Below are 55,230 nucleotides of genomic sequence, written 5' to 3' on the forward strand. Positions count from 1 at the left end.
CAGGACCTGGACGAGCTGTGGCTCGGGGTGACCGGCCTGTTCCAGCGGAAGTCCTGCCGGGGCCCGCACAACGACCAGTTCAAGCTGCGGGTCCCCTACAAGGACTTCCGGAAGTCGCTGGAGCGGATGGTGACCGCCGCGCAGAGCAGTCTGATCCGCAGACGGACGATAGCCCGGCCGCCGGACCCGGGCGGGGCCGCGCCGGTACCGGGACGCCCGTTCCTGCGCGGACCCGGCACCGACCCCGACCAGCCGACAGCGGAGCCGAAGGACGGTGGACCCGATGACGCACAGCACGAGTAGCGGCGGCGGCGCGGAGCAGGGGACCGTGATCACCTTCTACTCCTTCAAGGGCGGCGTCGGCCGCACCATGGCCCTGGCCAACACCGCCTGGATCCTGGCCAGCAACGGCTTCCGGGTGCTCGCGATCGACTGGGACCTGGAAGCCCCCGGCCTGCACCGCTACTTCCACCCGCTGCTGGTGGACCCGGACCTGAGGTCCACCGACGGCGTGGTCGATCTGATCCGCGGCTACTGCCTCCAGGCCGCGGAGCCCCCGGTCGGAGCCGGCGCGGACACCGCGGCCACCTCCGCCTGGTTCCGCGAGCACGCCGACCTCGACCGCTGCATCACCGGGGTCGGGCTCACCTTCGGCGACTCCGGCGGCAAGCTGGACTTCATGCCGGCCGGGCGCCAGAACCCCTCCTACTCGGCCTCGGTGATCACCTTCGACTGGGACCACTTCTACGCACACCTGTACGGGGCCGAGTTCCTGGCCGCCCTGCGCCGGGAACTGCGCGGCCGCTACGACTACGTGCTGGTCGACAGCCGCACCGGCCTGTCCGACTCGGCCGGCATCTGCACCGTCCTGCTGCCCGACACGGTCGTGGACTGCTTCACCATGAGCATCCAGGGCATCGAGGGCGCCGTGGCGGTGGCCGAGTCGGTGCGCGACCAGACCGGGCGGCAGGGCATCCGCATCCTCCCCGCGGCGATGCGGGTGGAGTTCGCGGAGCAGCACAAGCTGGACGTCGGCCGGGAGTTCGCCCGCAGCCGCTTCCTGCCGTTCCTGTCCCACCTGGACCGGGAGGCGCAGGACCGCTACTGGGCCGACGCGGAGATCCCCTACCGGCCGTTCTACGCGTACGAGGAGATCCCCGCGCCGGTGGGCGAGCGGCCGCGGCAGGAGAGCAGTCTGCTGGCCGCCTGCGAGCGGCTCACCGGGCGGATCACCGACGGCCTGGTGACTGAGCTGCGGCCGATGCCGGAGCCGGAACGGCGGGCCCTGGTCGCGGCGTACGAACGGGTCAGGACCTCGGTGCCCTCGGACCTGTACCTCAGCTACGCGTCCGGCGACCGGATGTGGGCCGAGTGGATCGCCGCCCAGCTGACCGGCGCGGGCTACCTCGTCACCCTGAGCGGCGCAGCCGACCAGGCCGGGACGAATGTCCTGGCCGAGCTGAACCGGACGCTGGCCGGCACCGGGCGGATCGTGGCCCTGCTCACCTCCGACTACGCCCGGCTGCCCTACGCGCGGGAGATCTGGCGGACCGTCACCGCGCGGGACCCGGCCGCCTCCCAGCGGATGCTGGTCCCGGTCCGGCTGCACGACGCCCCGCTGCCCGCGCCGTTCGACGACCTGGCCGCGGTCGACCTGGCCGGCCGGGACCAGGAGTCGGCCGCGGCGGCGCTGCTGGCCGCCGTGGGCCGCCCGGACCGGGCCGCCGCCGCGCCGGAGTCCGACGGCCGCGGGCAGGGCCAGGGCGACGCGAACCGGGGTCCGCGCTACCCCGGGGTCGCCCCGCAGGTCTGGCACGTACCGTCCCGCAACACCTCCTTCACCGGACGCAGCCAGGTCCTCGAGCGGATGCGCGGCCTGCTGGTGGCGGGCGGTCCGCAGAGCCCGCAGCCGCTGGCCGTCTTCGGCATCGGCGGGGTGGGCAAGACCCAGGTCGCCATCGAGTACGCGCACCGCTTCGCGTCCGACTACGACGCGGTGTGGTGGATCAGCGCCGGGCAGCCCGGGCTGGTCCGGCAGGAGCTCGCCGACCTCGCCGGAGAGCTGGGCCTGCGCACCGACGAGAGCGTCGCGGCGACCTCCGCCGCCGTGCTGGAGGCGCTGCGCGTCGGCCACCCCTTCCGGCGCTGGCTGCTGATCTTCGACAACGCCGAACTGCCCGAGGAGCTGCGCCCGTTCATCCCGTCCGGCCCCGGCCACGTGCTGATCACCTCCCGCAACCGCACCTGGGCGCAGACCGCGGAGCAGGCGGACGTGGACGTCTTCACCCGGGGCGAGAGCGTCCAACTGCTGCAGCGGCTCAACCCGAACCTGTCCGAGGCCGACGCCGACCGGGTCGCCGAGATCCTCGGCGACCTGCCGCTGGTGATCGGCCAGGCCGCGACCTGGCTGGCCCAGTCGGCCATGCCCGTGGAGCAGTACCTGGAAGGGCTGGAGACCCAGCTCTCCTCCACCCTGGAACAGGAGCCGTCCACCACCAACTACCCCCGCTCGGCCGCCGCCACCTGGCTGCTGGCCCTGGACCAGCTCCGGCTGCGGCGACCCGCCGCGGCGGCGCTGCTGGAGATCTGCGCCTTCCTCGGACCGGACCCCATCCCCATGTGGATGTTCTACCGGGGCAGGACCGTGGAGCTGCTCCGGCCGATCGACAGCAGTCTCGGCGAGCCGATGCGGATGGCCAACCTGTTCCGTGAGATCAACCGCTTCGGCCTCGCCAGCACCGATCAGAGCAACAACACCATCACCCTGCACCGGCTGGTCCAGGAGGTGCTGCGGCACAAGGTCACCCGCGCGGAGTGGCCGCGGATGCGGGCCGAGACCCAGTCCGTCCTGGCTGAGGCGAACCCCAGGAACGCCGAGGACCCCGGCTCCTGGGACGCGTACGCGGCACTGCTGCCGCACCTGGCGCCGTCGCGCTCGTTTACCAGCACGGACGACGGCGTCCGCCAGTGGATCGTTGACACCGTGCGCTACCTGTGGAGCCGCTCGGACTACGCCGCCGCCCAGGAGACCGCCGAGCACGCCCTGTCGGTGTGGATCCCGGTCTTCGGCGAGGACGACGGCCTGGTCCTCTACCTGCTGACCCAGCTCGGCACCACCCTGCGCTCCAGCGGGCAGGTCGAACAGGCCCACGCCCTCAGCCGGGACGTCCTCGCCCGGGCCACCCGGGCGCTCGGCCCCGACGACCCGTACACCCTGGTCGCCGCCATCAACCTGGGCGCGGACCTGCGCGGCATCGGCGCGTACGCCGACGCCAGGGACATCGACCGGGAGACCTACGCGACCAGCCGGGTGGTCTACGGCGAGGACCATCCGCGCACCCTGATGGCCGCCAACAACCTCGCCGTCTCGCTCTACCTCTCCGGCGACCGCTGGAACGCCCGCGAGATCGACCGGATGGTCTGGGAGACCCGCAAGCGGGTGCTGCCGCCGGGACACCCCTTCACCCTGCTCTCCGGCAACAACTACGCCCGCGACCTGCGCGAGACCGGGGCGGTCGAGCAGGCGCTGCGGCTGCTCCAGGAGACCGTCGGCGACTACCGCGAGCGGCTCGGCCCCAAGCACCCCGCCTCGCTGAAGGCGGCCCAGAACCTGTCCGCGGTCCTGCGCCACTCCGGCCGCTACGAGGAGGCCAGGGCACTGGGCACGGAGACCTACACCACGTCGGTGGAGCAGCTGGGCCGGAACCACCCCGACACCCTCGCCTCGGCCACCAGCCTCGCCTGCGCCCTGGTCGCCTGCGGCGACGCGGCGGGAGCCAGGGCGCTCGCCGAGGACGCCCTGCTGAACTACCGGGAGCAGCTGGGCCAGGCCCATCCCTTCACCCTGGCCTGTGCCAACAACCTGGCCGTCTACCTGCGGCTGACCGGCGACGCCGACGCGGGTCGCGTCCTCTGCGAGGAGACCCTGCTCCGGTTCCGGGAGTCGGTGGGCGCCGAGAACCCGTACACCCTGGTGTGCCAGATGAACCGGGCCACCGACCTGGCCGGGACCGGTGACCTCCAGGGGGCGCTGGAGGTGGGCCGGGAAGCGTACGCGGGACTCACCGCGGTGCTCCGTCCCGACCACTACGACACCATCGGCTGCGCCTCCAACCTGGCCCTCGACCTGCGCGCGAGCGGGGCGGAAAAGGAGGCCAGAGGGCTGCACGAGGACGCGCTGCGGCGGGCCCGGGCGACCATGGGCGAGGAGCATCCGACCGCGCTGGCGGTGGCGGCCTGGGCCCGGCTGGACGCCGACATCGAGCCCCCTGCGACCTGACCCCGCGCCGCGTGACGCCGCAGGGCGCCTGACGGCCGGTCACTTCGGCCAGTCGACGCCGGCCGCCCTGGTCCAGGTCAGTCCCTGCGCGGTCCAGTAGAGCGCCTGGTCGGCGAGCCGCTGCTGGAACGCGTCCCAGTGCCGGTCCGCCTGCGGGGTCCAGGCCACCTCGGCCAGGGCCGGCAGCCGGGGCAGCAGCATGGTGTCGAGGTCCTGCTCGTTCGCCAGGGTCTCGGTCCAGATCGGGGCCTCGACCCCGGTCACCGCACCGGCCGGGAGACCGGACAGGTAGGTGTCCGGGTTCCAGTCGTAGGTCCGCTGGACCGGCAGGTAGCCGGCCCAGTGCAGCCCGAGCGCGGTGGCGGGGTCGTACTTCTGGTCGAGATAGGCCTGGTCGGCCGGTTCCATGACCAGCTTGGCGCCGCCCTCGGCCGCCGCCACCAGCTGGTCGTTGAGCCCGGCGGGCTGCTGCGACAGCGGGTGCCACACCCCGAGCAGGGCCGGGCCGCCCTTGCCCGCGGCGGCGGCCTCGTCCCAGGCCAGCGGCTGCTTGCCGTGCTTGCGGACGATGGCCGAGGCCCGGGCCATGAAGGCCGCGTAGTCGGGGGCGGACAGGCTCTGCGCCTCGTCGCCGCCGATGCCGACATAGGGACCTGGCGTCATGGCGGCAAGGGCGGAAACCACCTGGTCGACAAAGGTGTACGTCGACTCCTTGGTGGTGCAGACCCGGCTGAAGCCGACGTCGGTGCCGCTGTAGGGCTGCACCGGGGCGTCCCCGGCGCAGCCGAGTGAGGGGTAGGCACTCAGCGCCGCGTTGGAGTGGCCCGGCAGGTCGACCTCGGGGACCACGGTGATGAAGCGGGCCGCCGCATAGGCCACCAGCTGCTTGTAGTCGGCGTCCGTGTAGAAGCCGCCCTCACCGCCGCCGACCTGGGTGGACGCCCCGATCCCGGTCAGCTTCGGCAGGCCGGGGACGGCGATCCGCCAGCCCTGGTCGTCGGACAGGTGCAGCCGCAGGTAGTTGAACTTGTACTGGGCCAGCAGGTCGATGTAGTGCTCCACCGCGGACACCGGAAAGAAGTGCCGGGAGACGTCCAGACCGCCGCTGCGGTAGCCGTAGCGCGGCTGGTCGGTGATCGAGACCGCGGGGACCGTACCCGGGCCCTTGGGCGGCAGCAGCTGACGCAGCGTCTGCGCGCCGTGGTAGAGGCCGGCTCCGGTCCCCGCGGTGATCACCACCCCGGTCGGCCCGGACTCCAGCCGGTACCCCTCGGCGCCGGTCCCGGCGGCCGGGTCCAGCTTGAGCTCGATGCCGTTCGCACTGCCCGCCCCCTCGACGGGCAGTGCGAACCCGGTGGACGGCCGCAGCAGCGCGGCCAGGTCCGCGGCCACGGTGGTGGCCGCGGCCCCGCCCTCGCCGTGCACCGCGGTCGACGCGGTCACCGGGTAGCCGGCGCCGCCGGTCTGCTGCAGCTGCAAGGGCAGCGGCACCAGCCCCAGCGGCGCGGCCGCGGCCGTTGCCTTGGCCGACCCGGACGACCCGGACGATCCCCCGCTCGCGGACGGGCGCGATGCCGCGCCGCCCGACGAACAGGCCGTCACCAGCGCGAGCACCCCCACGACCGTGCCAACGGCACGGACCACTCCCCTGTGCACCATGCCGTTCATGATCTCAGTTGGTCTGGACCAATTCAATCCCCTCTCCCCCGTACATCCGGGCGATCACATCCTCGATGGCCGGTTCCCGCACCGACAGGTCGACCAGCGGGTACCGCTCCGCGATCGCGGCCACCAGCGGCGCCGCGCTGTCCGCCGCCGGGAAGGCCAGCCACTGCCGCGGCCCGTCCACCCGGACCACCCGGGCCCCGGGCAGCTCGATCGGCGGCGCGGGCGCGGCCAGGTCCACCACCAGGGTGCGCTCGCTGCGCCCGGTCTCGTGCAGCCCCTCCAGGGCGCCGTCGTAGACCACCCGGCCGTGGTCGATCACCATCACCCGCGAGCACAGCCGCTCGATGTCGGTGAGGTCGTGCGTGGTCAGCAGCACCGTCGTGCCGGACTCCGCGTTCACCTCGGCCAGGAACTCCCGCACCCGGTTCTTGCTGACCACGTCCAGGCCGATGGTCGGCTCGTCCAGGTAGAGCACCTCCGGGTCGTGCAGCAGCGCCGCGGCGATGTCGCCGCGCATCCGCTGACCCAGCGACAGCTGCCGTACCGGGACGTCCAGCAGCGCGCCCAGCTGCAGCAGTTCCACGCAGCGGTCGAGGTTGCGCCGGTAGCGGGCGTCCTCGATCCGGTAGATCCGCCGCGCCAGCTCGTAGGAGTCCCGCAGCGGCAGATCCCACCACAGCGTGGTGCGCTGGCCGAAGACCACGCCGATCCGCCGGGCCAGCCGTACCCGTTCCTTGGACGGGTCGGCCCCGGCCACCCGCAGCCGCCCGGCGCTGGGGACCAGGATCCCGGTCAGCATCTTCACCGTCGTCGACTTGCCGGCCCCGTTGGGCCCGATATAGCCGACCATCTCGCCCTGCTCCACCCGGAAGTTCAGCCCGTCGACCGCCCTGACCTCGGTCCGCTCCCGCTTGAACCGCCCCGTCTTGCGCCGCACGGTGAAGGTCCGCGCCACGTCCTCGACCTCGATGATGCTCATATCCGTCCCTCTTTCCCTCTGGCGTTCTGCTTTTCTGACGCTGGGTCAACTTCCGGTGCTGCGGTACGAGCGCAACCCCGCCCGCCAGGCCAGGCCGGCCGCCGCCGCGCACAGCACCGCCACCAGCGGTGAGGCGAAGCGGCACCAGCCGGGCAGGCCGAGCGGGTCGTCGATGTCCAGCAGGTACATCGCCGGCAGCCAGTTGACGAACGCCAGCGGCACCCCGTAGACCGCTCCCCTGACCAGGTCGCGGGCGTAGACCGTGGGCGGGTACTGGAGCATGGTCGAGCCGCCGTAGGTCAGCGAGTTCTGCACCTCGGCGGCGTCGGTGGCGATGAACTGGAAGGCCGCCCCGGCGACATAGACCGAGCTGAAGATCACCGTCCCGCTGACCACCAGGGCGAGCATCACCAGCAGCTTGGGCAGGGTCCAGTCCAGCCGGAGCTGCACCAGCGACCAGCCCAGCACCGCCGCGGCCTGCACCACCCGGCCGGCCCGGCGCAGCGCGAACCGGTCCGCGCTCAGCTGCGCCAGGGCCGCCGCCGGACGGATCAGCACCACGTCCACCGAGCCGTCGCGGACCCGCTGGCCGAGGTTGTCCAGGCTGCCCACCGTCAGGTCGGCCAGACCCAGCGTCAGCACCGAGGTGCCGTAGAGGAAGGCGACCTGCGGCAGCGTCCAGCCGCCCAGGGAGGAGGTGTGCAGGAAGATCACCGCGATCACCACAAAGTCCAGCAGCGAGGTGACCGCGTTGCCGACCGCGGTCAGCCAGAAGGAGGTCCGGTAGGCGAGCGAGGCCCGCAGCCACATCCCGGCGATCAGCCGGTACGCCCGCAGCGCCTCGCCGGCCCGGCCGAGTACGCCGGTGCGCTGCTCCGTGTTGAGAGCACTGCTCTGCTCTGCATTGAGAGCACTGCTCTGCGCTGTGCTGTCAGCCACCCTGGACCACCACCTTGCGCATCACCGCGTGCTGCATCAGCCGTCCGATGCCCAGCAGGACCAGCGCCCACCCGATCTGGAACCCGAGCCCGGCGGCCAGCCCCGCACCCGTCCTGCGCTGCAGGAACACATCCAGCGGAACCTGGATCATGGCGGCCCAGGGCAGTTGCTGGGCCACCGCCGCGAGCCCGCTCGGCAGCAGCGGCAGCGGCAGCAGGAAGCCGGAGAAGAACATCCCCAGCACGGTGGTGATCTGCCGGACGCCGCGCGCGTCCAGCAGCCAGAAGCCGGTCAGCGAGGCGATGTAGCGCAGCGCGAAGCTGACCACCACCGCGAGCAGCGCCGAGACCAGGAAGCAGGCCCAGCTCAGCAATGCCTCGCCGGGGCCGCCCGCGGGCAGCCGCAGGTCGAACACCAGACCGCCGACCAGCATCGGCAGCACCCCGCGCGAGAGCAGGTGGTAGCCGGCCCGGCCGAGGTCGTTGAAGAGCCACCAGCCCTGCAGGTCGACCGGGCGGTAGAGGTCCACCGCGATGTCCCCGGAGGTGATCCTGGCCTCCAGGTCGTCCTGCATCCCGCCGCCCATCGCGGCGATCGGCATCAGCAGGGCCTGGCCGAGCCAGACATAGGTCAGCGCGGAGCTGAGGTCGTAGCCGCCGAGGTGCGGGCGGACCCGCCAGAGGGCCTGGTAGGTGTAGGCGATGAAGAAGCCGAAGACGCTGTTGGTGAACGCCCCGGCCCAGGTCGCGGCGCGGTAGGTGGCATAGCGGCGGAAGCTGCCAGCGGCCACGGCCGCGTAGAGCCTGCTGCCGGGGCGGACCGGTGCGAAGGCACTGAGCTGTGCCATCGAGGGACCACTCTCCTTTCATTCCATCTGCAATAAGTCGACATGTCGACACGACGTGACCCACTGCCACCAGGGCGCGCGGGAACGCCAAAGAGGCCCCGATCGCTGACACCCGGGGGTGTCCGCGAGGGGCTCGACTCCATCTGCGGTTGTTGTGCTTCCAGCAGGTTAGCGACTGCGCCACCGCCCCGCCTAGGGGCGACAGGAGGACAAGCGGAACATAATCGGACACACAGCATCGATATGAGGAGCGGTACGGGATGAGCACGGAGTCCGGCGGACCTCAGGACAGCGATCCCCAGGATCCCCCGGACCTCCCGAAGTCCCCGGGGCCCCCGAACCCCCCGGGGCCCGCGAGCCCGCCGCGTCCCCCGCAGGCCGGCTGGGACGACCCCGACGGCCCCGCGCACCCGATGGACCGCGACACGCTCGAGGCCGAGGACCGCTCGGAAGGCGGCGGCATGGGCGGCAGCCGCCGCGACCGCCGCCGGGCCAAGCGCAAGGCCCGCCGGGACGCCCGCCGGGCCAAGCCCTGGTGGCGCCGCCTCATCCCTACCTGGCGGATGGCCCTGGCCGGGCTGCTCGGCCTGATCGTGGCCGGCGTCGCCGCCTTCGCCGTGGTGTACGCGATGGTCCAGGTCCCCGACCCCAACTCGGCCGCGATCGCCCAGAGCAACATCTACTACTACGCCGACGGCAAGACCGAGCTCGGCCGTACCGGGCAGACCAACCGGATCACCGTCCCGATCGACCAGATCTCGCTCAACATCCAGCACGCCGCCGTCTCCGCCGAGGACCGCACCTTCTACAGCAACCAGGGCGTCAGCATCAGCGGCACCGTCCGCGCCGCCTGGTCCACCCTCACCGGCAAGGGCATCCAGGGCGGTTCCACGATCACCCAGCAGTACGTCAAGAACTACTACCTGAACCAGGACCAGACCGTCTCCCGCAAGATCAAGGAGTTCTTCATCTCGCTCAAGGTCGACCAGACCGAGAGCAAGGACGAGATCATGGCCGGGTACCTCAACACCAGCTACTTCGGCCGCAACGCCTACGGGGTCCAGGCCGCCTCGCTGGCCTACTACGGCATCAACGCCTCCGCCGTGGACGTGCCGCAGGCCGCCTACCTGGCCGCGCTGCTCCAGGCCCCCAGCGCCCTCGACGTCGGCACCGCCACCACGAGCGGCAAGGCCGCCGCCGTCGCCCGCTGGAACTACGTCCTGGACGGCATGGTCAAACTCGGCTGGATCGCCCAGGCCGACCGCGAGGTGATGACCTTCCCGAAGACCCTGCCGCCCGGCGGCACCCCCGGCGTCGGCGGCCAGGCCGGCTACCTGATCGACATCGCCACCCACTACCTCAACGACAACAACATCGTGGACGCGGCCGCCCTCAGCGCCGGCGGCTGGAAGATCACCACCACCTTCGTCAAGAAGGACCAGGACGCCCTGGCCGCCGCGGTCAAGAAGGAGTTCAAGGCCCAGCTGCCGAACACCGCCAAGGCCAAGGCGGTACGCGCCGCGGCCGGCTCGGTGGACCCGGCCAGCGGCAAGCTCCTCGCCGCCTACGGCGGCCCCGACTACGCCGTCCAGCAGTTCAACGACGCGCTGCGCACCGACACCCAGGTCGGCTCCACCTTCAAGGCCTTCGACCTGGCGGCCGGGCTGCTGAACCACGCCACCACCCAGGACGGCGTCCCGATCACCCCGTCCACCCTCTACGACGGCACCACCCGGCGCCAGGTGCAGGGCCTGCCGGCCGGGATGTCCTACAACCCGCCCAACGAGGACGACTTCAGCTACGGCGAGATCAGCCTGCGCTACGCCATGAAGAAGTCGGTGAACTCGGTCTACGCCCAGGAGGGCGCGGACGCGGGGCTGGACAACGTCCGCAAGGCCGCCATCGCGGCCGGACTCCCGGCCGACACCCCCGGCATGGAGGCGGTGCCGGCGATCACCCTCGGCTCCGCCACCCCCAACGCGATCGAGATGGCCGGGGCCTACGCCACCCTGGACAACCACGGCCAGCGGATCACCCCCTGGTCGGTGCAGGCGCTGACCCACGACGGCGAGGCGCACGGCCTGCCGGCCCACACCGCCGAGACCGCCTTCGACCGGACCACCGCGGACACCGTCACCTCGGTGCTGGAGGGCGTGGTCAGCGCGGACGGCACCGGCTTCGCCGCCCTCGACCTGAACCGTCCGGCGGCGGGCAAGACCGGCACCACCGACGGCAACAAGTCGGCCTGGTTCATCGGCTACACCCCGCAACTGGTGACCGCGGTCGGCATGTTCGCCGAGGACCCGACCACGCACGCGCAGCTCGCGCTCGGCGCCGCGGCCGGGATCGACCGGGTCAACGGCGGCTCGTTCCCGGCCTCGATCTGGACCGACTACATGACCAAGGCCCTCAGCGGGCAGCCGGTCAAGGACTTCGACCTGCAGGCCCCGCTGGACGACTCCCAGTTGGGCACCCCGACCGCGAGCAGCACCCCGAGCGGCGCCGCGTCCACCGCCCCGCCGGTGACCGCCTCGCCGACCGGCGCACCCACCACGACCGGCGCGTCCTCCGCCCCGCCGACCCAGTCCTCGGCCCCGCCCACGGTGCCGGCCCCGCCGACCCGGACCGAGCTGCCGACCTTCCGGCCGAGCGTCCTGCCGACGGACCCCGCGCTGCTGGTGCCCTGAGCCTCCCTCGGGCTTCTGTAGCCGCGTCATATAGTTAGTAACTTTTCCTAACCAGATATTGACGCACCCCGCCTCCCGGCAACACGCTGCCTCTCAAGAGAAATGTTGAGCATCCGTCAGACCGGGAGGCATCATGCCCAGACGCACGCTGACCAGAACGATCATCGCCACCTGTATCGCCCTCATCGCCGCCGTCGCCGCCATCCTCACCACCGCGCCCACCGCGAGTGCCTCGACCACCCAGTCGACGTTCATCACCTTCTACGGCTGGTGGGACAACACTCCGCCCGGCGGCGACATCTCCTACCCGGGGCTGCACGACACCGCGGGCGGCACCGGCACCTACGCCGACCCGATCACCTTCGCCAGCGACAGCTCCGAGTTCGCCCCCGGCACCAAGATCTACGTCGCCCGGGTGAAGAAGTACTTCATCATGGAGGACGGCTGCGAGGAGTGCAGCGCCGACTGGACCGGCAAGGGCCCCGACGGCGGCCCCAAGCTCTGGCACGCCGACCTGTGGCTCGGCGGCCAGGGCGGCAACGCCATGAAGGCCATCCAGTGCGAGGACGCCCTCACCAACTACAACGCCGACAACACCCCCTCGCTCGAACCCGTCGTCATCTCACCGCCCAGCAACGAGACCTACGACCCCACCCCGATCTTCAACACCAGCACCGGCGCCTGCTACGGCGGCGCCACGCCCACCGTGACGGTGGGCCAGTACAAGAACACCTCCACCGCGACCTGCATGGACGACCCCGGCAACAGCGCCAGCAACGGCGTCAAACTGGACCTGGCCGCCTGCAACGGCTCGGCCCAGCAGCAGTTCACCTTCGACGGGACCTTCTTCCAGCTGCACAACCTCTGCGCCGACATGTCCGGCAGCAACCTGGACCTGAAGACCTGCACCGGCGGACCGACCCAGCAGTGGTCCGCCAACACCAACGGCACCATCTCCGACATCCAGACCGGCAAGAAGTGCTTCCGCGCCTCCGGCACCACCCTGTCGGCCGGCAGCTGCTCCGGCACCGCCGCCCAGTGGACCTTCCCGACCGGCTCCGGCACCACCCCGCCGCCGACCACGGCTCCGCCGACCACCACTCCCCCGACGACCACACCTCCCACCACCACGCCTCCCACCACCACACCCCCGACCACGGCTCCGCCGACCACCACCCCGCCCACCGGCGGCAACAAGTCCTACGAGGCTGAGGCAGCCACCCTCGCCGGCGGCACCACCATCACCAGCTGCGCACACTGCAGCGGCGGCAAGAAGCTCAGCTACCTCGGCAACGGCGGCACCGCGACCTTCACCGGCATCTCCGAACCCGCCACCGGCAGCTACACCCTGACCATCTACTTCATGAGCGTCGGCCAGGCCCGCACCGCGACCGTCACCGTCAACGGCAGCGCCCAGACCGTCAGCTTCCCCGAGACACCCGACTACAACACCGTCGTCACCAAGACCGTCACCGTGACGCTCAAGGCCGGCAGCGGCAACACCATCACCTTCTCCAACCCCTCGGCCGGCGCACCCAACCTGGACCGCATCGTCGTCTGACACCCCGACAACGGTCGGCGGGGTCCCGCGAATCCGGACCCCGCCGACCGTTAACCCGTGGCGACGCCGGGGGTCGTCCCGCGAAAATGGTCGGCATGGAGCAGATCGAGGTCGTCGTCGCCCATCAGGAGCGGGCGACCCTGCGCGTCGGCGACGTGTTTCTGAAGATCGACACTGATCAGGCGCGCACCGACGTCGAGGTCGAGGCGATGGCCAGGGCGCCGATCCCGACCCCGGAGGTCCTCTGGCGCAAGCCGCCCGTGCTCGCGCTGGCCGCCGTCCCGGGGACGGCGCTCGGTCGCCTCGGCGAGCCGTCGACCGCGCCACCGGCGGCCTGGGCCGCCGCGGGTGCCGCCGTACGGATACTGCACGACGCGCCGCTGCCGCCCTGGCCCGGCCAGAGCCGCGACCAGATCGCCGCGCGCCTCGACCGCGAATGCGCATGGCTCCTCGCCAACGCCGTCCTGCCCACCGACCTGGTCACCCGCAACCGCCGGCTGGCCGAGAAGGCGCTCCGGCCGTGGACACCGGTGTTCACGCACGGCGACCTGCAGGTCGCCCATGTGTTCGTCGACGGTGACCGGATCACCGGCGTGATCGACTGGTCCGAGGCGAGTCAGGGCGATGCCCTGCACGACCTCGCCACGCTGACCCTCGGTCACGAGGAGCACCTCGGCGACGTCCTGGCCGGCTACGGCACCGACGCCGACGCCGACGCCGACCTGATCCGCGCGTGGTGGTCGCTGCGAAGCCTGCTGGCGATCCGCTGGCTGGTCGGACACGGCTTCGACCCGTCCGCGCCGGGCTGCGAGATCGACGTGCTGAGATCCCAGCTGTGAGGCTGCACCGGCCCGACGGCCATGAACCAGCCGAACCAGCCGGACCAGCCGGACCAGCTGCCCGCCGGCACCCTCACCTCACCGGCAGGTTCCAGGCGGCTGAGCGCTCCAGCCAGGCGGTCATCGCGGTGACCTCCTCGGCCACCGCCTGCTCCGTCGCGTTGTTGAGGATCGCGAAGGCGATCTGTTCCAGGCCGAAGGTGAGGGCCCAGACACAGGCGCGGCGGAAGGTGTCCGGGTCGACGGCGCCCCGGACCTTGTCCCAGCCGTGCCAGAACAGGCAGGCGGCGTCGAGGGCGGGGTCGAACGGCTGAGCCAGATCCCAGTCCAGGACCCCGATCACCCGTCCCCGGTCGTCCCAGTGCATGTTCGAGCCGGCCAGGTCGCCGTGGACCAGGGACGGCTGCCCCCAGCTCAGGTCCAGGGCCGCCTGGACCCGCCGCTGCCCCTCCGAGCGCCAGGCGTCCGGCAGCCGGGGGACGACCTCCCGCAGCATCACCTCGGCCCAGCGGTCACCACCCGCGTATTCGTGCGGCACGCCCAGGACGTCCGCCAGGGGGCCGCAGTCGACCTCGCGCAGGCTGCCCAGCAGGCTCGCCAGCTCCTTGGGCTCGCCGCCCTCGCCCTTGGCGCACGGCGTCCCGTCCACCCAGGACAGCACCACCGCGGTGCGGCCCTCCACCGTCACCACCTCGGACAGCGGCGTCGGGACGGCGAACGGCAGGCCGAGGTCCGCCAGCCGGCGCAGCAGCTCGGTGCGGCGGGGCAGCGCCGCCACGGCGGTGGGGTTGCTCGCGATGCGGACCACCGCGGTCCCGGGCAGCAGCACCACCTCATGGGAACCACCGCGCGCGAGCGCCGCCGCAGCCAGGCTCTGTCCTGGGAGCATCGCACCGGCGACCGCGAGCAGTTCCTCGGGGATTCGATCACTCATTCCGGAAGGGTACCGAGGTGCTGTGGCACGATCGGCAGCATGGAGTACCGCTACGCCACCGAGGCCGACGCCCCCGCCATGGCCCAGCTCTTCGCCGCCGCCCACCACGACTCGCTGACCCCGCAGCAACGCGCCGACCAGGGCTTCGTCCAGGGCAACCTGGACGAAGCCGCGCTGCGGGGCATGGCCGGCAACCGCAGCCTGCTGCTCGCGGACCAGGACGGGCAGCTCGCCGGCTTCCTCGCCCTGTCCGCGCCCGCGGACCTGGCCGCCGCCTCGGCCCCGATCCGGGCACTGCTCCAGGCCCAGGACTCGCTGACGTGGCACGGCCGCCCGCTCAGCGAGACCCGCTGGCTGATGTACGGGCCGGTGCTGGTCGACCCCGCCCAGCGGGGGCGGGGCGTGGCCCGAGGGCTGTTCACCATGGCGGTCGAAGCAGCCTCGGGACGGGCCGACGCGCTGGTGGCGTTCATCGAAGCCGGCAACAAGCCGTCCTGGACGGTCCACGTGGACGGCTTCGGGATGACCCCGCTGGGCGAGATCGCCGCAGCCGACCGCGGCTACCACGTGGTGGCGGCAGCGGTCCCGCCGAGCAAGGGCTGAGGAACGCTCAGGCGGCCGGAAGCGAGTCCAGCAGCGCCTTGAAGCGGGCGGAGACCACCATCCGGAAGTCGCTGCCCTCCAGCAGTCGGGCGTTGAGGCCCTCCAGCACGCCGTCCTTGTACCAGTACAGCTCGGCCCCGAAGACGCTGGAGCCGGGCTCGCGGAGCTGCCCGGTCAGGTCGATCAGGAACGGTATCCCCTGGAGCGAAGCGGCCGTGCGGATCGGGATCCCGCACACCGCGTTGCTGGTGGGCAGCGCCAGCACCGCCCCGTACGGCAGCGGGACGCCGAACGCGGTCTCCGCGCTCAGCGCCTGGGCCGCGCCCAGCCAGTCCGTACCGTGCACGACGTGCAGCTTGTCGCCGTTCTGCCCGTTGAACTCCTTGCGGGTCAGCTGCTCGCGGCTCAGCCCCTGGTGCGCCCAGGTCCAGAGCTGCTCGCGGCTGGCGTCCCACCGGTCGGCCAGGTGCTCGGGCACCAGCACGGTCTCGGCGGCGCCGTCACGCCTCGGCTTGCCCTTGACGCCGAGCATGGCCACCAGATCGCCGCTGACCGGCCACACCACCTGATCGGACCCCAGCGCCGACGCCGGCGCCACCAGCAGCCGCAGCCTGGACGGCAGGTCCCGGACCGGTATCGCGGCCAGCGTGCGGCAGGGGTCGTGCTCGGTGCATCCGGCGGCCCCGGGCTGCTCCGGTCGGTTCTTGCGGCCGAACAGCGGCATCGGTCGTCCTCCCCTGAATGACGGTCCGCCAGAACGCGTCCCGGCAGCGCCAGTTGCTGCCCCCGCATTCGACCATGACCGGGCATCCCGCCGACACCCCGTCTCAGAGATAGAGGCCTCAGAGATAGAGGCCCGTGGAGCCCTCCACGTCGCCGCCGACCCGCTCCGCGGCGACCGCGTGGACGTCGCGCTCGCGCAGCAGGACGTAGAGCTGGCCGCGGACCTCGACCTCGGCGCGGTCCTCCGGGTTGTAGAGGACCCGGTCCCCCGGCTCGATGGCGCGCACGTTCTGGCCCACCGCCACCACCGCCGCCCAGGCGCAGCGCTTGCTCAGCGCAGCGGTCGCCGGAATCAAAATGCCGCCGGTCGAGCGGCGGTCCCCCTCGGGGCCGTCGGTGCGGACCAGCACCCGGTCGTGCAGCATCCGGATCGGCAGCTTCTCACCGAAGGAGCCATGCTCGGTCACAGAGGATTCGCTCACTCCAGGACCGTACACCGGACCATGCCGGAAAGCGGACCGATGGGTCCTCCCCACCAGCCCGCACCGCCCCCACCAGCGACTACTTCCGGCCCCGCCGCCGCAGCAGGACGAAGCCGCCCACGATCACGACGGCGACCGCCGCCACCGGGACGATCCGCTCCTTGCGCGGCTTGCCCTTCTCGTCCACGAACTGCGCCCGCGCCTGCTCGATCCCCCGGTTCGCCGCGATGAACGCCTGCCCCACCGTCCGGTCCACCGCCGCCTTGGCATCCGCCTTCGCCTTGCCCACCAACGTGGACGGATGCACCGCTACGGCCAGTTCGTCCAGGGTCGCCGCAAGCTGCTGCCGGGTCCGGTAGATGTCCGCCTCGATCTGCGCGGCAGTGCGCCCGTCCGGGACACTGCCCTTGCCCCTCGTGCCGACCTCGCCCACGAGCCCACCTTCCGTCGCTGCCTGCTACTGCCGCCTGACGAACAGTTTGTCAGGTCCTCCCGCAGCGCGCGCACCGGCACCCCGGCAATTTGTCCGACCCCAGGAGTAGGTTCGAGTCGGCACCACCGCCACCCCGACGCACCGGAGCACAGGAGCACACCCCATGACCGACGCGCAGACCAAGCTGCAGCCGGGAGACACCGCCCCGGCCTTCACCCTCCCCGACGCGGACGGCAAGCCGGTCTCCCTCGCCGACCACCTGGGCCGCAAGGTCATCGTCTACTTCTACCCCGCCGCGCTCACCCCCGGCTGCACCAAGCAGGCCTGCGACTTCACCGACAACCTGGAGCTGCTCGCCGGGGCCGGCTACGACGTCCTCGGGATCTCCCCGGACAAGCCCGAGAAGCTCGGCAAGTTCCGCGAGAAGGAGCAGCTCAAGGTCACCCTGCTGGCGGACACCGAGAAGGAGGTGCTCACCGCCTACGGAGCCTTCGGCGAGAAGAGCCTCTACGGCAAGACCGTGGTCGGCGTGATCCGCTCCACCGTGATCGTGGACGAGCAGGGCAAGGTCGAGCGGGCGCTCTACAACGTCAAGGCGACCGGGCACGTCGCCAAGCTGCTCCGCGATCTGGCCGTCCAGTAGATATAAGCAGGAGGGGCGTACGCCATTAGGCGCACGCCCCTCCCTTTACTGCGGGTGCTGCTTACTGCATGGAGCTGTTCATCGCGTTGATCAGGGTGCCCGAGGAGTCGTCGCCCTCGAAGGAGAAGGCGAAGATCCCGCCCAGACCCTTCGACGTGGCGTAGGCGCCGCGCGCGGTGATCGCCTGCGGCGTGTCACCGGTGTAGAAGTTGGTGCCGTCGTAGATCCACGAGCTCTGCGTGGTCGCGTCCCAGTGCACGTTGGAACCCGTGGTCAGGCCCTTGGCCGCCAGCTCCTTCCAGTCGGCGATACCCGCCTGCTGGGTGAACGTCTGGGCCGGGCTGGCCCCGGTCGCCGACTGGTAGAGGCCGTAGTTGCTGCCGGCCGGGACCCCGGTCCAGCCGCGGAAGTAGAACGGCACCCCGAGGACGATCTTGCTGGCCGGGAAGCCGCCGGTGATCCCGTACGCCGCGTCACCCGTGGTGTAGGCGGCGATGGTGGCGTCGACGTTGTACTTCTCGGTTCCGGGCGCGATCGCCGTGCTCGGGTCGGCGGCGGAGTTGTGCAGCGGGTCCTGCAGGTTGGTCGGACCGGTCGCGTCCCAGGCGCCGTGCATGTCGTAGGTCATGATGTCGCCGTAGTCCAGGGACTTGGCGATCTGCGCGGGCTGGATCAGCGCGACCTTGTCCTGGCCGGACGGCAGCGCCGCCGTCAGCAGGAAGTGCTTGCCGATGCTGCTGCCGTACGCGTCCAGCTCGGTGCGGAACTCCGCGAGCAGGGCGCTGTAGTTGGCGGTGTCGGCAGCCGAGGTGTGGTTGCCGGTGTGGCCGCCGGTCGAGGCCGGGTACTCCCAGTCGATGTCGATGCCGTCGAAGAGGCCGGCCGCCGCACCCGTGCCGCCCGAGGCGTCACCGGCGATGTTGGTCGGCAGGTTGCCCTTGATGAACATGTTGATGCAGGAGGAGACGAACGCCTTGCGGGAGGCGTCGGTGGCGGCCGCGTCCGAGAAGTACTTGGAGTAGGTCCAACCGCCGATGGAGAGGTTGATCCGCAGGTTCGGGTACTTGGCCTTCAGCTCGCGCAGCTGGTTGAAGTTGCCCTTGATCGGCTGCGACCAGGTGTCCGAGCTGCCGTCCACGCTGACGTCCGAGGTGTACGACTTCTGGTAGTCGGCGAACGCGTCGCCCGCACCGTCACCGGCGCTGGCGTCGGCCTCGTTGGTCGAGTCGCTGGCCTTCACCGCCTCGAAGCAGGTGTGCGAGGAGGGGTCGATGTTCTCGAACGCGTAGGTCAGCACCTTCATGTTCGCGGCAGCACCGGAGGTGCCCACGTTCTTCGGGTAGTAGGCGTTGCCGTAGATCGACCACTGGTCGAAGTACGCCGACTTCATCGCCCCGCCCGCAGCCGCACCCGTGGTCGCCGAGACCGCGGTCGACTGGCCGGAGGAGTGGCCGTCCTTGTCGTAGCCCTGGACGGTGAACTTGTAGGCCGTGTTCGGCAGCAGCGAGCTGACGGTCACCGAGGTGCCCATCGCGGTCGCGACCAGGTTGGCGCCCGAGTACACGTAGTAGCCGGGGTGTCGCCGGTCTGCGAACCGTCCGTCGACGCGGCCCAGGAGAGGGTCACGGCGGTGTTGGTCACCTTGGCGGTGACCCCGCTCGGGGTGCTGACCAGGCCGTCCCCGGTGGGCCCGGTGCCGGTGCCGCTGGTGCCGGTCGCAGTGGCCGTCGCCGACGGCGAGGCGGAGGCGCTGGCACTCGCGGAGGCGGAGGCGGACGGGCTGGCGCTCGCGCTGGCCGAAGCCGACTGGGACGGCGTCGCGGAAGCGGAAGCCGAGGCGGAGGCGCTCGGGCTGGTGCTCGCGCTGGCGGAGGTGCTCGCCGAGGCGGACGGGCTGGTGGTCGCCCCGCCAGGACCGGTCAGGGTGATGTCGTCCGCGTGGTACGAGCCCTGCCCGTACCAGCCGTGCGTGTAGACCTGCACCGAGGTGGTGGTCGCGCCCGTGGTGAACGAGGTCGACAGCTGCTGCCAGGTGGTCGCGCTCGGAGTCCAGTTGCTGGCCGTCACCCCCGTCCCGGTCGCGCCGATGTACACATACGCGCCCTCGACATAGCCGGACAGGTTGTACGTGGTGTTCGGCAGCACGGACACGGTCTCCGCGCACTGCGCGGTGTCCGAGGCCGAGGTCGCACCGAGTAGCGCGTGGGTCCCGCCGTGCACGGGGGTACCCACCACGCTGTCCAGCGTCGAACAGGTCCAGCCGCTGAGGCTGCCGCTCTCGAAGTCACCGTTGGCCAGCAGGTTGGGAGACGCGGCGCTGGCCCCGGTGACGGTGGCAGCGAGCGCGGCGGACCCGGCTATCAGCACCGTCGCGGTGGCGAGCGCGGTACCGCGCCGCATTCTCCGCTTGGTGCCGCGAGGGGCAGTCGGGACGCGTTCAGGCATGGATGTGCTCCTGGATGAGGGGGTGTGTGCGTGCGAGAGGTGGTGCGTGTGCGGGATGGACACCCGCGCCGGGTATGTGAGCACGACATGCGGCCTAAGCCGTGGGGGTGCATGTAGTGACCCGACGCGGGTGGACAGTGGGGGTGGAGCCCAGAACCTCGGGGCCGGCTGGGTACTGCCTAGCCGTTGAACTGGGTGATGATCTTCGTAAAGTCGTAGGGGTTCTGCGTGACGCTGCTGCACGTCCCGTCGGCCCAGTTGTGGACCACGCTCGGGTCGCAGGCACGGTCCCGGTTCACGGCCCAGTAGGAGAAGGCCGCCGCGTGGTTCGCCTTCACAAAGGCCAGCAGGTCGTTGAAGGTGGACTGGGTGAACAGCTCACTGCCCTGGTCGGTGTGACCGTTCATCAGCTGCACGCTCAGGTGCGCCCAGGCGGTCGTCGCGTCCCAGCCGTAGAGCTTCTCCAGCTGCGCGACCACGGCGTTGGCGACGCCCTCGGCGGCGGTGGTCTCCGTCCCGGCGGTCAGGCCGAAGTCGAAGTCCATGATGTTCACCCGGTCGATCCTGGCGCCGTTGTTGATCGCCTGCTGGATCTCGTCCCGCCCGGTGTCGGGCAGACCGACCGTGGTCATCGGGATGGTGATGGTGACCTTCAGGCTCGGGTTGGCGGCCTCGAGCTGCTTGATGGCACCCCAGCGGACCGCCATGTTGGCGTCCAGGCTGCCGTTCTCCCAGTCCAGGTCGATCCGGGTGAGCTTGTACTTGTCGATCACCTTCTGGTACGCCGCCGCCAGCGCGGAGGAGCTGCCGCAGGTCGTCCCCAACTCGGTGCCGTTGTAGCCGCCGAAGGAGACCGAGACGTCGCCGCCGGCCGCGCGGGCCGCGTTCACGTCCGCCAGTACGGCGGTGTCCGCCGCGACAGTGGTCGAGGCGTTGCCGCCCCAGGCGGGGGTGCAGCCGCCGGAGTCCAGCACGAAGGCGAAGAGGAACTGGTTCTCACCGGAGTTGGCGACGATGTCGGAGATCGACTGCGGCGAGTTGTCCAGCGGCATCATGTAGACCGGGTGCCGGAACCCGGTGTCCGCGGGCGGCGGGGTCGCCGTGGCGGTGGGGGTCGGGCTGGTGGTCGGGCTGGCGCTGGTGCTGGGCGAGGTGCTCGGGCTCGGGCTGGTGCTGGGGCTGGAACTCGGGCTGGTGCTCGGGGTCGGGCTGGAGGTGGCCCCGCCGCCGGCCGGGCCGACCAGCGACAGATCGTCCGCGGTGAAGGTCGGCTGGCCGTACCACCCGTGGATGTAGACCTGCACGGAGGTGGTGCTCGCACCGGTGGTGAAGCTGGTCGACAGCGTCTGCCAGGTGGTGGCGCTGGGAGTCCAGTTGCTCGCCGTCACCCCGGTGCCGGTGGCGCCGAGGTAGACGTAGCTGCCCTCGACCTTCCCGGTCAGCGTGTACGTCGAGTTGGGCAGGACGGACACGGTCTGCGCGCACTGCGCGAAGTCGGAGCCGGCCGGCGTCCCGGACAGCGCGTGGGAACCGGAGGAGACCGGGGCGGACACCACCGTGTCGGTGGTGGAGCAGCTCCAGCCGCTCAGGGTGCCGGTCTCGAACCCCGGGTTGGCGAGGAGCTGGGTCGTACTCGCCTGGGCCGAGCCGCCGGTGGCCAGGAGCGCTCCGGCTCCGAGGAGGGCGCCGCAACACGCTCCGACCAGTGCGCGTCTCGCCCCGCTGTGTGTGGGCCTGCTCTGCATCTTTCGCCTCCCGCAACAACAACATCCGTCACTGAAACCTGCGGAACCGCTACGGCAGGCTGATCCGGGGCCCCCACACGACTCCCCGGTAACCACCGCTTGTTGATGCATAAATTGGCCTGGACCAACCCCACCCGTCAAGACCCCATTTGGCACTACGTCACTTAAGTTTCCTTAAGGTTCACAAGATGGCCAGCTCAGGGCGCTTGGGCTACAAAGTGGCCTAGTCCTATTGGTCTCAACCACACCATGCCATCCCACCCCTGTGACCCACACCACACCTCAGATGGCGTAACCCCCACCGACCACCGCCGTTCCCCAGGCAGAAGACGTCGACCCGGGGGGATCCATGTCCAACGTCACGTACAGCCGCGAGGTGCTCGCCGACCTCGCGACCCGAGCCTCTGCGCCTGACGAGGTGCTTCTGCTGCTCGGCCTGGAGCCGACACATCAGCGGCCGTGGCAAGCGGGCGAGCAACAGGAAGGGGCCAGATGAGCTCCTCACCCAACGCCCTTACGGGGCAACCCGGGTGGCGGGTTGGCGACTCCGGCGGGCACTCCTCGAGTCAGGCCTCCCGGACACCTGCGCGGAGTGCGGCCAGGGGCCGGTCTGGCGCAGTCGGCCGATGACCCTTGAAGTCGATCACATCAACGGGGACTGGTCGGACAACAGGGCTGGAAACCTCCGCCTGCTATGCCCGAACTGCCACGCCACCACGGACACCTACTGCGTGCGAAACCAAGGACGAGTGCCCCGCCAACGGGCGGCCACAAATGATCCTGGCAGTCGGCCCAGCTGAGGGGATAAGATCGAAACGCAGCGCTCGTACCCCAACTGGTGAGAGGGGCGGTCTTTAGGTGGCCGTGGTTGTGGGTTCGAATCCCACCGAGCGCACAAGAAATGCGCCGCCCCGAATCATTCGGGGCGGCCGTCGTTCGTCTCCGGCGCCGTCAGGCGAGTAGCTCGCGGACCGCCGGAACCAGGCCGCGGAAGGCCTGCCCGCGGTGGCTGATGGCGTTCTTCTGGTCGGGCGTCAGCTCCGCGCAGGTGATCTCGTAGCCGTCCGGCTGCAGAATCGGGTCGTAGCCGAAGCCGTTGCTGCCGACCGGCTCATACCGAAGGCTCCCCCGCAGCTGCCCGGTGACCACCCGCTCCGTCCCGTCCGGCAGCGCCAACGCCGCGGCGCAGGCGAAGTGCGCACCCCGGTTCGGCGCAGCGATGTCGCCGATCTGGGCAAGCAGCAGGGCCAGGTTGGCCGCGTCGTCGCCATGGGTGCCGGCCCACCGTGCGGAGAAGATGCCCGGCGCGCCGTTCAGCACGTCCACGCAGAGCCCGGAGTCGTCCGCGACGGCGGGGAACCCGGTGGCCTGGGCCAGCGCATGTGCCTTGAGCAGCGCGTTCTCCGCGAAGGTGATCCCCGTCTCGGCCACGTCCGGGATCTCCGGGTACGCGTCCGCGCCAACCAGTTCGACGCCCAGCCCGGCCTCGCCGAGGATCGCCCGCAGTTCGCCGACCTTGCCGGCGTTCCGGGTGGCCAGGATCAGTCGCTTCTCGGTCACCCCGGTCACCCCTCCAGGACCTTGCGCTGGATCTCGTCCAGCTCGGCGCAGGCCAGCTGTCCCAGATCGAGCAGCTGGTTCAGCAGGTCGCGGTCGAAGGGCGCGCCCTCGGCGGTGCCCTGGACCTCGACGAACTTGCCGTCGCCGGTGCAGACGATGTTCATGTCGGTCTCGGCGCGGACGTCCTCCTCGTAGCAGAGGTCGGTCATCGGCACTCCACCCACGATGCCGACGCTGACCGCGCTGACGGAGCCGACGATGGGGTCGCCCTTGGCCCGGGTGATCTTCTTGGCCTGGGCCCAGCGGACCGCGTCGACCAGGGCGACATACGCGCCGGTGATCGCGGCCGTTCGGGTGCCGCCGTCGGCCTGGAGGACGTCGCAGTCGATGGCGATGGTGTTCTCGGCGAGTGCCCTGGTGTCGACGACGCCGCGCAGCGAGCGGCCGATCAGCCGGCTGATCTCGTGGGTGCGTCCGCCGATCTTGCCGCGGACGGATTCGCGGTCGTTCCTGGTGTTGGTGGCACGCGGCAGCATCGAGTACTCGCCGGTGACCCACCCCTCGCCGCTGCCGCGGCGCCAGCGCGGTACGCCTTCGGTGACGCTGGCGGTGCAGAGCACTTTGGTGTCTCCGAACGAGACAAGTACCGACCCCTCGGCGTGCTTGCTCCAGCCCCGTTCGATGGTGATGGGGCGGAGCTGGTCGAGGCTGCGGCCGTCGTTGCGTGTCATGCTTCCGACCCTATCCGCCGAACGGGTCCCCCCGCACACGCCGCCGCACACGCCGCTGTCCGCGCCACCACTCAGGGCCCCGGACATGCCGACGGCCCGCGCCCCGGGCGACCGGTCGTGCGGTCGTCCGGACGGCGCGGGCCGTCGACGCTGCCCCTCGCGAGGGCGGTCCTGGTGACGGCGCGCTGGTGACGGCGCGTTACTCCATCATGTCTTCGATGTCGGCGGCGATCGGGTCGGCGTCGGTGCCGATCACGACCTGGATCGCCGTGCCCATCTTGACGACGCCGTGGGCGCCCGCGGCCTTGAGCGCCGCCTCGTCGATCAGGGAGGGGTCCTTCACCTCGGTGCGCAGCCGGGTGATGCAGCCCTCGACCTCTTCGATGTTCTCGATGCCACCGAGCCCCGCGACGATCTTCTCAGCCTTCGTGGCCATGAGTCTTTCTCCTGTTCTCGGCCCTACTCGCCGTATGCGTCGGCCCGTGGGGCGAGCTCCGGCACGGAATGCCCTTTTGGTCCGCATTCACACCGTAACTCACGGTTGGCCCAACTTCGCGCGCGAAGATCACTCCGCACACCCAGGATGACCATCAGGGACTCCGGTCCTGTTTTCGGGCGAGCTCGCGCACAACTGGTCTACACCAATCCTCGGGATGGACCAAACCGGCGTCGGGGGCGACCCCGGTCAGCCCGCAAGCAGCACAAGCCCAGCCAGCCCAACAAGCAAGCACGCACGCACAGCGAGCCCGACGAGGAGAACGCATGACTTCGGCGAATGCCGTCGCCCCCCAGGCGCCTTGGTGGCAAGGCCTGGTCGGCGGACTGCAGAAGATGGGGCGCAGCCTCCAGCTCCCCATCGCGGTCCTTCCGGCCGCAGGCATCCTGAACCGCCTGGGCCAGGAGGACATCCACACCAGCTGGGGCTTCCCGGAGAACCTGGTGAAGCTGTTCGGCGGCGCGGGCGGAGCGCTCCTGGACGGTTCGCTCGGTCTGCCGATGCTGTTCGCGGTGGGTGTCTCCATCGGCATGGCCAAGAAGGCGGACGGCTCCACCGCGCTCGCGGCCGTGGCCGGTTTCCTCGTCTACTTCAACATCCTGAAGACCTTCGCGAAGTGCACCGCCCCCGCCGTGCTCAGCAACGGAGTCTGCGTCACCGGGCCCAAGGCCGGCCCCTTCACCGCCATCGTCCCGGCGACCGTGCAGAACCCGGGCGTCTTCGGCGGCATCATGATCGGCCTGCTGACTGCCTTCTTCTGGCAGCGCTACCACCGGGTGAAGCTGGTGGACTGGCTCGGCTTCTTCAACGGCCGCCGCCTCGTGCCGATCGTGATGGCCGGTGTGGCCCTGGTCTTCGCCGTGCTCTGCGTCTGGATCTGGCCGCCGATCGGCCGCGGCCTGGACAGCTTCGCCAGCGGCATCACCGGGATGGGCGCCTATGGTTCGGGCATCTTCGGTATCGCCAACCGCGCGCTGCTGGTGGTCGGTCTGCACCAGTTCCTGAACGTCTTCTTCTGGTTCCAGTTCGGCGACTTCACCAAGCCGGACGGCACCGTGGTGCACGGTGACATCAACCGCTTCCTGGCGGGTGACCCGACGGCTGGTCAGTTCACCTCGGGCTTCTTCCCGATCATGATGTTCGCGCTGCCCGCCGCCGCGATCGCCATCGCGCACTGTGCCAAGCCGCACCGCCGCAAGGAGGTGATGGGCCTGATGATCTCGGTCGCGCTCACCTCGTTCGTGACCGGTGTGACCGAGCCGATCGAGTACTCGTTCCTCTACATCGCCCCGGTCCTCTACGGCATCCACGCCGTCCTCACCGGTGTGTCCATGGCGGTGACCTGGGGCTTGGGCGTCCATGACGGCTTCAGCTTCTCGGCGGGCCTGATCGACTACGGCATCAACTGGAGTCTGGCCACCAAACCCTGGCTGATCATCCCGATCGGCCTGGTGTTCGCGGTGATCTACTACACGGTCTTCCGCTTCGTGATCATCAAGTTCAACCTCAAGACCCCCGGTCGCGAGGACGACGAGATCGCCGAGGCGGCCGAGGCCGACAACGTCAAGTAGCACCGAACGCCAGGCAACACCCCCGGCCGGGGGACGTCAGAACGAGTAGACGTCCCCCGGCCGCGCCAGTTCCACCGCGCCGCCGTACGCCGCCACCGCGTCCGCGCGGTTGCGCTCGGGGTCGGTCCAGGGCGGGATGTGGGTGAGGACGAGGCGTCCGACGCCGGCCCTGGCCGCGTGCTCGCCGGCCTCGCGGCCGTTGAGGTGCAGGTCGGGGATGTCCTCCTTGCCGTCGGTGAAGGCGGCCTCGCTCAGCAGCAGGTCCGCGCCGCGGGCCAGCTCGACCAGCTCCTCGCAGGGGCCGGTGTCGCCGCTGTAGACGAAGGCGCTGCCGCCCTGCTCCACCCGGAAGGCGTAGGCCTCGACCGGATGGGCGACCCGGACCGCGGTGACGCTGAACGGGCCGACCGCGAAGGTGCTGTCGCGCAGCGTCCGGAAGTCGAAGACCTCCTTCATGCCGGGGTGCTCGTCCATGTCGTAGGCGCGGGCCAGCCGCTCGGGAGTGCCGTGCGGGCCGTAGACGGCGAGCGGGTCGGGGCAGCCGCCGACCCGGTAGTTCCTGGCGACGTAGTAGGCGCACATGTCGATGCAGTGGTCGGCGTGCAGATGGCTGAGCAGGATCGCGTCGACCTGGTAGAGCCCGCAGTAGCGCTGCAGCGCGCCGAGTGCGCCGTTGCCGAGGTCGATCACCAGCCGAAAGCCCTCGGCCTCGACCAGGTAGCAGGAGCAGGACGAGTCGGCTGACGGGAAGCTCCCCGAGCTGCCCACTACGGTCAGTTCCATCCCGCGTCCTCCGCCGGTTTCGTCTTTGAGAGTCGAGAGTAAGGCGGTGTTAAGCCTTCGCTGCTGTCCGCGGGGCCGGTTGTGGTCGAAGTCACCGGGAAGTGTCACCCGGTCCGTGGACTTGCCCGCCCGAACGGGTGAAATGCCTGCGCTGGTGTTCGCACGGCGCATGCGCGGGCGGTTCCGGCGGACCGGAGAAGCCCTGTCGGTGCGACCGGTAGCCGCCTATGGTGAGTAGAGGTGGGACGTAGGCCACCTGGCAGCGGACAGCTTGATGATCAGTCAGCAGGAAGCCGGGCCGCTGCAGCTGTTGGAGCCGTCGGAACCGTCGTAGCGCGCCTCCCCCACCGGGGCGGCGCCTCCGCAGGAAGGCCGGTCCATGAGTTCTGCGAGTTCTGCGAGTTCCTCGGGTTCTGCGCATCCACCGCACTCCTCCCGTCAGCCGCACCGGCACGGGCTGCAGTCCTCCGCCCGCCGGGTCAGGCCCCGGGTGGTGTTCGACCCGGGTCTGCCGGCGCCGGCCCGGCAGCTGGTACGGGCCAGGGAGGCGCAGGGGCTGCCGACCAGGCGCGGCATGGAGGAGGGCTGGCTGGGGTCGCTGGCCGGGGCGGTGCTGGGCAGCCTGGTGGTCGTCTTCGGCTGCACCGTCGTCGCGGAGAGCATGTTCGGGCACTGGTTCTTCGTGGTGGCGGGTGCGGCGGCGGCGATGATCTGCGGCTGCTTCCTGGTCTCCTTCACCGCGGGGTACGTCTGGGACCGCCGTCCCCGGCTCGGCGAGGGCCGGCGGCAGCGGACGCTGACCGAGGCCGAGGGCCACTACGTGCTGCCGGGGCAGCTCAGGCCGGAGGCGCGGCCGCTGATCGCCAGGGCCCAGGCGGCGGCCGACACCGTGCTGCGGTCCAAGGCGCACCGGAACGACCTGCTGGACCGGCGCCGCAACGCGCTGTCGCTGCCGGAGCAGGTCTGGAACGTCGCCGAGAACCTGCGCCGCTACAGCGCCCTGGCCGAGCGGCTGCCCGCCGAGCCGCTGGGGGCCGGGCCGGCGGAGGTGGTCGCCAAGCGCTGGGCGGTGCTGGCGATCGCCCTCCGCGGCATCGACGAGCGGGTGCAGCGGCTGGAGCGGTACGCCGCCAAGGTGGTGCGGCTGGACGCGATGCTGGCCGAGCTGGCCGAGATGGAGCGGCTGGAGGCCGACAGCGAGGAGCTGCGCGACCTGCTGGCCCGGGTCGAGGCCGACAACCAGGTGGATCCCGAGCTGGAGCGGATGACCGGCGAGGCCAGGGTGACTCTGGAGGCGTACGAGTCGGCGCTGGTCGAGGCCAGGGACGCGGCCCTGCGCGCCCTCGCCGACCCGGAGCCCGACCCGGACCCGGCCGCCGCCGCCGCCGCCGCCGAGAAGACGATCACCGGGACGGCCGCCGAGCAGGAGTGAGAAAGGGGCGCACCAGGAGAGCTCGCGCTCCCCGGTACGCCCCCGGCAGGGGCTCCTCACCGGTCGCGGCTGTGCGGGCGGCGGGCGCTCCAGGCCCGGATCGTGGCGGCGTACCAGCGGGGCTGGCCGAGGACCGTGGTGACATCGGGCTCAGGCAGCATGCCGTGGCGTCGGTAGGACTTCACCGTCGCCGGTTTGACGCCGATATGGGCGGCGATCTCGGTGTAGGACCAGAGCTCTCCGTTGCGGGGACTCATCGTGGTTCCTCCTCCGGCTTGGGTCTGCGCTCACTGGCGGCAAGAGCAACCTTTTCCGGCCCAACGAGGAACCTGACCGTTGATCGTTCTCTGTCGTCGTTCTGTGACAGTTTCGGATCAGGAAACAGATAAATAATCGGCCCCCACCCGAGTCACAAGGGTGGGGGCCGCTATGTGTGGGACCAAGCCGTCAGGCCCAGAGCTGGCCCTGGAGCAGCTCGACGGCTTCCTCGGTGGTGGCGGCGGTGTAGATGCCGGTGGAGAGGTACTTCCAGCCGCCGTCGGCGACCACGAAGGCGATGTCCGCGCTCTCCCCGGCCTTGACCGCCTTGCGGCCGATGCCGAGCGCGGCGTGCAGCACGGCGCCGGTGGAGACGCCCGCGAAGATGCCCTCCTGCTGGAGCAGGTCGCGGGTGCCGCGGACGGCGTCGGAGGAGCCGACCGAGAAGCGGGTGGTGAGCACCGAGGCGTCGTACAGCTCGGGGACGAAGCCCTCGTCGAGGTTGCGCAGCCCGTAGACCAGGTCGTCGTAGCGGGGCTCGGCGGCCACGATGGTGACCCCCGGGACCTTCTCCCGCAGGTAGCGGCCGACGCCCATGAGCGTTCCGGTGGTGCCGAGGCCGGCCACGAAGTGGGTGATGCCGGGCAGGTCGGCGAGGATCTCGGGGCCGGTGGTGGCGTAGTGCGCGCCGGCGTTGCCGGGGTTGCCGTACTGGTAGAGCATCACCCAGTCGGGGTGCTCGGCGGCGAGTTCCTTGGCGACCCGGACGGCGGTGTTGGAGCCGCCGGCGGCCGGGGAGGGGATGACCTCGGCGCCCCACATCCGGAGCAGCTCGCGGCGTTCCTCGCTGGTGTTCTCGGGCATGACGCAGACCATCCGGTAGCCCTTGAGCTTGGCTGCCATGGCCAGCGAGATGCCGGTGTTGCCGCTGGTGGGTTCGAGCACGGTGCAGCCGGGGGTGAGCCGGCCGTCCGCCTCGGCGAGTTCGATCATGTGGAGCGCGGGGCGGTCCTTGATCGAGCCGGTGGGGTTGCGGTCCTCCAGCTTGGCCCAGAGGCGTACGACACCCTCCTCGTTGCCGGGGATGCTGGCCGACAGGCGCGGCAGTCCGACCAGGGGGGTGTTGCCGACGGCGTCGAGGGAGGTGTCGTAACGCATCAGACGGTTCCGACGGATCCGCCGGCGACGGCGGGGAGGATGGTGACCTTGTCGTTGTCGCCGAGGGCGGTGTTGATGCCGTCGAGGAAGCGGACGTCCTCGTCGTTGAGGTAGACGTTGACGAAGCGGCGCAGCTCGCCGGCGTCGACCAGGCGGGCGCGGATGCCGGGGTGGCGGGCGTCCAGGTCCTCGAAGAGTGCACCCAGGGTGTCGCCGCTGCCTTCGATGTCCTTGGCGCCGTCGGTGTAGGTACGGAGGATGGTCGGGATGCGGACCTCGATGGCCATGGCGGCGCTCCTGTGGAGTGGTGGGGGAAGGCGGGGGTTTGTCGGTTCCCGCTCCGAGCAGGAGGAGCGGGGCCGGCGGGTCGGGCGTTCGGGTACGCGGAGGGGTGCGCTGGGCTCAGCTGGGGCGACAGATCGCGCTGGCGAGGCGGCACAGGTCGACGTGCAGCCGCGCCACGAGGCGGATGCCTGGGGCGGGAGTGCTCACATCGAGGGAACGCATGGGCTCATCGTATAGATTCCCCACCCCGGAAAGGGATGGGGGTCTCATCCTGCGGATGGTCCGATATCACATGTCGATACGACAGACCCCGGCGACACCCCTGGAGGGCCGTCGGTTCCGTCTCCCGAGCGCGATCGACCGCCCTCAGGCGTAGTTTTCGACGACCTCGACGTCTTCCTCTGTGATCTCACCGTCCACAATGCGGAACGAACGGAACTGGAACGGACCCTCCTGGTTCCCGCTGTCCGCCGTCGAGACCAGCACATAGTGCGCCCCCGGCTCGGAGGCGTAGGAGACATCGGTGCGGGACGGGTACGCCTCGGTCGCGGTGTGCGAGTGGTAGACGATCACCGGCTCCTCGTCCCGGTCGTCCATCGCGCGGTAGAGCTTCAGCAGGTCACCCGAGTCGAACTCGTAGAAGGTGGGCGACCTGGCGGCGTTCAGCATCGGGATGAAGCGCTCGGGGCGGCCGGTGCCGGCGGGTCCGGCGACCACGCCGCAGGCCTCGTCGGGGTGGTCGGCGCGGGCGTGCTCGACGATCGCGTCGTGCAGGGCTCGGGTGATGGTCAGCATGGCGCCAGGATATGAGCACCTGCCCCGCACCCGCCCCGCGGCCTCAGCCGCGGCTGGCCGCCGTCGACCGCGGCCGTCAGCGGGTGATGGCCCGGATCAGGGTCTCCTGCAGTTCGCCCAGCCAGAGGTAGGCCATCACCAGCGGCTTGCGCGGGTCCTGGTCCGGCAGCCGGTAGAGGCTCTCGGCCTCGTCCGGGTCGTCGCTGACGTCCAGCCTGGTGCCGAGGGTGAGCCGCAGGTCGTTGAGCGCGCCCAGCCAGTGCCCGCAGCCCTCCGGGTCGAGCTTCAGCTCGGGCCGGCCCTTGCGGTCGGTGTCGGCCCCGTCGATGCCGCGGATCAGGGCCAGCGCGTCGCCGCGCTTGCGGCTGCGCAGGTCGTTCTCGGTGAAGCGGCGGAACTCGGCCGAGTGCTCCTCGGCCTCCTCGCCCTCGCCGTAGGCGTCGGGGAACAGCCGCGCCAGGGCCGGGTCGTCCGGCGCCTTGCTCGGGCCCTCGGCGAACAGCCGGGCCAGCGGGTCCTCGTCGGCGTCCGGTTCGTCCTCGGGGCCGAGGAGCTCCAGCATCTGGACCGCAAGGCTGCGCAGGATGGAGGCCTCGACCGGGTCGAGGGTGAGGGCGGCGCCACCGTGGCGGGCGGGTTTGAACAGTCCGGCCATGAGGAGGTCCGTGGCGCCTTTCGCAAGTCAGGAGTCAGTCAGTCAGAAGTCAGAAGCAGGAAGTGCTGAGGGTACGTCATTTGTCGTGCTGGAGTGTCGCCCACAGGCCGTAGCCGTGCATGGCCTGGACGTCCCGCTCCATCTCCTCGCGGCTGCCGGTGGAGACGGAGGCGCGGCCCTTGTGGTGCACGTCCATCATCAGCTTCTTCGCCTTCTCCTTGGGATAGCCGAAGTAGGACTGGAAGACGTACTCGACGTAGCTCATCAGGTTGACCGGGTCGTTGTGGACGATGGTCACCCAGGGGGTGTCGGGGGACGTCTGCTCCAGTCCGGAGGTGTCCCACTCGGTGCGCTCGATCTCGACCGGCGCAACGCTCACGATATGGCTCCTGTTCGGGTTCGTCCGCGGCTTCGGCACTGGCTTCCGCGCCCCTCCCATGCTGCCATCCGTGTGATTCCAAAGCGATCCGGGGCCGACACCGGACCCGCCCTCCCGAGAAATCGTCAAAGTGACGAGATCTGCAGTAGCATCATCTCCATGGACGCCGCTCTCAAGCCCGCACCTGCGCGTACGGCCGCTGTACCGGCCGCCGCCTCCACCGCGCTGCTCACCGACCGCTACGAGCTCACCATGCTCCAGGCCGCGCTGCGCAGCGGAGCCGCCCACCGCCGCTCCGTGTTCGAGGTCTTCACCCGCCGCCTGCCCGAGGGCCGCCGCTACGGCGTCACCGCCGGGACCGGCCGGGTGCTGGACGCCGTCGAGGCGTTCCGGTTCACCACCCCGCAGCTGGACTGGCTCTCCGACCAGCAGGTCGTCGACGAGTCGACGCTGGCCTGGCTGGCCGACTACCGCTTCAGCGGCGACATCCGCGGCTACGGCGAGGGCGAGTGCTACTTCCCCGGCTCGCCGGTGATGGTGGTCGAGGGCAGCTTCGCCGAGGCCGTGATCCTGGAGACGGCGATCCTGTCGATCCTCAACTACGACTCGGCGATCGCCGCCGCCGCCTCGCGGATGTCCGCCGCGGCCGGCACCCGTCCGCTGATCGAGATGGGCGCACGCAGGGCGCACGAGCAGGCGGCCGTCGCCGCCGCCCGCGCCGCCTACGTGGCCGGCTTCGCCGCCACCTCGGACCTGCAGGCCGGATTCCAGTACGGCATCCCCACCCGGGGCACCAGCGCGCACGCCTTCACCCTGCTGCACGACAGCGAGCGGGACGCGTTCACCGCGCAGGTCGAGTCGATGGGACGGGGCACCACCCTGCTGGTCGACACCTACGACCTGGCCGAGGCGGTCCGCACCGCGATCGACGTGGCCGGGCCGGACCTGGGCGCGGTCCGGATCGACTCGGGCGACCTGCTGATGCTGGCCCACCGGGTCCGCCGGCAGCTGGACGACCTGGGCGCGAAGAAGACCAGGATCACCGTCACCAGCGACCTGGACGAGTACGCCATCGCCGCCCTCGGCACCGCGCCGGTGGACGGCTACGGGGTCGGCACCTCGCTGGTCACCGGCAGCGGGCAGCCCACCTGCGCGATGGTCTACAAGCTGGTCGCCCGGGCCTCCTCGGACGACCCGGCCGCCCCGCTGATCCCGGTGGCGAAGCGTTCCGCCGGGGCGAAGTCCAGCCGGGGCGGACGCAAGTGGGGCGCCCGGCGGCTGGACGCCGAGGGCGTCGCCGAGGCCGAGGTGGTCGGTACCGGACCGGTCCCGCCGGAGCTGGCGGACCGGCAGCTGCAGATTCCGCTGGTGCGGGGCGGCGAGGTGGTGGGCCGCGAGTCACTGGCCGCGGCGCGCGACCGGCACCTCCGCTCGCGCGAGCAACTGCCGATGTCGGCGACCCAGTTGTCCAAGGGCGACCCGGTCATCCCGACCGAGTACACCACCGCGTAGCCTGCCCGGCGGCGACAGGGGGACCGCAGCCGGGACCGCGCCGGAACACACCCGGGACACAACCGGGAACGCTTCCCTCTCGCGGGAACCCGCGCGGCTCCCTACTCTCGTTCCAACGGCCCGCACCACATTTGCGCCACCCCCTTCGCGCCACCCCCGTAGGCAGCCGCTCCAAGGAGAGTCATGCACCGCGCACTGATCGTCGTCGACGTGCAGAACGACTTCTGCGAGGGCGGCAGCCTCTCCGTGGCCGGAGGGTCGGAGGTGGCCGCGTCGATCACCGACCTGGTGGCCGAGTCCACCGCCGGCTACGCCCATGTGGTGGCCACCCGGGACTGCCACGTCGACCCCGGCAGCCACTTCTCGGACACCCCCGACTTCGCCACCAGCTGGCCGGTGCACTGCGTCGCGGGCACCGAGGGCGTCGGCTTCCACCCCAACTTCGCCCCCACCGTCACCTCAGGGGCGATCGAAGCGGTGTTCGACAAGGGCGCCTACTCCGCCGCCTACAGCGGCTTCGAGGGGGCGGACGAGAACGGCGTCACGCTGGCGGCCTGGCTGCACGAGCGCGGGGTCACCGAGGTGGACGTGGTCGGCATCGCCACCGACCACTGCGTCCGGGCCACCGCGCTGGACGCCGCCAGCGAGGGCTTCACCACCCGGGTCCTGCTCGACCTCACGGCCGGCGTGGGCAAGGAATCGACCGAGGCGGCGCTCAAGCAGCTCCAGGGCGCAGGGGTGACCCTCACCGGTACGCCGGTCGTGCTCGGCAGCTGAATCCGCGCCGCGAATCCGGCCATGGGATCCGGCAACTGGGGTGCACAGAAGGACCCTTGGTGTCCAGGGGGCGCACGGGGCGCTTTCAGCGCCCTTGTGGCATGTGCCAGAGAAACCTTCCCCCCGGAGGATGAGCCCGTGCGCCCCCCGTGCCCCGCCGACGAAGGTTAGGCTGGGGTCACCTGCCTTGGGGGCGGGTAAGACACGGCTGACAGCGCCTGCAGATGCCAGCACGCTGTATCCGAACGCACCACCGGAAGCAACGACAGGCCCCCAGCGGAACCGACCCCCCGGCCCGCTCGCCCCAGAAGCCAAGGACGGAACAGCCATGCCACGTCTGACCCCCGCCCAGATCTGCTATGGCACCCTCGCGGTAGTCTGCGCCACGGTCGCCCTGCTCGCCCTCTTCGGAGCCCACAGCCTGCTGGCCATATCGCTGCTGGTGATCCTCGGGCTGACCCTGGGCACGATCGCCGCCGCGCTGGCGATCACCGCCCCGGCCCGCCGCGACCCGGCCCCGTCCCGCAGCCGCCTCGTCGCCGCCGGCAACCCGTCACCCGACAACCACCTGTCCAGGGAGTCCGTCCCGGCCCGGGAGAACGCCCGCAGGTAGCTGCCGACGCTCGCGCTCGGAGGGGTCGGACCCGGTGTGCGCCGGGTCCGACCCCTCCTTGGCGTTCGCCGAGGGCTCCCTGAGCGGGGCTCAGTCGGCCTTGACCACCACGGTCCTGGCCGCCTTGTCGTGCAGGCACTGGTGGTACGGCTTGTCCCAGGTGCACCACAGGTCGTTCAGCAGCGAGAACAGCAGCGGCAGGCAGAGGCTGGTGAGCGCCCCCGGCAGCCAGTAGACCGCCGCCCGGATCCAGGCCGGCGCACCGACCGGGACGGAGCCGTCGGCCAGCGCCGCGACCCGCAGCCGCATCGCCTTCTTGCCGATGGTCTGGCCCCCCGACCTGGTCAGCATCAGAGCCTCGTAGACAAAGCCCAGCACATTGGAGAGCAGCAGCGCCAGCGCCACGATGTAGACGTCGTCGATGCCGCTGCCGTAGACGACGGCGGTCGCGATCGCGCTGCCGATGACCAGCATGAGCACCCAGTCGATGATCCTGGCCACCAGCCGCTCGCCCAGGCCGCCCAGCGGCGGCATCTCCGGAGCCGACTGCGGGCCGCCGTACGGCTGACCCGCGGGGTACGGCTGGGCCGCGGGGTAGGGCTGGGGGCTCCCGTAGGGCGGAGCCGCGCCGTAGGGGTTGCCGCCGGCGTAGGGATCGTTGCCGGCGGCCGGCGGGTCGACGTACGGGTTTCCCTCGGGCGGCTCGGGTGTCGTCATAAGGGGAGTGAATCATCTGATAAGGCATCAGATGATGGTCCAACACCCCTTTTGATGCCAAACGGGTGAATCACTCCCCCGGTGCGGCGGCCGGACGCGAGGGCGTGACGAAGGTCCGTCCGATCTTGTCGTGCCAGCACTGCCGCCAGGGCCGGTCCACCATGCACCACAGCAGGTCGAACACGCCCACCAGCAGCACCAGCATCAGCTGGTACGACAGCCAGCGGGCCAGCGAGCCGCCGAAGCCGGGCTTGCTCTTGGACCGGCGGTCGAGGACGCGCAGCCCGAACAGCGCCTTGCCGAGGGTGCGCCCCCAGAGCGCGGTCGGCACCGCCTCGTAGAGCAGACCCGCCACCAGCAGGCCGAGCAGCAGCAGGCCGAGGTCGGCCAGGGTCTGCTGGTCGAGCAGCCAGACCTTGGTCTGTCCCGGCAGCAGCCGGGCGGCGTCGATCCGGTCCTGAAGGTGCGTCACGCCCCGCGCGATCACCGGCGCGCCGGCGGCGGCGACCGCGCCGCCGACCACGGCCATGTCGAACAGCCGCGCGGCGAGGCGCCGTCCCAACAGGGCCGGCCTGGGCCCCACCACGCGGCGCCCGGGGGCGGGCGCGGGGGCGGATTTGACCCCGGTCTTGATCCCGGCGTTGGACGTGCTGCGGGCCGCTGCGGGCGCGGGTGCCGGGCGCGGGCGCGGCGGGGCTGTGGCCGCGGGCGCGGGCGCGGGAAACCGTCCGGAGGTGGGGGCGGCGTGGCCGCGGGTGCGGGGGTCGGCGACGCCTCGGCGGGGGGCGGAGGGGTCGGGGCGGTCTGCCACTGCTGGGCCTGGTGGGACGCCAGCGCCAGCGCTTCCGCGTCCGCCTGCGCCTCGGCTGCGGCCAAGGTTTCAGCTTGCGCCTCGGCTTCGGCTCGCGACTGGGCCTGGGCATCCGCCTGGGCCAGAGCCAGAGCTTCCGCCTGGGCCAGAGCCTGGGCCTGGGCTCGGGCCTCGGCCTGCGGGTCCGCCGGGGCCGGGTCCGTCGAGGCCAGGCCCGCCGGGGCCGAGGCCGGGTCGCGGGGGCGGGAGACGCGGAGTTCCTCGCGCTCCACCGGGGCGCTCGCACCCCAGGACACCCAGCGCGGGGCCAGGCCGGTCTCCAGCAGCCCCCGCTGCTGCGCGGCGTCCGCCAGCCAGCGGCTGCCGCTGTCCGCCACCGGCTCGGCGCCCGCTTCCACCGCTGGGGCCACCAGCGCGGGCTGGTACCGGTCGGCCCGCGACTCCGGCAGCGGTCCGGTCTCGTCCAGGAAGATCGGTCCGGTCTGCTCCGGCTCCGCGTCGATCGGCGGCAGCAGCCGCTGCGGCACCGGCGGCGGAACGAAGCGCAGCGACGGCGCACTGCTCCGCGCCGCGGCCCGCGGGGTCGGCAGCTCGTCGCCGTCGGCGGGCGCGGGCCGGCTCGTCCCCGGCGTCCAGCCCAGCCCGTCCCAGTAGCGGACGTATCCCGGGATCGAGGGGTCGGGGTAGTAGCCGGCCACGGGGCCGTCAGCGGGTGGGACAGCCGTCATAGAGAGAGACCTGCTTCGTCTGCGGTGCCGGGCGGCCTTGCGCACGCCATGTCGTCGGGCAGTGACAAAGCGTAGTACGAGGGTTACCCTCCGCGGGCGACTTGTCCCGCAACTTGCCCGAAGTCCCACGGAACTCACGCAGAAGTGCTGTAAGAGTCCGGGCCCCGGCCGCTCTTCTCCTGTGACCAGCACAGCTGACCGCGGGAACGGCCGAGAGAGGGCACACCATGAACCCCACGCACCCCAGCGACCCCGACCACAACTCCGACCGGGCCGACCTCGCCGACCAGGCTGACCGCGCCGACCGGGCCGGCATCGCGGACAACGAGGACGAGATCTGCCAGGAGCTGAGGGTCAGTCTGATCCTCTCCCCCGAGCGCAGCGTCCCGGTCCCGGCCCGGCTCAGCTACCGCGTCGACGACCCGTACGCGGTGCACATCACCTTCCACCTGGGCCAGGACACCCCGGTGACCTGGGTGTTCGCCCGGGAGCTGCTGGTGGAGGGGGTGTTCAGGGCCTGCGGCCAGGGGGATGTGCGGATCTGGCCGACCCGGCTGCACGGGCGGAACGTGATCTGCCTGGCCCTCAGCTCACCGGCCGGGGACGCCCTGCTGGAGGCCCCGGCCGGCACCGTCGCCGGCTGGCTGGAGCGCTCCCTCCGCCGGGTCCCGCCGGGGCGGGAGGACGCGGGCCTGGACGTGGACGGGGCGCTGGCCGCGCTCCTGGCCGGCCACTGAGGTCAGCTCCCGGTCGAGATGCTGACGTTCGAGGTGCTGCTGCTCCAGCCGCCGGCGTTCGAGCCGCCGCCGCTGCCGCTTGAGGTGCCGCCGCAGCCGCTCCGCCGCCAGCCCCAGGAAGGCGAGACCGACCAGCGGGTAGATCGCCGCGAAGGGCTGCAGCAGGTAGGGGATCCGCAGATTGCCCAGGCCGTGGTGCGGGACCAGCCACATCGCGTACGAGCAGAAGGCCGTGCCGGTGGCCAGGAACACCGCCCGCCACGGGCGGCGGGCCTTCCGGCCTCCGGGGACCCGGGCCCTGGCCCGCTCCTGCGCCGCCTCGGCGGCGAGCAGCACCAGCATGGGGACGCACCAGACCCAGTGGTGGGTCCAGCTGATCGGGGAGACCAGCACCCCGGTGATCGCCACGCACAGCACCGACCAGGCCCGGGCCCGGGGGAAGCCGGCCGCGTGGCGGTGGATGCCGATCGCGATGCCGAGACCGGCGACCGCGACCGTCCCGGTGAGCAGCAGCGCGACCGCGCCCGGGTGGGGGGTGTGCAGCAGCCGCTCGACCAGGGCGCGCAGCGACTGGTTGTCGACGATGTACTCCTTGCCGACCCGGCTGGTGTCGAACACGTACGAGGTCCAGAAGGACCGGGAGGCGTCGGGCATCGCCAGCGCGCCCAGCAGCATGCTGGCCAGGCAGGTGGCGCCGGCGGTGAAGGCGGTCCTGATCCGTCCGCTGAGCAGCAGGTACACGATGAACAGGCCGGGGGTCAGCTTGATCGCGGTGGCCAGCCCGATCGCGATGCCCTTGCCGCGCCGGCTGTCCGGGCGGGTCAGGTCGTACAGCACCAGGCAGTCGATGAAGAGATTGATCTGCCCGTAGCGCAGGGTGGTGAACACCGGTTCGAGCCAGACGCCGAGTCCGACCGCGAGGAACACCAGCGCGGGGCGCATGCTCCGGCGCGGCCAGCCCGCGAGCTTGGCGCCGAGGTAGGCGAGGGTGCCGAGCAGCACCAGGTTGCCGCCGGAGACCAGCACCCGGAGCAGGCCGACCGGCAGCCAGGCGGTGGGGGTGAACATCATCGCGGCGAACGGCGGGTACGTGGCGTAGAGCTGCCACTGGGTGACCTGCACCCCGTAGAGGTCGCCGTGGTGGGCGACGGCCGAGCCCTCGGCGCGGTAGACCAGCATGTCCACCATGGACATCCCGATCAGGTGCCGGGCCAGCAGGTAGACCAGCAGCGAGCCCAGGCCCACCCAGAACGCGGTCAAGGTAGGACGGCGCGGCGCCTCCCGCAGCAGCCGCCGGAGGTCGCCGAAGGCCGTGACCACCCGCGAGCCGGAGGCCCTGGATTCCGTGCCCTTCCCCGCAGCATCCTCGGCGTTCCACCCGAGACTCGTCACGCAGCACTCCTCATTGCCAACCCTGCGCAACCCTGACGGATCCGCCGCCGGCCGTCCGGCCGGTCTGTGACCGGCCGATCACCGGCGTACCAGATTGTCACGCCCGCACCCCGACCCTCTGCCCACCCCCCTGCCCCAACTTGGGACGGACAGGCCTCCGGCCCGGTTCCACGGGGGTCGGCCCCGGTCCGATTCACCTTTTCGGAGCAACGCCCGCACCGGTGTCCGAGCAGTGACCCGAGCGGTGATCCGAGCAGTGGTCCGAACAGCGTCAGCGGACCACCCTGACCCGGATCCGACCGGCCCCGCGCCTGCGGGAATGCCCCGCCTGGTCCGGCGGCTCCGCCGCCGCTGACACCGACCCGAGGTCCGGGCTCGTCGTCCGCAGCATGATCCGGACCTCGGTGCCGCCCAGCACCGACCAGCCGACGGTGACGCTCCCGCCGGTGGACTCGGCGAGCCGGCGGGCGATGTCGAGGCCGAGCCCGGTGGAGCCGGCGCCGCCGTGCCCGTGGCCCCGGCGCAGCGCGGCGTCGGTGTCGGCGATGCCGGGCCCGGCGTCCGAGACCAGGATGTAGACGGCGTCGGGCTCGCGGTGCACGTCCACCGCGAAGGCGGTGCCCTCGGGGGTGTGCCGGAAGACATTGCCGAGCAGCGAGTCCAGTGCGGCGCCGAGGTCGGCGGTGGGCACCGCCACCGGGACCGGGTCCTCGGCCCCGGCCAGCTGCCAGTCCCGGCCCTCGTCCTCGGCCAGCGCGGACCAGAACCCGACCCGGTCCCGGATCACCTCGGCCGCGTCGCAGGAGAGCGGCTCCGGCACGGTGTCGCCGTCCGTGCCCAGGGCGACCGCGGTGCCGCGGCTGCGGGCGGTGCTGATGATCCGGTCGACCTCGCGTTCCAGCTGGTCCACGGCGTGCCTGGTCTGGTCGGCGGCGTCGCCGGTGCCGAGCGAGGCGGCGTTGAGCCGGAGCACGGTGAGCGGGGTCCGCAGCCGGTGCGACAGGTCGGCGGCGAGTTCGCGCTCGGCCGCGACCAGCTGGGCCACCCGGTCGGCCATGGCGTTGAAGGCGACGGCGGCCTCGCGCAGCTCCGGCGGCGAGTCGTCGGCCTGCGGGACCCGTACCGCGAGGTCGCCGGAGCCGAGGGCGCGCGCCCCGGCGGCGAGCCGGCGGGCCGAGCCGACGATCCTGGTGCCGAGCCGGTCGGCGACCAGCACCGAGATCAGCACCAGCACCACGGCGACCCCGGTCAGCACCAGCCAGGCCGAGAGCACGCCCTGGCTGAGCGCGGCGTCCGGGATGAAGACCTCGACCACGGCGATCCCGCCGCTGCCGACCGCGACCGGGGAGAGGTAGGCGTAGCCGCCGCGGACGGTGGTGCTGGCGGCGGCCCCGTCCGCCTCGACGGTGCGGATCTCGGTGTCGGTGGCCCGGGTCCGGCCGAGGGTGGTCAGCTGCGGGCCGCCGTTCACCGGGACGTGCACCGCGATCTGCCCGGCGGCCCAGGACTGGGTGCTGGCGAGGGCCCGCTGCAGCGACTCCCGGTCGGTGGTGATGGCCAGGGCCGGACCGAGCTCCCCGGCCTGGCGTTCGGCGACGGTGAAGGCGCGGTCGCGGGCGGTCTCCCTGACCATCAGGCCGAGCGGGATCAGAAAGGCCAGCGCGACCATGGTGGTGACCGCGACCGAGACCTTCACCAGGGCCCATCTCACGGCGCGGGCTCCCCCGCGGGAATCCCCGTCGCCGGCGGGTCGAGGCGTACCCCGACCCCGCGCACGGTGTGCAGGTAGCGCGGCTTGGACGCGGTCTCGCCGAGCTTGCGGCGCAGCCAGGACAGGTGCACGTCGATGGTCTGGTCGGTGCCGTAGGGCTGCCGCCAGACCTCGGCCAGCAGCTCGCGCCGGGAGACCACCACGCCGGGGCGGGCGGCCAGGAACGCCAGCAGGTCGAACTCGCGCCGGGTGAGGTCCAGCTCGGTGCCGTCCAGGACGACCTGGCGGCGCTGCAGGTCGATCCGGATCCCGCCCACCTGGAGGTGCTGCCCGGTGCCGGGCGCGGCGGTGGAGCGGCGCAGCACGGCGGCCATCCGGGCGCTGAGGTGCTCCCCGGAGAAGGGCTTGACCAGGTAGTCGTCGGCTCCGGCGTTGAGCAGCCGGATGATCTCGGCCTCGTCGTCCCGGGCAGTGGAGATGATCACCGGGACGTCGGTGAGGCCGCGGATCATCTTCAGGGCCTCGCTGCCGTCCAGGTCGGGCAGTCCGAGGTCGAGGATCACCACGTCGCAGCCGACCTGCGCGACCTCGCGCAGCGCTTCCAGTGCGGTGCCGACGCTGCGGACCGCGTGCCCGGTGCCGGAGAGGTGCCGGATCAGGGCCGATCGTACGAAGGGGTCGTCCTCGACCACCAGGACTGTTGCCATGAACACTGAAGGTAGCCCATTGGGATGATCTTCTGGGAGTACAAGTCATACATACTGGTGCGCGTGCGCAGAGGACTGATCCGGACGGGAGCGTGGGCAGCGGCGACCGCGGCGGCGGTGTCCGTGTCCTGGTTCGGTGTGCACCGGGTGCTCGGCGACTCCTCGGCCAAGCAGCCGCGGGCGCTGGTGCTGGCGGTGACCGTGCCGACCACCCCGCCGCCGCCCCCGCCGCCGACCTCGATCGGCAGCGCGGCGCAGACCCCCTCCGCCACGCCCACACCGACCGCCACCCCCTCGGCGCCGCACGACAGCGGCCGTCCGCATGGATCACAGGCCCCCTCGCACACCCCTTCGGCGAGCGCGTCGGCCAGCGAGCAGGTCACCAGTTTCGTCCGGCCCGGCGGCCTGATCGTGGTGGCGATGGGCGCGACCTCGGCCCATCTGATCACCGCGACGCCGGACCCCGGCTGGTCGGTGCACAGCTGGTCCGAGCCGACCTGGCTCCGGGTGGACTTCGAACAGGGCGGCACCGACTCGGTCTTCTACATCACCTGGAACGGCCACCCGCCGACCGTCCAGACCTGACCTGACCTCCAGAGCCCTAGAACACCTTGCCGGGGTTGAGCAGGCCCAGCGGGTCGAAGGCCGCCTTCACCCTGCGCTGCAGCTCCAGGCCCACCGGGCCCAGCTCGCGGGCCAGCCACTCCCGCTTGAGCAGCCCCACCCCGTGCTCCCCGGTGATGGTGCCGCCGAGTTCCAGGCCCAGCGACATGATCGCGTCGAAGGACTCCCGGGCCCGGGCGCTCTCGTCCGGGTCGTCGGCGTCGAAGACCACCACCGGGTGGGTGTTGCCGTCCCCGGCGTGGGCGACCACGCCGATGGTGAGGTCGAAGCGCTCGGCGATCTCGGCCACCCCGGCGATCATCGCCGCCAGCGCGGAGCGGGGTACCGCCACGTCGTCGACCATGGTGGTGCCGAGCTGGTCCATCGCGGTCAGCGACAGCCGCCGGGCCTGGAGCAGCAGCTCGGACTCGGCGCTGTCGGCGGCCGGCACCACCTCGGTGGCCCCGTGCGCGGTGCAGATCTCGCCGGCCGCGGCCAGGTCGGCGACCGGGTCCAGGCTGTCGAAGGCGATCAGCAGCAGCGCCGCGGTGGAGTCGGGCAGGCCCATCTGCGCCATGGCGTTGACGGCCTGGACCGACACCGTGTCCATCAGCTCCATCAGCGAGGGGGTGAACCCGGCCTCCATCACCGCGCAGACCGCCGCGCAGGCGGCGTCGGTGCTGGGGAACTCGGCCGCCAGCGCCAGCTGCGGCGGCGGGGTGGGCCGCAGCGCCAGGGTCGCCCCGACCACCACGCCGAGGGTGCCCTCGGAGCCGACCAGCAGCCGGGTGAGGTCGTAGCCGGCGACGCCCTTGGCGGTGCGCCGCCCGGTCCGCAGCAGCTCGCCGTCCGCCAGCACCACGTCTAGGCCGAGCACGTACTCGCTGGTGGTGCCGTACTTGACGCAGCACAGGCCGCCGGAGGCGGTGCCGATGTTGCCGCCGATGGTGCAGCTCTCCCAGCTGGACGGGTCCGGCGGGTAGCTGAGGCCGTGCGCCCCCGCCGCCCGGGACAGCTCGGCGTTGACCACCCCCGGCTCGACCACGGCGATCCGGTTCACCGGGTCGATCTCCAGGATCCGGTTCATCCGCACCAGCGACAGCAGGATGCACCCGTCCACGGCGTTGGCCGCCCCGGAGAGCCCGGTCCGCGCCCCCTGCGGCACCACCGGGACCCGCAGCGCGGTGGCGCAGCGCAGCACGTGCCGCACCTGCTCGACCGTGTCCGGGAACACCAGCACGGCCGGCACCCCGCTCTCGCAGAACCCCGCCATGTCCCTGCGGTAGGCGGCGGTGACGTCGGGATCGGTGACGACGGCCGCCTCCGGCAGCCCTTCCCGCAGCAGGTCGACCAGATCGCTCATGTGCACTCCCCTAGAACTCACAGCTGTGCGGGCTTGCCCTTGCCATACAGCCAGGTCGCGAACAGCGAGTCCAGGGCGCCGCCCTTCTTGCCGGCCAGCTTCTTGCTGAGGCCGATGAACTGCGCGGTGTCGCCGTGACCGTAGCGGTGGTCGGTGGCCCAGGTCTTCAGGATGGCGAAGAACGCGGGGTCGCCGACGGTCTCGCGGAGCTTCTCCAGCACCATCGCGCCGCGCTCGTAGGGCGGGGTGCCGAAGATGTTGGCGCCGCTGCCGGGGTTGCCGGCCGGGAACGACCAGAGGTCGTCGCTGGCCGGGAGCGCGTAGTCGGCGGCGAGCCGCTTGGCGGTGCTGGGGCCGCCGTGCTGGGCGTCCCAGAGCCATTCGGTGTAGGTGGCGAAGCCCTCGTTCAGCCAGATGTCCTTCCAGCTGTCCAGGGTGACCGAGTCGCCGAACCACTGGTGCGCGGTCTCGTGGACCAGGGTGTCGATGTCCGGCGCCCGGTCGTAGATCGGCCGGGTCTGCGTCTCCAGCGCGTAGCCGACGTTGTGCGCGTGCTCGACGATGGCCCCGGCCGAGTCGAAGGGGTAGCGACCGAAGAGCTTGCTCTCCCAGGAGATGACGGCCGGCAGCTGGTCCAGCACCGGCGCGGCGGCCTTGGCCTCGCGCGGGTCGACGGCGCTGTAGACCGGGATCCCGGTGGCCGTCCAGGACTGGCTGACCTGGAACTTCCCGACGCTGGCGGTGGCCAGGTAGGCGGCCATCGGCCGGCTCTCGTGCCAGGAGAACACCGTTTTGGCGCCCTCGGTGCGCTGGCTGACGAGGCGTCCGTTGGAGACCGCGGTCCAGCCGTTGGGGACGGCGACGGCGATGTCGTAGGTCGACTTGTCGAGCGGGTGGCTGTTGCTGGGGAACCAGGTCATCGCCCCCTGCGGCTCCCCGGCGACGAAGGAGGAGCCGTCGGCCGCGGTGATCCAGCCGTCGGCCGAGCCGTCCGGGTCGGTGACGTCCGCGGGCACCCCGGCGTAGGTGACCGTGGTGCTGAAGTACGACCCGTCGGGCAGCGGGTGCGCCGGGGTGATCTGGAGCTTCACGCCGCTGCGGCTGAACTGCGCCCTGACGCCGTCCACCACAACCTTGCTGACGGTCAGTCCGGAGAGGTCCAGGTCGAAGGAGCTGAGGTCCTGGGTGGCCGTCGAGGTCAGCACCGCGGTCGCGGCGAGCTGCTTGGTGGCGGGGGTGTAGCCCAGGCTGAGCCCGTAGTGGACGACGTGGTAGCCGCCGTCCCCGGACTGCGGGAAGTACGGGTCCCCGGCGGTGGGCGCGCCGGGGGTGCCGCCGCCGCCCTGGGAGGCGCCGAGCAGCAGGGCGGCGATGACGGGAGTCGCGGCGAGGGCGAGGAGGCGACGTGTGATCATCTGCCCAGACTAGAACTGACAGACCCTCAGCGCATATGTGTTCATCAGGTCGTGGTGAAGATCCGGGCCGAGTACGCGGTGGCGATGGCCGCGGGACGGCCGAGGCCCGACCCGATCGGCTGCGCGCCAACGGGGTGAGCCGCCCGCGCCAGCAGCCATCTTCAGCGGGTGGGTGACCGGTTTGTGGGGTTTGATGGCCTGGTGTGGGCCCCCGGCCCGCCGGGGACTGACCAGCCGGAGCAGCAGGGAGCGCTGACGGGCCGTGAACTTCTGGACTACGTCAGCAGCCGCCAGCAGCAGCTGTTGAGCGACACCTACCAGCACGCCAGCGCCGTGTTCCAGTGCATGGTCATCGCCGTCCTGCTCGGGGTCGGCCTCGGCGCGCTCACCTACCGCAACGAGCGGGCCGGACGGCTGGCCACCCTCGCCACCGGCACCGTGCTCACCATTCCCTCGTACGCCCTGCTCGGCCTGCTGATCCCGGTGCTCGGGCTCGGCGTCCCGCCGACCGTGACCGCCCTGGTGCTGTACGCGCTGCTGCCGATCGTCCGCAACTCCATCGTCGGGCTGCGCGGCGTGGACCCGGCCCTGGTGGACGCCGCCCGCGGGATCGGGATGTCCGGCACGGCCCGGCTGGCCAAGGTGGAGCTGCCGATCGCCTGGCCCACCATCCTGGCCGGGATCCGGGTCTCCACCCAGATGAGCATGGGCATCCTCGCCATCGCCGCGTACGCCTCGGGGCCCGGGCTCGGCAATGAGATCTTCTCCGGCATCGCCAGCCTCGGCAGCGCCAACGCGCTCAACGAGGTGCTCGCCGGGACGCTGGGCATCGTGGTGCTCGCCCTCCTCTTCGACGCCGCCCTGGTCCTGCTGGGGCGCCTGACCGTATCGGCGGGTATCCGTGTCTGACGCCACAAGCGGCAATCCGCCGACGATCACCAACACCGCCCCGGTCACCGGCGCCACCATCGAGCTGGAGAACCTGACCAAGCGCTACCCGGGCAACCCGGCGCCCTCGGTCGACGCGGTCAGCATGGAGATCGCCGCAGGCGAGACGGTGATCCTGGTCGGCCCCTCCGGATGCGGCAAGAGCACCACGCTGCGGATGATCAACCGGCTGATCGAGCCCAGCTCCGGCCGGATCCGGATCAACGGCGAGGACGTCACCGACATCGACCCGGTGAAGCTGCGCCGCCGGATCGGCTACGCCATCCAGTCCTCCGGCCTGTTCCCGCACATGACCGTCGCCGAGAACATCGCCCAGGTGCCGCGGATGCTCGGCTGGGGCAAGACGCGGATCAAGGAGCGGGTCGAGGAGATGCTGGACCTGGTCGGCCTGGACGCCCGCGAGTTCCACGACCGCTACCCGCGGATGCTGTCCGGCGGCCAGCAGCAGCGGGTCGGCGTGGCCCGCGCCCTGGCCGCCGACCCGCCGGTGCTGCTGATGGACGAGCCCTTCGGCGCGGTGGACCCGATCACCAGGGACCACCTCCAGGACGAGCTGATCCGGCTGCAGCACGAGCTGCACAAGACCATCGTCTTCGTCACCCACGACTTCGACGAGGCGATCAAGCTGGGCGACCGGATCGCGGTGCTGCGCGAGCAGTCCCACATCGCCCAGTTCGACACCCCCGAGGCGATCCTGACCAACCCGGCCGACGACTTCGTCTCCGGCTTCGTCGGCGCCGGCGCGGCCCTGAAGCGGCTCAACCTCACCCGGGTCCGCGACGTCGGCATCGCCGACTTCCCGTCCGTCACCGTGGACGAACCGCTGCAGGACCTCTTCGACCGCTTCCGCAACGGCCGGGACAACGAGATCCTGCTGCTCGACCGGCGCGGCCGCCCCTACAAGTGGCTCCGCCGCGGCGACCTGATGCGGGCCCGCGGCTCGCTGGCCCGGGCCGGAGCCATGGTCAACCACACCGTCAGCCGCGACGCCACGCTCCGCGACGCACTGGAGGCGGTGCTCACCGACAACGGCGGCCGGGTCGCCGTCACCGGCCGACGCGGCGAGTACGTCGGCGTGGTCGACATGGAGACCCTGCTGAACTCGGTGCACGAGCTGCTGGAGGCGGACCGGCTGACCGCCCTGGAGCACCGCGAGGACCAGCACACCAGGATCGAGGAGGCCCTGGAGGGCTTCGACGGCGGAGGCGAGCACCAGTGACCACCACCACGACCGCCCCAGCACCGGCGGCCAAGGCCGACAGCCGCCGGATCGGCCTGCGCAAGCTGCTGGTCACCCCGCTGGTGCTGCTGGCTCTGCTGCTCTGCACCTACCTCTGGATCACCAACGCCGACCTGGACTCCATCGAGCACAACTCCCTGGACGGCGGCCAGGTCCGGCTCTACCTCTGGCAGCAGGTGAAGCTGACCGCGGAGTCCACCTTCTTCGTGCTGCTGATCGCGCTGCCCGCGGGCATCCTGCTGACCCGGCACTTCGCCCGCCGGGCCGCGCCGCTGGCGGTCGCCCTGGCCAACCTCGGCCAGGCCACCCCCGCGATCGGACTGCTGGCGCTGCTCACCATCTGGCTCGGCATCGGCCCGCGCACCGCCCTGATCGGCATGGTCGCCTACGCGGTGCTGCCGGTGCTCAGCAATACGATGGCGGGGCTGCGGGCCATTGATCCCACTCTGCTGGACGCGGCCAGAGGCATCGGCATGTCGCCGCTGGGGGTGTTGCGCCGGGTCGAGCTGCCGCTGGCGGTGCCGCTGATCCTGGCCGGAGTGCGCACCGCGCTGATCCTCAACGTCGGCACCGGCACCCTGGCCGCCTTCGCCGGCGGCGGCGGGCTGGGCAATCTGATCACGGCCGGCATCACCACCCAGCGGACCAGGGTGCTGGTGGTCGGCGCGATCCTGACGGTGTGTCTGGCGCTGCTGGTGGACTGGCTCGGCTCACTGGCCGAGCTGAGGCTCAGCCCGCGCGGCCTGGAGGTGCGGCAGTGATCCGGCGGCTCGCCGCGCTCCCCGCCGTGCTGCTGCTGGCCACCCCGCTGGCGGGCTGCGGGCTGCACAGCGGCACGGTGATCCCCTCCGACGTCGGCCCCGGCAGCCTCGGCAAGGGCCTGCCGCTGAAGGGGGTCACCCTCACCATCGCCTCCAAGAACTTCACCGAGAACGTGATCCTCGCCGAGATGATGGGCCTGGTCTGGACCGCCGCCGGGGCCACCGTGGTCGACCGGACCAATATCTCCGGCTCCATCGGCGCCCGCCAGGCCATCGTCTCCGGCACCGCCGACGGGATGTACGAGTACACCGGCACCGCCTGGATCACCTACCTGGGCAACACCAAGCCGATCCCGGACCCGCAGCAGCAGTGGCAGGCGGTGCACGACGCCGACCTGAAGAACGGACTGACCTGGCTGCCGCAGTCGCAGCTCAACGACACCTACGCGCTGGGCGGCAACGCCGCCAACGTCGCCAAGTACCACCTGAAGACGCTCTCCGACGTGGCGGCTCTGTCCAAGTCCAACCCCTCGGCGGTCACCCTCTGCGTCGACAACGAGTTCGGGGTCCGCGACGACGGGCTCACCGGGATGCTGAAGGCCTACGGGATGTCCATCCCCAAGTCCCACATCAGGACCATGGACGCCGGGATCGTCTACACCACCCTCTCCGCCGGAAAGTCCTGCCTGCTCGGCGACGTCTACAGCACCGACGGCCGGATCCCGGCGCTCAAGCTCCAGGTGCTGGCCGACGACAAGCACTTCTTCCCCAACTACGACGCCGCCCCCGAGCTCTACAGCAAGGCCGTCCGGGAGCACCCGGCGATCACCGGCCTGCTGGACCCGGTCTCGGCGAAGCTGGACAACACCGTCGCCCAGCAGCTCAACAGCAAGGTGGACGTGGACGGCCAGGACCCGCGGGCAGTGGCTCGGACCTGGCTGATCGACCGGGGCTTCGTCGTCGCGAAGAAGTGACCCGAGGGGCGTTCGGAGTCAGCAGCCGGGCAGGTCAGCAGCTGGGGAGGGTGCCGGTGCCGCTCTGCAGCGTGGCGAGGGCCTTGACCGCCTGGTCCAGGGTGTCCACCGGGATCAGCCGCAGCCCGGCCGGCAGCCCGGACCGGCCGGCGCCGCACTCCGCGCGCGGGAGCAGGAACACCGTGGCGCCGTCCCGCCGGGCCGCCTTGGTCTTCAGCGCCACCCCGCCGACCTGGGAGACCCGTCCCGAGGCGTCGATCTCCCCGGTGCCGGCGATGGTCGCGCCATTGGTCAGATCCCCGGCCGCACCGGTCTGGCCGCTGCCGTTGCCGGCCAGTTCGTCGATGATGCCCAGGGTGAACATCAGCCCGGCGCTGGGGCCGCCGACGTCCGCGAGGCTGATGCTGACCTTCACCTGCGAGGCGTCCAGGTGCAGATAGGACAGCGCGGCCGAGGTCGCGGCCGACTGGGAGTCGGTCATCTCCTGCTGGTTGGTCGCCTCCACCTGCTGGGTGTTCTGCCCGGCCGGGTAGACCGAGTCGTGCGGCACCACGGCCTGGTCCTTGGCCGGCCAGGCCCTGGCCGCGTCCAGCAGGCTGACCGAGTCCTGCGGCGCGGTCGCCGAGATCGTGGTCATCCGCAGCTCGCCCGAGGTCTGCCGGACGGGGTGCCCGGTGATGGTGATGACCTGCTTGGACGGCTCGCCGGCCTGCGGCGGGTCCGGGTAGACGCCCAGGGTGTTGGCGGTGATCCCCGGGTACATGATCGTGAACGGCAGCGGCGCGAAGCCGGCCACGCCGAACAGGGCCAGCAGCACGACGGCACAGACCGTCAGAACCACGGAACGACGCGACAGGGCGGGCGCAGACAGAGAGAACGGCACACCGCGCATCAAAACACACCGCCCGGCGGTGGCTGTCATCGGCTCGCTGACCACCCCTCCTGCGGAGGGTCAGCGCAGCGCCTCGGCGACCTCCGTCGCCGCCTCGACGACGCGCGGGCCGACCCGTTCCGGCACCATCCCGCCCAGCATGACCACGCCCACGCAGCCCTCTATCCCGTTCAGCCCCAGCAGCGCCGCCGCCGCCCCGCAGGCCCCCGAGCGCTCCTCGGGAGCGCCCTCGACCGTCCCGGTGGCCGCGAACGGAGGTTCCGGACGGGCCCCGTACGGCAGCGCGCGGGCGGCCAGGATGGCCCGTCCCGCCGCGTTCTCGTCCAGCTGGTGCCGGAGGCCGGTGCGGTAGGCGACGTGGAAGTCGGTCCAGCTGGGCTCGATCACGGCCACCACCAGCGCGTCGGTGCCGTCCACCAGGGTCAGGTGCGCGGTGGCGCCCAGATCCTCGGCCAGGCTGCGCAGCGCGGGCAGCGCGGCCTCGCGCAGCAGCGGGTGCACCCGGTGCGCCAGCCGCAGCACGCCCAGGCCGACCCGGACCCGGCCGCCGATGTCACGGCGGACCAGGCCGTGCTGCTCCAGGGTGGCCAGCAGCCGGTAGACCACGGTCCGGTTGACCTCCAGCCGCCCGGCCAGCTCGGTGACGGTGAGTCCCCGCTCCGAGTCGGCCAGCAGCTTGAGCACCCGGACGCCGCGGTCCAGCGTCTGTGAAGTCTCGGCGGTCACGGTACGTGCTCCCCTTCCGCCGGATGTGTGGTGAGGGTGGACGCTAGTGAGGGAGCACCGCTCTGCGGAAGGGCTTGTCCAGAATTCGGTCATGGATCGTAAGAATTGGCTCTTACGACCGGGGCAAGCCGGGACAACCGGACATCTGGAGCTGCTGAATCGTGACCAGTTCCGGCGTGACCGAACGAACTTCCGGGACGTGTGCAACCATCCTGATCGCTCGGATGTGTAGTTCTCAGTAACTCCTGTCGCCCTGCTGCCCTGCCGCCCCCGCTGCCCTGCTGCCCCCGCTGCCCCGTCGCCCCGTCGCCCACAGAGAGCCTCCGCCCCCATGTCGCGCAGTTCCCGCCGCCGTCCCCCGCCCGCAGAGCCGCGGGCGGCGCCGGGCGCGGTGCTGGGCACGGTGCCGGGCACGGTGCCGGGGGCAGACGGGCCCGGGGGCGGTCCGGCCGACGTCGGGGGCGGTCGACCGGGGGCAGCAGGGTAGTGCTGCTGGTGCTGGCCCTGGTGGCGGTCCTGGGCATCGGCGGCTATGTGCTGCACGACGCCACCCGGGCCACCGCCACCGGCACCCCGGCCACCGCCGCTGCCGGGACGCCGCAGGCCGGCCCGCTGCAGTCGCCGACCGCCGCGGTGAAGCCGTCCCCGTCCGCCTCGCCCTCGCCGAGCCACAAGAAGACCTCGGCGCCGCCGACTGGCACCGCCCTGCCGAAGACGTACCCGAACAGCGGCAAGGGCACCTACAGCTACGCAACCGGCGGCACCGCCCGCTTCGGCACCGGGACGATCCAGCGCTACAAGGTCGCGGTGGAGAACGGCCTCGGGGTGTCCCCCGCCACCTTCGCCGCCGAGGTGGACGCGGTGCTGGACAACACCCAGCGCGGCTGGAGCGCGGCCGGGCTGTGGTCCTTCCAGCGGGTGTCCTCCGGCCCGGTGGCCTTCACCATCTACCTGGCCTCGCCCAACACCACGTACCACTTCTGCGAGCAGTTGATCGGCCTGGACATACGCGAGTCCGCGCCGGGCGGGGTGAACTGCAGCAACAACGGCAACACGGTGGTCGAGAACATCGCCCGCTGGATCGACCTGACCCAGTACTACAAGGGCCAGCCCGACCTCTACCACGCCCTGGCGATCAACCACGAGGTCGGGCACTCGCTGCACCACGGCCATGTCTCCTGCACCGGCGCCGGCGACCCGGCGCCGGTGATGATGCAGCAGATCAAGGGGTTGCACGGCTGCGTCCCCAACGGCTGGCCCTACAGCGCCTCGGGCAAGTACATCACCGGCCCGGCCGCCCCCTGACGGTCCCTCAGCCCTGTCTGTCGCACCGTCAGGTGATGGTGGTGGCCCACTCCTGGATCTTCTTGATGCGCGCCTGCAGCTGACTCGCCGTCGCCTGCGCGGTGAGCGGCCCGCCGCAGACCCGGCGCAGCTCGTTGTGGATGGTGCCGTGCGGCTGGTTGGTCCGGTGGTGCCAGGCGCCGACCAGGCCGTTCAGCTCCTTCCGGAGCTCCTGCAGCTGCTTGTGGGTGACGATCGGACGCTGGTCGGCCGGCAGCTCGAGCAGGTCGGCCTCCTCGGCCGGCTTGGCCTTGCTGCGCTGGATCTGCCGGGTCTGCCGGCGCTGCAGCAGTATCTGCACCTGGTCCGGCTCCAGCAGGCCCGGGATGCCGAGGTACTCCTCCTCCTCCTCGGACCCGGCATGCGCCTGCATGCCGAACTCCTTGCCGTCGTAGAGCACCCGGTCGAACACCGCGTCCGACTCCAGCGCCTCCCACGGCAGTTCGTCCATGCCGTCGGCCTCGTCCTTGGTCTTCTCGGCCTCGGCAAGCATGGCGTCCTCCTCGTCGAAGAGGCCGTCCTCCTTGTTCTTCTTCCGGTCCAGGACGTGGTCCCGCTGCAGCTCCATCTCATTGGCGAAGGTCAGCAGCGTCGGCACCGACGGCAGGAACACCGAGGCGGTCTCGCCGCGCTTCCTGGCCCGGACGAAGCGGCCCACCGCCTGCGCGAAGAACAGCGGCGTCGAGATCGAGGTGGCGTAGACGCCGACCGCGAGCCGGGGCACGTCCACGCCCTCGGAGACCATCCGCACCGCGACCATCCAGCGCTGGGTGCCCTCGGAGAAGTCGGTGATCCGCTGCGAGGCCTCGACCTCGTCGGAGAGCACCAGGGCGACCTTCTCGCCGGTGATCTCCTTGAGCATCTTGGCGTAGGCGCGGGCCACGGTCTGGTCGGTGGCGATGACCAGGCCGCCCGCGTCCGGGATGCCCTTGCGCACCTCGGTCAGCCGCTTGTCGGCGGCGCGGAGCACATTGGGCATCCACTCGCCCTGCGGGGCCAGCGCGGTGCGCCAGGCCTGGGCCACGGCGTCCTTGGTCATCGGCTCGCCGAGGCGGGCGGCGACCTCGTCCCCGGCCTTGGTGCGCCAGCGCATATTGCCGCTGTAGGAGAGGAAGATCACCGGCCGGACCACATGGTCCTCCAGTGCGTGCCCGTAGCCGTAGGTGAAGTCGGCGATGCTCTTCCTGATCCCGTCGTTCCCGGCCTCGTAGGCCACGAAGGGGATCGGGTTGGTGTCCGAGCGGAACGGCGTCCCGGTCAGCGCCAGCCGGCGGGTGGCCGGCTCGAAGGCCTCCGCGCAGGCCTCGCCCCAGGACTTGGAGTCGCCGGCGTGGTGGATCTCGTCCAGGATCACCAGCGTCTTGCGCTGCTCGACCCGGTTCCGGTGCAGCATCGGGTTCACCCCGACACCGGCGTAGGTGATGACGATCCCGTGGTAGTCCTTCGACAGCGGCCCGCTGCTGTACCCGGGATCCAGCCGGATCCCTATCCGCGCCGCCGCCTCGGCCCACTGCTTCTTCAGGTGCTCGGTCGGCGCCACCACGGTGATCTGCTGGATCACATGGTTGTGCAGCAGGTACGACGCCAGCGTCAGCGCGAAGGTGGTCTTCCCGGCGCCGGGGGTCGCCACCGCGAGGAAGTCCCGCGGCTGCTTCTCGACATAGCTCTCCATGGCGGCCTGCTGCCAGGCACGAAGTGCCCCGGCGGTACCCCAGGGGGCCCGCCCGGGAAAGGCGGGGGACAGGGACGGATGGTGGGATGCGGTTGCAGTACTCACGGTCTCCGGCACGGGTCGACAGCAGGAACGAACAGCGGGAACAGCCGGTGGAACCGGCAGACAGGATGGACAACCCGCCCAGCCTACCGGCGCGACACGGCGGGCCGGTGTCTTCCGGATGACGTCGCGTTCACCGTACCCGGGTGCGTCCGCAGACTGCCGCGCCGACCAGGGCGACACCGGTCATCGTGGCGAAGATGGCCGCGAAACCGCCGCTGCTGCCGGTGCCGACCACGCTGAACAGGACCCCGGCCAGGCCGGTCAGCAGCACGTTGCCGAGGGCGTCGCTGACCTGCAGCGACGCCGAGTTCTCGCCGGTGTCGTCGGCCTCGGAGAAGGCCAGCATCAGCACGCCGACGCTGGCGATGGTCAGCCCCATGCCGAGGCCGCCCACGATCCAGAACAGCGCGACCGCGTACGCGGGCACCGCGGGGAACAGGACGAGTCCGGCACCGGCGATGGCGAAGGCGCTCATCAGGAAGCCGGCCCGGATCAGCGCCGAGCGGTGCCGGGCGGCCCAGGGGCGGCCCTGGATCCAGGAGCCGAGGGCCCAGCAGAGGCCGCCACTGGTGAGCGAGAGCCCGGCCAGGGTCGGCGAGAGCCCCCGCTGGGTGACCAGCATCAGCGGGATGAACGCCTCGGCGGCGAAGAAGGCCCCGGCCGCGATCCCGCGCAGCAGGATCACCGTCGGCAGACCGCGCGCGGCCCGGAAGGTGCCGTGCGGAAGCAGCCGGGTGACGGCGGGCACCAGCAGGGCGAGCCCCGCCGCGACCGGGATCAGGGCGTAGAGGTCGAGCTGCTGCCCGGCGTACTGCAGCAGCCCCGCCCCCACCGCGAGGGCCAGCGCCAGCAGGATCCGGCGGCGGTCGAGACCCCAGCTGCGCGGCGCGGCGTCCGCGGCCGTGTCCGCCGCCTGGAGCCGGCGCAGCTGAGGCAGCATCAGCGCCACCGGCAGCACGATCAGGGCCGGGATGGACAGGAACACCCAGCGCCAGCCGAGCTGCTGGGTGACCGTCCCGGAGATCACCGGGCCGACGATCGAGGGCAGCACCCAGGCCGAGGAGAAGGCCGCGAAGACCGAGGGGCGCAGCCGCTCCGGGTAGGCCCGGCCGACCACCACGTACAGGGCCACGATCAGCAGCCCGCCGCCGAGGCCCTGGACCGCGCGTCCGGCGACGAAGGTCCACATGTTGCCCGCGGTGCCCGCGATCACCAGGCCGACGCCGAAGGTGCCGATCCCGGCGCTGAGCGGTCCCAGCGGCCCGCGCTTGTCGCTCCACTCCCCCGAGACCACCATCGCCAGCAGGCTCGCGGTGAAGTACCCGCTGAAGGCGAAGGCGTACAGGCCGAGCCCGTCGAGGTCGCGGGCGGCGATCGGCATCGCGGTGTTCACGGCGGTGGCCTCGAAGGCCACCAGCAGCACGCAGGAGACGATGCCGAGGGTGAGCGCACGGTACGGCCCGCTCATCACTCCGCCCCGTTCTGCGGGGGACGACCCGGCAGGGGACGGCTCCGCGGAGGACGGCGGGGGCGGAGGGTCGACTTCGCGGTCGTCGGCGGGGTGGCGGGTGT

At 71.5% G+C, this 55,230-nt stretch carries 54 protein-coding genes, 1 tRNA gene and 1 pseudogene (2 of these 56 cut by a window edge); 22 read left to right on the forward strand and 34 right to left on the reverse strand.

Going from position 1 to position 55,230, the window contains the following annotated elements; translation table 11 throughout:
• Together ACXKR8_RS18345 and fxsT are read left to right on the forward strand one after the other, a co-directional pair.
• Nucleotides 1–303, forward strand: partial view of a TIR-like protein FxsC gene (locus ACXKR8_RS18345; protein WP_458273985.1) — the 3' end only. 963 nt of this gene lie to the left of the window's left edge; 303 of the gene's 1,266 nt are visible here — the last part of the coding sequence; the start codon falls outside the window, past its left edge; it ends in the stop codon at nt 301–303.
• Nucleotides 284–4,279 (forward strand): FxSxx-COOH system tetratricopeptide repeat protein, encoded by a 3,996-nt coding sequence (gene fxsT / locus ACXKR8_RS18350; protein WP_458273986.1) that lies wholly within the window; start codon nt 284–286, stop codon nt 4,277–4,279. The genes ACXKR8_RS18345 and fxsT overlap by 20 nt, the downstream gene beginning before the upstream one ends.
• Before the next feature lie 39 nt (nt 4,280–4,318).
• Here fxsT and ACXKR8_RS18355 read toward each other — a convergent pair whose 3' ends face one another.
• From ACXKR8_RS18355 to ACXKR8_RS18370, 4 genes are all read right to left on the reverse strand, one after another.
• Entirely contained in the window at nt 4,319–5,938 is a 1,620-nt protein-coding gene (locus ACXKR8_RS18355; protein ID WP_458273987.1) for a beta-N-acetylhexosaminidase, read from the reverse strand.
• Nucleotides 5,939–5,951: 13 nt separating this feature from the next.
• Nucleotides 5,952–6,926: an ABC transporter ATP-binding protein gene (locus ACXKR8_RS18360; protein ID WP_458273988.1), complete on the reverse strand. Its 975-nt coding sequence runs from the start codon at nt 6,924–6,926 to the stop codon at nt 5,952–5,954.
• A gap of 45 nt (nt 6,927–6,971) precedes the next feature.
• Complete coding sequence (locus ACXKR8_RS18365) at nt 6,972–7,736, reverse strand: ABC transporter permease (protein ID WP_458275014.1); 765 nt, start codon at nt 7,734–7,736, stop codon at nt 6,972–6,974.
• Between the two features lie 121 nt (nt 7,737–7,857).
• On the reverse strand, nt 7,858–8,712 hold the full coding sequence (locus ACXKR8_RS18370; protein WP_458273989.1) for an ABC transporter permease: 855 nt from the start codon (nt 8,710–8,712) through the stop codon (nt 7,858–7,860).
• Nucleotides 8,713–8,972: 260 nt separating this feature from the next.
• Here ACXKR8_RS18370 and ACXKR8_RS18375 point away from each other — a divergent pair, with 260 nt between their 5' ends.
• The 3 genes from ACXKR8_RS18375 (at nt 8,973) to ACXKR8_RS18385 (ending at nt 13,799) form a co-directional block, all read left to right on the forward strand.
• Complete coding sequence (locus ACXKR8_RS18375) at nt 8,973–11,399, forward strand: transglycosylase domain-containing protein (protein ID WP_458273990.1); 2,427 nt, start codon at nt 8,973–8,975, stop codon at nt 11,397–11,399.
• Between the two features lie 133 nt (nt 11,400–11,532).
• Nucleotides 11,533–12,960, forward strand: a complete 1,428-nt coding sequence (locus tag ACXKR8_RS18380; RefSeq protein ID WP_458273991.1) for a ricin-type beta-trefoil lectin domain protein — start codon at nt 11,533–11,535, stop codon at nt 12,958–12,960.
• 95 nt (nt 12,961–13,055) lie between these two features.
• Entirely contained in the window at nt 13,056–13,799 is a 744-nt protein-coding gene (locus tag ACXKR8_RS18385) for a phosphotransferase family protein (protein WP_458273992.1), read from the forward strand.
• A 73-nt stretch (nt 13,800–13,872) separates the two neighbouring features.
• Here ACXKR8_RS18385 and ACXKR8_RS18390 read toward each other — a convergent pair whose 3' ends face one another.
• Nucleotides 13,873–14,733, reverse strand: coding sequence for an aminoglycoside phosphotransferase family protein (locus ACXKR8_RS18390; protein ID WP_458273993.1), 861 nt, complete (start codon nt 14,731–14,733; stop codon nt 13,873–13,875).
• 39 nt (nt 14,734–14,772) lie between these two features.
• On the opposite strand from ACXKR8_RS18390, the gene ACXKR8_RS18395 reads away from it, so the two are divergent.
• Nucleotides 14,773–15,336: a GNAT family N-acetyltransferase gene (locus ACXKR8_RS18395; protein ID WP_458273994.1), complete on the forward strand. Its 564-nt coding sequence runs from the start codon at nt 14,773–14,775 to the stop codon at nt 15,334–15,336.
• A gap of 7 nt (nt 15,337–15,343) precedes the next feature.
• On the opposite strand, the gene ACXKR8_RS18400 is transcribed toward ACXKR8_RS18395, so the two are convergent.
• The 3 genes from ACXKR8_RS18400 to ACXKR8_RS18410 all read right to left on the reverse strand — a co-directional run bounded on the left by ACXKR8_RS18400 (nt 15,344) and on the right by ACXKR8_RS18410 (nt 16,974).
• Nucleotides 15,344–16,060, reverse strand: a complete 717-nt coding sequence (locus tag ACXKR8_RS18400; RefSeq protein ID WP_458273995.1) for a hypothetical protein — start codon at nt 16,058–16,060, stop codon at nt 15,344–15,346.
• 118 nt (nt 16,061–16,178) lie between these two features.
• Nucleotides 16,179–16,484, reverse strand: coding sequence for a GroES family chaperonin (locus ACXKR8_RS18405; protein WP_458275015.1), 306 nt, complete (start codon nt 16,482–16,484; stop codon nt 16,179–16,181).
• 136 nt (nt 16,485–16,620) lie between these two features.
• Nucleotides 16,621–16,974, reverse strand: a complete 354-nt coding sequence (locus ACXKR8_RS18410; RefSeq protein ID WP_458273996.1) for a DUF3618 domain-containing protein — start codon at nt 16,972–16,974, stop codon at nt 16,621–16,623.
• A 163-nt stretch (nt 16,975–17,137) separates the two neighbouring features.
• Between ACXKR8_RS18410 and bcp the strand changes: the two genes are divergently transcribed.
• Nucleotides 17,138–17,617, forward strand: coding sequence for a thioredoxin-dependent thiol peroxidase (gene bcp, locus ACXKR8_RS18415; protein WP_458273997.1), 480 nt, complete (start codon nt 17,138–17,140; stop codon nt 17,615–17,617).
• 61 nt (nt 17,618–17,678) lie between these two features.
• Here the strand turns inward: bcp and ACXKR8_RS18420 are convergent, their stop codons facing one another.
• The 3 genes from ACXKR8_RS18420 to ACXKR8_RS18430 form a co-directional block, all read right to left on the reverse strand.
• On the reverse strand, nt 17,679–19,181 hold the full coding sequence (locus ACXKR8_RS18420; protein WP_462100581.1) for a glycosyl hydrolase family 18 protein: 1,503 nt from the start codon (nt 19,179–19,181) through the stop codon (nt 17,679–17,681).
• A complete protein-coding gene (locus ACXKR8_RS18425) occupies nt 19,133–20,062 on the reverse strand; it encodes a carbohydrate binding domain-containing protein (RefSeq protein WP_462100582.1) in 930 nt (309 codons plus the stop codon). The genes ACXKR8_RS18420 and ACXKR8_RS18425 overlap by 49 nt, the downstream gene beginning before the upstream one ends.
• A gap of 179 nt (nt 20,063–20,241) precedes the next feature.
• A complete protein-coding gene (locus ACXKR8_RS18430; RefSeq protein WP_458273999.1) occupies nt 20,242–21,807 on the reverse strand; it encodes a carbohydrate binding domain-containing protein in 1,566 nt (521 codons plus the stop codon).
• 349 nt (nt 21,808–22,156) lie between these two features.
• Between ACXKR8_RS18430 and ACXKR8_RS18435 the strand changes: the two genes are divergently transcribed.
• The 3 genes from ACXKR8_RS18435 to ACXKR8_RS18445 all read left to right on the forward strand — a co-directional run bounded on the left by ACXKR8_RS18435 (nt 22,157) and on the right by ACXKR8_RS18445 (nt 22,702).
• Nucleotides 22,157–22,303 (forward strand): hypothetical protein, encoded by a 147-nt coding sequence (locus ACXKR8_RS18435; RefSeq protein ID WP_458274000.1) that lies wholly within the window; start codon nt 22,157–22,159, stop codon nt 22,301–22,303.
• Nucleotides 22,304–22,337: 34 nt separating this feature from the next.
• Complete coding sequence (locus ACXKR8_RS18440) at nt 22,338–22,607, forward strand: HNH endonuclease signature motif containing protein (RefSeq protein ID WP_458274001.1); 270 nt, start codon at nt 22,338–22,340, stop codon at nt 22,605–22,607.
• 20 nt (nt 22,608–22,627) lie between these two features.
• Nucleotides 22,628–22,702: transfer RNA gene (locus ACXKR8_RS18445), tRNA-Leu, on the forward strand.
• 56 nt (nt 22,703–22,758) lie between these two features.
• On the opposite strand, the gene rdgB is transcribed toward ACXKR8_RS18445, so the two are convergent.
• From rdgB to ACXKR8_RS18460, 3 genes are all read right to left on the reverse strand, one after another.
• Complete coding sequence (rdgB, locus tag ACXKR8_RS18450; RefSeq protein WP_458274002.1) at nt 22,759–23,367, reverse strand: RdgB/HAM1 family non-canonical purine NTP pyrophosphatase; 609 nt, start codon at nt 23,365–23,367, stop codon at nt 22,759–22,761.
• Nucleotides 23,368–23,372: 5 nt separating this feature from the next.
• Complete coding sequence (rph, locus tag ACXKR8_RS18455; RefSeq protein WP_458274003.1) at nt 23,373–24,098, reverse strand: ribonuclease PH; 726 nt, start codon at nt 24,096–24,098, stop codon at nt 23,373–23,375.
• Between the two features lie 199 nt (nt 24,099–24,297).
• Entirely contained in the window at nt 24,298–24,534 is a 237-nt protein-coding gene (locus ACXKR8_RS18460; protein WP_458274004.1) for a glucose PTS transporter subunit EIIB, read from the reverse strand.
• A gap of 326 nt (nt 24,535–24,860) precedes the next feature.
• Here ACXKR8_RS18460 and ACXKR8_RS18465 point away from each other — a divergent pair, with 326 nt between their 5' ends.
• Complete coding sequence (locus ACXKR8_RS18465; protein ID WP_458274005.1) at nt 24,861–26,165, forward strand: PTS transporter subunit EIIC; 1,305 nt, start codon at nt 24,861–24,863, stop codon at nt 26,163–26,165.
• Between the two features lie 36 nt (nt 26,166–26,201).
• On the opposite strand, the gene ACXKR8_RS18470 is transcribed toward ACXKR8_RS18465, so the two are convergent.
• Complete coding sequence (locus ACXKR8_RS18470) at nt 26,202–26,948, reverse strand: MBL fold metallo-hydrolase (RefSeq protein ID WP_458274006.1); 747 nt, start codon at nt 26,946–26,948, stop codon at nt 26,202–26,204.
• A 379-nt stretch (nt 26,949–27,327) separates the two neighbouring features.
• Here ACXKR8_RS18470 and ACXKR8_RS18475 point away from each other — a divergent pair, with 379 nt between their 5' ends.
• Nucleotides 27,328–28,380, forward strand: coding sequence for a hypothetical protein (locus ACXKR8_RS18475; protein WP_458274007.1), 1,053 nt, complete (start codon nt 27,328–27,330; stop codon nt 28,378–28,380).
• Nucleotides 28,381–28,436: 56 nt separating this feature from the next.
• Here ACXKR8_RS18475 and ACXKR8_RS18480 read toward each other — a convergent pair whose 3' ends face one another.
• From ACXKR8_RS18480 to clpS, 7 genes are all read right to left on the reverse strand, one after another.
• Nucleotides 28,437–28,637 carry a MarR family transcriptional regulator gene (locus ACXKR8_RS18480; protein ID WP_458274008.1) on the reverse strand — a complete coding sequence of 67 codons (201 nt, stop codon included), beginning with the start codon at nt 28,635–28,637 and terminating at the stop codon, nt 28,437–28,439.
• 190 nt (nt 28,638–28,827) lie between these two features.
• A complete protein-coding gene (locus tag ACXKR8_RS18485) occupies nt 28,828–29,796 on the reverse strand; it encodes a PLP-dependent cysteine synthase family protein (protein WP_458274009.1) in 969 nt (322 codons plus the stop codon).
• Nucleotides 29,796–30,083: a MoaD/ThiS family protein gene (locus ACXKR8_RS18490; RefSeq protein ID WP_458274010.1), complete on the reverse strand. Its 288-nt coding sequence runs from the start codon at nt 30,081–30,083 to the stop codon at nt 29,796–29,798. Before ACXKR8_RS18490 ends, ACXKR8_RS18485 begins: the two co-directional genes overlap by 1 nt.
• A gap of 115 nt (nt 30,084–30,198) precedes the next feature.
• Nucleotides 30,199–30,303 (reverse strand): putative leader peptide, encoded by a 105-nt coding sequence (locus tag ACXKR8_RS18495; RefSeq protein ID WP_332262562.1) that lies wholly within the window; start codon nt 30,301–30,303, stop codon nt 30,199–30,201.
• 144 nt (nt 30,304–30,447) lie between these two features.
• Complete coding sequence (locus ACXKR8_RS18500; protein WP_458274011.1) at nt 30,448–30,876, reverse strand: M67 family metallopeptidase; 429 nt, start codon at nt 30,874–30,876, stop codon at nt 30,448–30,450.
• A 76-nt stretch (nt 30,877–30,952) separates the two neighbouring features.
• Nucleotides 30,953–31,531, reverse strand: a complete 579-nt coding sequence (locus ACXKR8_RS18505) for a DUF2017 domain-containing protein (RefSeq protein ID WP_458274012.1) — start codon at nt 31,529–31,531, stop codon at nt 30,953–30,955.
• Between the two features lie 76 nt (nt 31,532–31,607).
• Nucleotides 31,608–31,970, reverse strand: coding sequence for an ATP-dependent Clp protease adapter ClpS (gene clpS, locus ACXKR8_RS18510; protein ID WP_458274013.1), 363 nt, complete (start codon nt 31,968–31,970; stop codon nt 31,608–31,610).
• Between the two features lie 99 nt (nt 31,971–32,069).
• Between clpS and ACXKR8_RS18515 the strand changes: the two genes are divergently transcribed.
• The 3 genes from ACXKR8_RS18515 (at nt 32,070) to ACXKR8_RS18525 (ending at nt 34,812) form a co-directional block, all read left to right on the forward strand.
• Nucleotides 32,070–33,422: a nicotinate phosphoribosyltransferase gene (locus ACXKR8_RS18515; RefSeq protein WP_458274014.1), complete on the forward strand. Its 1,353-nt coding sequence runs from the start codon at nt 32,070–32,072 to the stop codon at nt 33,420–33,422.
• Between the two features lie 183 nt (nt 33,423–33,605).
• Nucleotides 33,606–34,199, forward strand: coding sequence for a nicotinamidase (locus ACXKR8_RS18520; RefSeq protein ID WP_458274015.1), 594 nt, complete (start codon nt 33,606–33,608; stop codon nt 34,197–34,199).
• Between the two features lie 328 nt (nt 34,200–34,527).
• Nucleotides 34,528–34,812, forward strand: coding sequence for a hypothetical protein (locus tag ACXKR8_RS18525; protein ID WP_458274016.1), 285 nt, complete (start codon nt 34,528–34,530; stop codon nt 34,810–34,812).
• A gap of 90 nt (nt 34,813–34,902) precedes the next feature.
• Here the strand turns inward: ACXKR8_RS18525 and ACXKR8_RS18530 are convergent, their stop codons facing one another.
• The 3 genes from ACXKR8_RS18530 to ACXKR8_RS18540 form a co-directional block, all read right to left on the reverse strand.
• Nucleotides 34,903–35,529 carry an RDD family protein gene (locus ACXKR8_RS18530; protein WP_458274017.1) on the reverse strand — a complete coding sequence of 209 codons (627 nt, stop codon included), beginning with the start codon at nt 35,527–35,529 and terminating at the stop codon, nt 34,903–34,905.
• A 70-nt stretch (nt 35,530–35,599) separates the two neighbouring features.
• Nucleotides 35,600–36,058 (reverse strand): RDD family protein, encoded by a 459-nt coding sequence (locus tag ACXKR8_RS18535; RefSeq protein ID WP_462100583.1) that lies wholly within the window; start codon nt 36,056–36,058, stop codon nt 35,600–35,602.
• Nucleotides 36,013–37,068, reverse strand: a complete 1,056-nt coding sequence (locus tag ACXKR8_RS18540) for a DUF2510 domain-containing protein (RefSeq protein ID WP_462100584.1) — start codon at nt 37,066–37,068, stop codon at nt 36,013–36,015. Before ACXKR8_RS18540 ends, ACXKR8_RS18535 begins: the two co-directional genes overlap by 46 nt.
• Nucleotides 37,069–37,295: 227 nt before the next feature.
• On the opposite strand from ACXKR8_RS18540, the gene ACXKR8_RS18545 reads away from it, so the two are divergent.
• A complete protein-coding gene (locus ACXKR8_RS18545; protein WP_458274019.1) occupies nt 37,296–37,805 on the forward strand; it encodes an SsgA family sporulation/cell division regulator in 510 nt (169 codons plus the stop codon).
• Between the two features lie 438 nt (nt 37,806–38,243).
• Here ACXKR8_RS18545 and ACXKR8_RS18550 read toward each other — a convergent pair.
• The 3 genes and pseudogenes from ACXKR8_RS18550 to ACXKR8_RS18560 all read right to left on the reverse strand — a co-directional run.
• Nucleotides 38,244–38,999: pseudogene (locus tag ACXKR8_RS18550) on the reverse strand (glycosyltransferase 87 family protein); the annotation flags it as partial.
• 469 nt (nt 39,000–39,468) lie between these two features.
• Nucleotides 39,469–40,908 (reverse strand): sensor histidine kinase, encoded by a 1,440-nt coding sequence (locus ACXKR8_RS18555; RefSeq protein ID WP_458274020.1) that lies wholly within the window; start codon nt 40,906–40,908, stop codon nt 39,469–39,471.
• The gene (locus tag ACXKR8_RS18560) at nt 40,905–41,615 is read right to left on the reverse strand and encodes a response regulator transcription factor (protein ID WP_458274021.1); all 711 of its coding nucleotides are present in this window, start codon (nt 41,613–41,615) and stop codon (nt 40,905–40,907) included. Before ACXKR8_RS18560 ends, ACXKR8_RS18555 begins: the two co-directional genes overlap by 4 nt.
• Before the next feature lie 63 nt (nt 41,616–41,678).
• Between ACXKR8_RS18560 and ACXKR8_RS18565 the strand changes: the two genes are divergently transcribed.
• Nucleotides 41,679–42,200: a hypothetical protein gene (locus tag ACXKR8_RS18565; RefSeq protein ID WP_458274022.1), complete on the forward strand. Its 522-nt coding sequence runs from the start codon at nt 41,679–41,681 to the stop codon at nt 42,198–42,200.
• A gap of 16 nt (nt 42,201–42,216) precedes the next feature.
• Here ACXKR8_RS18565 and ACXKR8_RS18570 read toward each other — a convergent pair whose 3' ends face one another.
• Both ACXKR8_RS18570 and ACXKR8_RS18575 read right to left on the reverse strand, forming a co-directional pair.
• Complete coding sequence (locus ACXKR8_RS18570) at nt 42,217–43,581, reverse strand: FAD-binding oxidoreductase (RefSeq protein WP_458274023.1); 1,365 nt, start codon at nt 43,579–43,581, stop codon at nt 42,217–42,219.
• Between the two features lie 17 nt (nt 43,582–43,598).
• A complete protein-coding gene (locus ACXKR8_RS18575) occupies nt 43,599–44,996 on the reverse strand; it encodes a M1 family metallopeptidase (RefSeq protein ID WP_458274024.1) in 1,398 nt (465 codons plus the stop codon).
• A gap of 270 nt (nt 44,997–45,266) precedes the next feature.
• Between ACXKR8_RS18575 and ACXKR8_RS18580 the strand changes: the two genes are divergently transcribed.
• From ACXKR8_RS18580 to ACXKR8_RS18595, 4 genes are read left to right on the forward strand one after another with little or no spacing between them, the layout of a single operon-like run.
• A complete protein-coding gene (locus ACXKR8_RS18580; RefSeq protein WP_462100688.1) occupies nt 45,267–45,905 on the forward strand; it encodes an ABC transporter permease in 639 nt (212 codons plus the stop codon).
• Nucleotides 45,898–47,163 (forward strand): betaine/proline/choline family ABC transporter ATP-binding protein, encoded by a 1,266-nt coding sequence (locus ACXKR8_RS18585; RefSeq protein WP_458274026.1) that lies wholly within the window; start codon nt 45,898–45,900, stop codon nt 47,161–47,163. The genes ACXKR8_RS18580 and ACXKR8_RS18585 overlap by 8 nt, the downstream gene beginning before the upstream one ends.
• Nucleotides 47,160–47,945 (forward strand): ABC transporter permease, encoded by a 786-nt coding sequence (locus ACXKR8_RS18590; protein WP_458274027.1) that lies wholly within the window; start codon nt 47,160–47,162, stop codon nt 47,943–47,945. The genes ACXKR8_RS18585 and ACXKR8_RS18590 overlap by 4 nt, the downstream gene beginning before the upstream one ends.
• Nucleotides 47,945–48,919 carry a glycine betaine ABC transporter substrate-binding protein gene (locus tag ACXKR8_RS18595; protein WP_458275016.1) on the forward strand — a complete coding sequence of 325 codons (975 nt, stop codon included), beginning with the start codon at nt 47,945–47,947 and terminating at the stop codon, nt 48,917–48,919. Before ACXKR8_RS18590 ends, ACXKR8_RS18595 begins: the two co-directional genes overlap by 1 nt.
• A gap of 34 nt (nt 48,920–48,953) precedes the next feature.
• Here ACXKR8_RS18595 and ACXKR8_RS18600 read toward each other — a convergent pair whose 3' ends face one another.
• Both ACXKR8_RS18600 and ACXKR8_RS18605 read right to left on the reverse strand, forming a co-directional pair.
• A complete protein-coding gene (locus ACXKR8_RS18600) occupies nt 48,954–49,811 on the reverse strand; it encodes a S16 family serine protease (protein ID WP_458274028.1) in 858 nt (285 codons plus the stop codon).
• Between the two features lie 60 nt (nt 49,812–49,871).
• On the reverse strand, nt 49,872–50,537 hold the full coding sequence (locus tag ACXKR8_RS18605) for an IclR family transcriptional regulator (RefSeq protein WP_458274029.1): 666 nt from the start codon (nt 50,535–50,537) through the stop codon (nt 49,872–49,874).
• A 486-nt stretch (nt 50,538–51,023) separates the two neighbouring features.
• Here ACXKR8_RS18605 and ACXKR8_RS18610 point away from each other — a divergent pair, with 486 nt between their 5' ends.
• The gene (locus ACXKR8_RS18610; RefSeq protein ID WP_458274030.1) at nt 51,024–51,842 is read left to right on the forward strand and encodes a DUF3152 domain-containing protein; all 819 of its coding nucleotides are present in this window, start codon (nt 51,024–51,026) and stop codon (nt 51,840–51,842) included.
• A gap of 28 nt (nt 51,843–51,870) precedes the next feature.
• Here ACXKR8_RS18610 and ACXKR8_RS18615 read toward each other — a convergent pair whose 3' ends face one another.
• Together ACXKR8_RS18615 and ACXKR8_RS18620 are read right to left on the reverse strand one after the other, a co-directional pair.
• Nucleotides 51,871–53,658, reverse strand: coding sequence for a DEAD/DEAH box helicase (locus ACXKR8_RS18615; RefSeq protein ID WP_458274031.1), 1,788 nt, complete (start codon nt 53,656–53,658; stop codon nt 51,871–51,873).
• 130 nt (nt 53,659–53,788) lie between these two features.
• Nucleotides 53,789–55,230 carry the 3' portion of an MFS transporter gene (locus tag ACXKR8_RS18620; protein WP_458274032.1) on the reverse strand. It continues 31 nt past the right edge of the window, so 1,442 of the gene's 1,473 nt are visible here — the last part of the coding sequence; its start codon lies beyond the right edge, outside the window; it ends in the stop codon at nt 53,789–53,791.

The organism is Streptacidiphilus sp. PAMC 29251, assembly GCF_054208735.2.

Bases quoted from the DNA above. Each gene is read 5' to 3' on its own strand.
- ACXKR8_RS18460 (WP_458274004.1), bottom strand. From the start codon at position 24,534: ATGGCCACGAAGGCTGAGAAGATCGTCGCGGGGCTCGGTGGCATCGAG.
- ACXKR8_RS18545 (WP_458274019.1), top strand. From the start codon at position 37,296: ATGAACCCCACGCACCCCAGCGACCCCGACCACAACTCCGACCGGGCC.
- ACXKR8_RS18525 (WP_458274016.1), top strand. From the start codon at position 34,528: ATGCCACGTCTGACCCCCGCCCAGATCTGCTATGGCACCCTCGCGGTA.
- ACXKR8_RS18535 (WP_462100583.1), bottom strand. From the start codon at position 36,058: ATGGCCGTGGTCGGCGGCGCGGTCGCCGCCGCCGGCGCGCCGGTGATC.
- ACXKR8_RS18430 (WP_458273999.1), bottom strand. From the start codon at position 21,807: ATGCAGAGCAGGCCCACACACAGCGGGGCGAGACGCGCACTGGTCGGA.
- ACXKR8_RS18380 (WP_458273991.1), top strand. From the start codon at position 11,533: ATGCCCAGACGCACGCTGACCAGAACGATCATCGCCACCTGTATCGCC.
- ACXKR8_RS18400 (WP_458273995.1), bottom strand. From the start codon at position 16,060: ATGCCGCTGTTCGGCCGCAAGAACCGACCGGAGCAGCCCGGGGCCGCC.
- rph (WP_458274003.1), bottom strand. From the start codon at position 24,098: ATGACACGCAACGACGGCCGCAGCCTCGACCAGCTCCGCCCCATCACC.
- ACXKR8_RS18500 (WP_458274011.1), bottom strand. From the start codon at position 30,876: ATGCTGACCATCACCCGAGCCCTGCACGACGCGATCGTCGAGCACGCC.
- fxsT (WP_458273986.1), top strand. From the start codon at position 284: ATGACGCACAGCACGAGTAGCGGCGGCGGCGCGGAGCAGGGGACCGTG.
- ACXKR8_RS18395 (WP_458273994.1), top strand. From the start codon at position 14,773: ATGGAGTACCGCTACGCCACCGAGGCCGACGCCCCCGCCATGGCCCAG.
- ACXKR8_RS18490 (WP_458274010.1), bottom strand. From the start codon at position 30,083: ATGGCCATCGAGGTCCGCATCCCGACCATCCTCCGTACCTACACCGAC.
- ACXKR8_RS18375 (WP_458273990.1), top strand. From the start codon at position 8,973: ATGAGCACGGAGTCCGGCGGACCTCAGGACAGCGATCCCCAGGATCCC.
- ACXKR8_RS18360 (WP_458273988.1), bottom strand. From the start codon at position 6,926: ATGAGCATCATCGAGGTCGAGGACGTGGCGCGGACCTTCACCGTGCGG.
- clpS (WP_458274013.1), bottom strand. From the start codon at position 31,970: ATGGGAGGGGCGCGGAAGCCAGTGCCGAAGCCGCGGACGAACCCGAAC.
- ACXKR8_RS18570 (WP_458274023.1), bottom strand. From the start codon at position 43,581: ATGAGCGATCTGGTCGACCTGCTGCGGGAAGGGCTGCCGGAGGCGGCC.
- ACXKR8_RS18405 (WP_458275015.1), bottom strand. From the start codon at position 16,484: ATGCTGCACGACCGGGTGCTGGTCCGCACCGACGGCCCCGAGGGGGAC.
- ACXKR8_RS18505 (WP_458274012.1), bottom strand. From the start codon at position 31,531: ATGGCCGGACTGTTCAAACCCGCCCGCCACGGTGGCGCCGCCCTCACC.
- ACXKR8_RS18470 (WP_458274006.1), bottom strand. From the start codon at position 26,948: ATGGAACTGACCGTAGTGGGCAGCTCGGGGAGCTTCCCGTCAGCCGAC.
- ACXKR8_RS18475 (WP_458274007.1), top strand. From the start codon at position 27,328: ATGAGTTCTGCGAGTTCTGCGAGTTCCTCGGGTTCTGCGCATCCACCG.
- ACXKR8_RS18370 (WP_458273989.1), bottom strand. From the start codon at position 8,712: ATGGCACAGCTCAGTGCCTTCGCACCGGTCCGCCCCGGCAGCAGGCTC.
- bcp (WP_458273997.1), top strand. From the start codon at position 17,138: ATGACCGACGCGCAGACCAAGCTGCAGCCGGGAGACACCGCCCCGGCC.
- ACXKR8_RS18560 (WP_458274021.1), bottom strand. From the start codon at position 41,615: ATGGCAACAGTCCTGGTGGTCGAGGACGACCCCTTCGTACGATCGGCC.
- ACXKR8_RS18495 (WP_332262562.1), bottom strand. From the start codon at position 30,303: ATGCGTTCCCTCGATGTGAGCACTCCCGCCCCAGGCATCCGCCTCGTG.
- ACXKR8_RS18465 (WP_458274005.1), top strand. From the start codon at position 24,861: ATGACTTCGGCGAATGCCGTCGCCCCCCAGGCGCCTTGGTGGCAAGGC.
- ACXKR8_RS18425 (WP_462100582.1), bottom strand. From the start codon at position 20,062: ATGCCTGAACGCGTCCCGACTGCCCCTCGCGGCACCAAGCGGAGAATG.
- ACXKR8_RS18575 (WP_458274024.1), bottom strand. From the start codon at position 44,996: ATGATCACACGTCGCCTCCTCGCCCTCGCCGCGACTCCCGTCATCGCC.
- ACXKR8_RS18530 (WP_458274017.1), bottom strand. From the start codon at position 35,529: ATGACGACACCCGAGCCGCCCGAGGGAAACCCGTACGTCGACCCGCCG.
- ACXKR8_RS18390 (WP_458273993.1), bottom strand. From the start codon at position 14,733: ATGAGTGATCGAATCCCCGAGGAACTGCTCGCGGTCGCCGGTGCGATG.
- ACXKR8_RS18520 (WP_458274015.1), top strand. From the start codon at position 33,606: ATGCACCGCGCACTGATCGTCGTCGACGTGCAGAACGACTTCTGCGAG.
- ACXKR8_RS18515 (WP_458274014.1), top strand. From the start codon at position 32,070: ATGGACGCCGCTCTCAAGCCCGCACCTGCGCGTACGGCCGCTGTACCG.
- ACXKR8_RS18540 (WP_462100584.1), bottom strand. From the start codon at position 37,068: ATGACGGCTGTCCCACCCGCTGACGGCCCCGTGGCCGGCTACTACCCC.
- ACXKR8_RS18385 (WP_458273992.1), top strand. From the start codon at position 13,056: ATGGAGCAGATCGAGGTCGTCGTCGCCCATCAGGAGCGGGCGACCCTG.
- ACXKR8_RS18600 (WP_458274028.1), bottom strand. From the start codon at position 49,811: ATGCGCGGTGTGCCGTTCTCTCTGTCTGCGCCCGCCCTGTCGCGTCGT.
- ACXKR8_RS18355 (WP_458273987.1), bottom strand. From the start codon at position 5,938: ATGGTGCACAGGGGAGTGGTCCGTGCCGTTGGCACGGTCGTGGGGGTG.
- ACXKR8_RS18480 (WP_458274008.1), bottom strand. From the start codon at position 28,637: ATGAGTCCCCGCAACGGAGAGCTCTGGTCCTACACCGAGATCGCCGCC.
- ACXKR8_RS18485 (WP_458274009.1), bottom strand. From the start codon at position 29,796: ATGCGTTACGACACCTCCCTCGACGCCGTCGGCAACACCCCCCTGGTC.
- ACXKR8_RS18365 (WP_458275014.1), bottom strand. From the start codon at position 7,736: ATGTGGCTGCGGGCCTCGCTCGCCTACCGGACCTCCTTCTGGCTGACC.
- ACXKR8_RS18435 (WP_458274000.1), top strand. From the start codon at position 22,157: ATGTCCAACGTCACGTACAGCCGCGAGGTGCTCGCCGACCTCGCGACC.